General features: G+C 61.6%; 46 protein-coding genes (1 of these 46 cut by a window edge). 28 read left to right on the top strand and 18 right to left on the bottom strand.

Translation table 11 applies throughout. The annotated features are described in order from the left end of the window. Positions 1 to 717: 717 nt before the first annotated feature. The 5 genes from asnB to CIT26_RS01030 all read left to right on the top strand — a co-directional run bounded on the left by asnB (position 718) and on the right by CIT26_RS01030 (position 7,160). Positions 718 to 2,655, top strand: a complete 1,938-nt coding sequence (gene asnB / locus CIT26_RS01055) for an asparagine synthase (glutamine-hydrolyzing) (protein ID WP_095490832.1) — start codon at positions 718 to 720, stop codon at positions 2,653 to 2,655. A gap of 20 nt (positions 2,656 to 2,675) precedes the next feature. Then, a complete protein-coding gene (locus CIT26_RS01050; protein WP_095490831.1) occupies positions 2,676 to 2,939 on the top strand; it encodes an acyl carrier protein in 264 nt (87 codons plus the stop codon). Between the two features lie 22 nt (positions 2,940 to 2,961). Beyond that, entirely contained in the window at positions 2,962 to 4,509 is a 1,548-nt protein-coding gene (locus CIT26_RS01045; protein ID WP_095490830.1) for a class I adenylate-forming enzyme family protein, read from the top strand. After that, entirely contained in the window at positions 4,506 to 5,513 is a 1,008-nt protein-coding gene (gene nadE / locus CIT26_RS01040; RefSeq protein WP_095490829.1) for an NAD(+) synthase, read from the top strand. Before CIT26_RS01045 ends, nadE begins: the two co-directional genes overlap by 4 nt. A gap of 408 nt (positions 5,514 to 5,921) precedes the next feature. Beyond that, positions 5,922 to 7,160 (top strand): flavin-containing monooxygenase, encoded by a 1,239-nt coding sequence (locus CIT26_RS01030; protein WP_167391227.1) that lies wholly within the window; start codon positions 5,922 to 5,924, stop codon positions 7,158 to 7,160. Positions 7,161 to 7,347: 187 nt separating this feature from the next. Here the strand turns inward: CIT26_RS01030 and CIT26_RS01025 are convergent, their stop codons facing one another. The 8 genes from CIT26_RS01025 to CIT26_RS00990 form a co-directional block, all read right to left on the bottom strand. Next, positions 7,348 to 8,463 carry a hypothetical protein gene (locus CIT26_RS01025; RefSeq protein ID WP_095490826.1) on the bottom strand — a complete coding sequence of 372 codons (1,116 nt, stop codon included), beginning with the start codon at positions 8,461 to 8,463 and terminating at the stop codon, positions 7,348 to 7,350. Between the two features lie 444 nt (positions 8,464 to 8,907). After that, positions 8,908 to 9,678 (bottom strand): SDR family NAD(P)-dependent oxidoreductase, encoded by a 771-nt coding sequence (locus CIT26_RS01020; protein WP_095490825.1) that lies wholly within the window; start codon positions 9,676 to 9,678, stop codon positions 8,908 to 8,910. Beyond that, entirely contained in the window at positions 9,675 to 10,670 is a 996-nt protein-coding gene (locus CIT26_RS01015) for an ABC transporter permease (protein ID WP_095490824.1), read from the bottom strand. Before CIT26_RS01015 ends, CIT26_RS01020 begins: the two co-directional genes overlap by 4 nt. 138 nt (positions 10,671 to 10,808) lie before the next feature. After that, entirely contained in the window at positions 10,809 to 11,849 is a 1,041-nt protein-coding gene (locus CIT26_RS01010) for a sugar ABC transporter substrate-binding protein (protein WP_095490823.1), read from the bottom strand. A 39-nt stretch (positions 11,850 to 11,888) separates the two neighbouring features. After that, on the bottom strand, positions 11,889 to 12,653 hold the full coding sequence (locus CIT26_RS01005) for an ATP-binding cassette domain-containing protein (protein WP_095490822.1): 765 nt from the start codon (positions 12,651 to 12,653) through the stop codon (positions 11,889 to 11,891). Further along, entirely contained in the window at positions 12,650 to 13,816 is a 1,167-nt protein-coding gene (locus tag CIT26_RS01000) for an ROK family transcriptional regulator (RefSeq protein ID WP_095490821.1), read from the bottom strand. Before CIT26_RS01000 ends, CIT26_RS01005 begins: the two co-directional genes overlap by 4 nt. A 442-nt stretch (positions 13,817 to 14,258) precedes the next feature. Next, positions 14,259 to 15,548, bottom strand: a complete 1,290-nt coding sequence (locus CIT26_RS00995) for a M23 family metallopeptidase (protein ID WP_095490820.1) — start codon at positions 15,546 to 15,548, stop codon at positions 14,259 to 14,261. Positions 15,549 to 15,734: 186 nt separating this feature from the next. Beyond that, positions 15,735 to 16,202, bottom strand: coding sequence for a peroxiredoxin (locus CIT26_RS00990; RefSeq protein WP_095490819.1), 468 nt, complete (start codon positions 16,200 to 16,202; stop codon positions 15,735 to 15,737). A gap of 96 nt (positions 16,203 to 16,298) precedes the next feature. Between CIT26_RS00990 and CIT26_RS00985 the strand changes: the two genes are divergently transcribed. Then, complete coding sequence (locus CIT26_RS00985; protein ID WP_095490818.1) at positions 16,299 to 19,685, top strand: YhdP family protein; 3,387 nt, start codon at positions 16,299 to 16,301, stop codon at positions 19,683 to 19,685. A 181-nt stretch (positions 19,686 to 19,866) separates the two neighbouring features. On the opposite strand, the gene CIT26_RS00980 is transcribed toward CIT26_RS00985, so the two are convergent. Both CIT26_RS00980 and tyrS read right to left on the bottom strand, forming a co-directional pair. Continuing rightward, positions 19,867 to 21,597, bottom strand: a complete 1,731-nt coding sequence (locus CIT26_RS00980; protein WP_095490817.1) for an adenylate/guanylate cyclase domain-containing protein — start codon at positions 21,595 to 21,597, stop codon at positions 19,867 to 19,869. A gap of 451 nt (positions 21,598 to 22,048) precedes the next feature. Next, positions 22,049 to 23,302 carry a tyrosine--tRNA ligase gene (gene tyrS / locus CIT26_RS00975; RefSeq protein ID WP_095490816.1) on the bottom strand — a complete coding sequence of 418 codons (1,254 nt, stop codon included), beginning with the start codon at positions 23,300 to 23,302 and terminating at the stop codon, positions 22,049 to 22,051. Between the two features lie 320 nt (positions 23,303 to 23,622). Here tyrS and CIT26_RS00970 point away from each other — a divergent pair, with 320 nt between their 5' ends. Together CIT26_RS00970 and CIT26_RS00965 are read left to right on the top strand one after the other, a co-directional pair. After that, on the top strand, positions 23,623 to 24,351 hold the full coding sequence (locus CIT26_RS00970; RefSeq protein WP_095490815.1) for a glycosyltransferase family 2 protein: 729 nt from the start codon (positions 23,623 to 23,625) through the stop codon (positions 24,349 to 24,351). Beyond that, positions 24,344 to 24,676 (top strand): lipid-A-disaccharide synthase N-terminal domain-containing protein, encoded by a 333-nt coding sequence (locus CIT26_RS00965; RefSeq protein WP_095490814.1) that lies wholly within the window; start codon positions 24,344 to 24,346, stop codon positions 24,674 to 24,676. The genes CIT26_RS00970 and CIT26_RS00965 overlap by 8 nt, the downstream gene beginning before the upstream one ends. 114 nt (positions 24,677 to 24,790) lie before the next feature. On the opposite strand, the gene CIT26_RS00960 is transcribed toward CIT26_RS00965, so the two are convergent. Beyond that, complete coding sequence (locus tag CIT26_RS00960; protein WP_095490813.1) at positions 24,791 to 25,441, bottom strand: FMN-binding negative transcriptional regulator; 651 nt, start codon at positions 25,439 to 25,441, stop codon at positions 24,791 to 24,793. 5 nt (positions 25,442 to 25,446) lie between these two features. Continuing rightward, a complete protein-coding gene (locus CIT26_RS00955) occupies positions 25,447 to 26,121 on the bottom strand; it encodes an alpha/beta hydrolase (RefSeq protein ID WP_027154148.1) in 675 nt (224 codons plus the stop codon). Positions 26,122 to 26,361: 240 nt separating this feature from the next. On the opposite strand from CIT26_RS00955, the gene CIT26_RS00950 reads away from it, so the two are divergent. From CIT26_RS00950 to sufA, 8 genes are all read left to right on the top strand, one after another. Then, a complete protein-coding gene (locus tag CIT26_RS00950) occupies positions 26,362 to 27,525 on the top strand; it encodes a cysteine desulfurase family protein (RefSeq protein WP_095490812.1) in 1,164 nt (387 codons plus the stop codon). A gap of 187 nt (positions 27,526 to 27,712) precedes the next feature. Next, positions 27,713 to 29,230 (top strand): Fe-S cluster assembly protein SufB, encoded by a 1,518-nt coding sequence (gene sufB, locus CIT26_RS00945; RefSeq protein ID WP_095490811.1) that lies wholly within the window; start codon positions 27,713 to 27,715, stop codon positions 29,228 to 29,230. 30 nt (positions 29,231 to 29,260) lie between these two features. After that, positions 29,261 to 30,016, top strand: a complete 756-nt coding sequence (sufC, locus tag CIT26_RS00940) for a Fe-S cluster assembly ATPase SufC (protein ID WP_095490810.1) — start codon at positions 29,261 to 29,263, stop codon at positions 30,014 to 30,016. A gap of 25 nt (positions 30,017 to 30,041) precedes the next feature. Further along, entirely contained in the window at positions 30,042 to 31,310 is a 1,269-nt protein-coding gene (gene sufD / locus CIT26_RS00935) for a Fe-S cluster assembly protein SufD (protein ID WP_095490809.1), read from the top strand. Positions 31,311 to 31,416: 106 nt separating this feature from the next. Beyond that, on the top strand, positions 31,417 to 32,658 hold the full coding sequence (locus tag CIT26_RS00930) for a cysteine desulfurase (protein WP_095490808.1): 1,242 nt from the start codon (positions 31,417 to 31,419) through the stop codon (positions 32,656 to 32,658). 5 nt (positions 32,659 to 32,663) lie between these two features. After that, positions 32,664 to 33,056, top strand: coding sequence for an SUF system Fe-S cluster assembly protein (locus tag CIT26_RS00925; protein ID WP_095490845.1), 393 nt, complete (start codon positions 32,664 to 32,666; stop codon positions 33,054 to 33,056). An 18-nt stretch (positions 33,057 to 33,074) separates the two neighbouring features. Beyond that, on the top strand, positions 33,075 to 33,575 hold the full coding sequence (locus CIT26_RS00920; protein WP_095490807.1) for a DMP19 family protein: 501 nt from the start codon (positions 33,075 to 33,077) through the stop codon (positions 33,573 to 33,575). Between the two features lie 88 nt (positions 33,576 to 33,663). After that, positions 33,664 to 34,044: a Fe-S cluster assembly scaffold SufA gene (sufA, locus tag CIT26_RS00915; protein ID WP_095490806.1), complete on the top strand. Its 381-nt coding sequence runs from the start codon at positions 33,664 to 33,666 to the stop codon at positions 34,042 to 34,044. A 142-nt stretch (positions 34,045 to 34,186) separates the two neighbouring features. On the opposite strand, the gene CIT26_RS00910 is transcribed toward sufA, so the two are convergent. Then, a complete protein-coding gene (locus tag CIT26_RS00910) occupies positions 34,187 to 34,684 on the bottom strand; it encodes a GFA family protein (protein ID WP_095490805.1) in 498 nt (165 codons plus the stop codon). 93 nt (positions 34,685 to 34,777) lie between these two features. On the opposite strand from CIT26_RS00910, the gene CIT26_RS00905 reads away from it, so the two are divergent. Beyond that, entirely contained in the window at positions 34,778 to 35,101 is a 324-nt protein-coding gene (locus CIT26_RS00905; RefSeq protein WP_095490804.1) for a TfoX/Sxy family protein, read from the top strand. Between the two features lie 24 nt (positions 35,102 to 35,125). Here CIT26_RS00905 and CIT26_RS00900 read toward each other — a convergent pair whose 3' ends face one another. Continuing rightward, positions 35,126 to 36,058 (bottom strand): carbohydrate kinase family protein, encoded by a 933-nt coding sequence (locus CIT26_RS00900; RefSeq protein ID WP_095490803.1) that lies wholly within the window; start codon positions 36,056 to 36,058, stop codon positions 35,126 to 35,128. Between the two features lie 274 nt (positions 36,059 to 36,332). On the opposite strand from CIT26_RS00900, the gene recA reads away from it, so the two are divergent. From recA to CIT26_RS00885, 3 genes are all read left to right on the top strand, one after another. Beyond that, positions 36,333 to 37,430, top strand: coding sequence for a recombinase RecA (gene recA / locus CIT26_RS00895; protein ID WP_008875470.1), 1,098 nt, complete (start codon positions 36,333 to 36,335; stop codon positions 37,428 to 37,430). A gap of 253 nt (positions 37,431 to 37,683) precedes the next feature. Continuing rightward, positions 37,684 to 40,350, top strand: a complete 2,667-nt coding sequence (alaS, locus tag CIT26_RS00890; RefSeq protein ID WP_095490802.1) for an alanine--tRNA ligase — start codon at positions 37,684 to 37,686, stop codon at positions 40,348 to 40,350. Between the two features lie 44 nt (positions 40,351 to 40,394). Further along, positions 40,395 to 41,174: a PhzF family phenazine biosynthesis protein gene (locus CIT26_RS00885; RefSeq protein WP_095490801.1), complete on the top strand. Its 780-nt coding sequence runs from the start codon at positions 40,395 to 40,397 to the stop codon at positions 41,172 to 41,174. Positions 41,175 to 41,199: 25 nt separating this feature from the next. Here CIT26_RS00885 and CIT26_RS00880 read toward each other — a convergent pair whose 3' ends face one another. Together CIT26_RS00880 and CIT26_RS00875 are read right to left on the bottom strand one after the other, a co-directional pair. Then, complete coding sequence (locus tag CIT26_RS00880; RefSeq protein WP_095490800.1) at positions 41,200 to 41,826, bottom strand: glutathione S-transferase family protein; 627 nt, start codon at positions 41,824 to 41,826, stop codon at positions 41,200 to 41,202. Between the two features lie 13 nt (positions 41,827 to 41,839). Beyond that, on the bottom strand, positions 41,840 to 43,051 hold the full coding sequence (locus CIT26_RS00875; RefSeq protein WP_095490799.1) for an NADP-dependent isocitrate dehydrogenase: 1,212 nt from the start codon (positions 43,049 to 43,051) through the stop codon (positions 41,840 to 41,842). Positions 43,052 to 43,269: 218 nt separating this feature from the next. Between CIT26_RS00875 and CIT26_RS00870 the strand changes: the two genes are divergently transcribed. From CIT26_RS00870 to rpsD, 5 genes are all read left to right on the top strand, one after another. After that, on the top strand, positions 43,270 to 44,115 hold the full coding sequence (locus tag CIT26_RS00870; protein WP_095490844.1) for an RNA methyltransferase: 846 nt from the start codon (positions 43,270 to 43,272) through the stop codon (positions 44,113 to 44,115). A 74-nt stretch (positions 44,116 to 44,189) separates the two neighbouring features. Then, positions 44,190 to 44,846, top strand: coding sequence for a hypothetical protein (locus CIT26_RS00865; protein ID WP_095490798.1), 657 nt, complete (start codon positions 44,190 to 44,192; stop codon positions 44,844 to 44,846). Between the two features lie 107 nt (positions 44,847 to 44,953). Then, the gene (murI, locus tag CIT26_RS00860) at positions 44,954 to 45,766 is read left to right on the top strand and encodes a glutamate racemase (protein WP_095490843.1); all 813 of its coding nucleotides are present in this window, start codon (positions 44,954 to 44,956) and stop codon (positions 45,764 to 45,766) included. 62 nt (positions 45,767 to 45,828) lie between these two features. Continuing rightward, a complete protein-coding gene (locus tag CIT26_RS00855) occupies positions 45,829 to 46,017 on the top strand; it encodes a DUF3008 family protein (RefSeq protein WP_095490797.1) in 189 nt (62 codons plus the stop codon). 391 nt (positions 46,018 to 46,408) lie between these two features. After that, on the top strand, positions 46,409 to 47,026 hold the full coding sequence (rpsD, locus tag CIT26_RS00850) for a 30S ribosomal protein S4 (protein ID WP_029353615.1): 618 nt from the start codon (positions 46,409 to 46,411) through the stop codon (positions 47,024 to 47,026). Here the strand turns inward: rpsD and CIT26_RS36970 are convergent. Further along, a complete protein-coding gene (locus tag CIT26_RS36970) occupies positions 47,014 to 47,247 on the bottom strand; it encodes a hypothetical protein (protein WP_206072701.1) in 234 nt (77 codons plus the stop codon). The genes rpsD and CIT26_RS36970 overlap by 13 nt on opposite strands. 18 nt (positions 47,248 to 47,265) lie before the next feature. Between CIT26_RS36970 and CIT26_RS36965 the strand changes: the two genes are divergently transcribed. The 3 genes from CIT26_RS36965 (at position 47,266) to CIT26_RS00835 (ending at position 49,880) form a co-directional block, all read left to right on the top strand. Beyond that, entirely contained in the window at positions 47,266 to 47,532 is a 267-nt protein-coding gene (locus tag CIT26_RS36965) for a sensor histidine kinase (protein WP_206072700.1), read from the top strand. Next, positions 47,525 to 47,827, top strand: coding sequence for a response regulator (locus CIT26_RS00840; RefSeq protein WP_245318943.1), 303 nt, complete (start codon positions 47,525 to 47,527; stop codon positions 47,825 to 47,827). Before CIT26_RS36965 ends, CIT26_RS00840 begins: the two co-directional genes overlap by 8 nt. Before the next feature lie 1,192 nt (positions 47,828 to 49,019). Further along, a complete protein-coding gene (locus CIT26_RS00835) occupies positions 49,020 to 49,880 on the top strand; it encodes an alpha/beta hydrolase (protein WP_095490796.1) in 861 nt (286 codons plus the stop codon). A 17-nt stretch (positions 49,881 to 49,897) separates the two neighbouring features. Here CIT26_RS00835 and CIT26_RS00830 read toward each other — a convergent pair whose 3' ends face one another. Next, a protein-coding gene (locus CIT26_RS00830) for a hypothetical protein (protein WP_095490795.1) crosses the window boundary here: on the bottom strand, positions 49,898 to 50,030 show its final stretch. The gene runs 140 nt beyond the window's last position; 133 of the gene's 273 nt are visible here — the last part of the coding sequence; the start codon falls outside the window, past its right edge; the stop codon is at positions 49,898 to 49,900.

The raw sequence follows: 50,030 nt of genomic DNA, 5'->3' as shown, positions 1-50,030 counted from the left end.
TGGCACGCTGATCAGCCCGGCCCCATGCCGGAGAGCGCGGCGACCAAGCCGTCAGCTACACCACTCCCTGGGACACGATCTCTGTCAACGATGCCTAGAAGCTAGGCGCGCCCAGTCGGTCAACGCGATAGACCACAGGCCATGCCGCCGAATGGTATCACGGGGACCGGTTACCAAACACGATCTCAGGGTTGTTGCGGGCTCTAAACGCGGAACAGATCAGGGCCGGACGGCGTTAGGCCGCACTGGGAACCCCGAATGACTCCTCCGGGTTCCAGTTGAGCCGGCGGAAATGCCCCTCGGTTCCCTCCGGGACATCTCCGCCGGTTCATTCGACTATCAGCGCTTTCAAGGTTGCACGTGAGCAGATCGACAGCCGCTCGCTGACTTCGGGGCAGACTGAGCGCTTTTGGTTTCCGCACGTTTGTCGGGTTAGAGCGGGGCGGCTCGGGATTGCAAATCCATCGAGCGAGCAAGCGATCGGTGACGTTACCTACTGAGCCGGCCATAAACCGCAACGCGACAGCGCCGCTGTAACCCGAACAAAAGTTGCATTAAATTTGAAGTATATTCCTCTATTCTAGATAAGATAATAGAAAAAAGTACCTTTGTTGTTTAACTATTGTTAACCATGTGTTAGCCGAAGTTATCTGGTTAACGCTTGAGGCAACTATTGAGGTTATGTTTCGTACATCGCTGATATATGAGTCGTAGGTAATGTGCGGATTCGGGGGCTATTTCGGTTCGATCCGGGATGCGGAAGCTTTGCTTACGCGCATGATAGCTGCGATCGCCCATCGCGGGCCGGATGAGCAAGGGAAATTTGTGACAGCCGACGCTGGGCTCGGGCATGCGCGGCTGTCGGTGATCGGGATCGGTGATGGCCAGCAGCCGATGTCCGACGTGTCAGGCAATTTGACGATTGCGTTCAACGGCGAGATTTTCAACTACCTGGAACTGCGCGAAGGGCTGATAGCCAAGGGCCGGCGCTTCCGTACGTCGAGCGACACTGAGGTCATCCTGCAGCTGTATGACGAGATGGGCGAAGACTGCCTGTCGCTTCTGAACGGCGATTTCGCCTTCGCGATATGGGACAACAGGCGCCGGCGTATGGTGCTTGCACGAGACCGCATGGGTGTCCGGCCGCTGTTCTACACGAACAAGGACGGCGTGCTTTACTTTGCGTCGGAGATCAAAGCCCTCCTGAAGGTTCCGGGCGTCTCGGCCGAAATCGATCCGATTGCACTCGACCAGATCTTTACGCTTTGGGCGCCGATTGCTCCCCGCACGGCTTTCCGCAGTATCCACGAGCTGGAGCCGGCAAGCGTGATGATCGCGACACAGGAGCAAGTCACGGTCAAACGATATTGGCACTTGGACTATCCGCATCGGGACGCGCCGTCGAAGGTCACCAACGAGGACGATGCCGCCGAGGAACTGCAGGCCCTTTTGACCGATGCGGTGAGGCTTCGCATGCGCGCCGACGTGCCGGTCGGTTCTTATCTTTCGGGCGGGCTCGATTCGTCCCTTGTTTCGGCGCTCGCCGCCGGCATGACTCCTCGGAGGCTGCAGACATTTTCCGTGACGTTCGACAGCACCGAACACGACGAAAGCGCGTTCCAGACCGAGATGGCTTCAGCACTTGGCGCCCAGCATCGAACCATTGCCTGCCATCCCGGCGATATCGCCGGCGTCTTCCCCGAAGTCATCCGCTTTGCCGAGCGGCCAATCATCCGCACCGCCCCGGCACCTCTCTACCAGTTGTCCGGCCTCGTTCGACAGGCCGGCCTGAAAGTGGTGCTGACCGGTGAGGGCGCCGACGAGGTCTTCGCTGGGTACGATATCTTCAGGGAAGCGCGTGTTCGGCGGTTCTGCGGACGTCAGCCGGCATCGCGCATGAGGCCGCAGCTGTTCCGCAGGCTTTATCCCTATCTGCCGGGTCTGCAACAGCAATCCGTGGAGTACCTGTCTGCATTCTTTGGCACCGGCAACGCTGCCCTCGACGATCCGCTATTCTCGCATCGGCCGCGCTTCAAGACGACGGCGGCGGCAAAGATTTTCTTTTCCGGCGACCTGCGTGCGACGTTGAAGGGCTATGATGCGGCCGAGGACCTGGTCAGCCGGTTGCCCCAAGCATTTTCCCTGTGGCACCCGCTGCATCAGGCGCAATATCTCGAAACCCGCTTCCTTCTGCCGGGCTATATCCTGTCCAGCCAAGGCGATCGGATGGCCATGGCGCACGGTATCGAAGGACGTTTCCCTTTCCTCGATCCTCGTTTGGTGGAGTTCGCAGGAAGACTTCCGCCGGAAATGAAGCTGAAGGGATTGGTCGAAAAGCACATACTGCGCAAGGCAGCCAAGCACCTGCTTCCCAGCGCGATCCGGGAGCGTACCAAACAGCCTTACCGGGCTCCGGAAGCCCGCTCCTTCGTTGGAGCCGGGGAACTGGACTATGTCCGCGACGCGCTGAGCGAAGCGAACATCGCTGCCGGCGGACTGTTCAACGCCAAGGCGGTGGCGAACCTTCATGAGAAATGCCGCACGCAGCCAGCGTCCGGGTTCCGCGACAACGCGGCCTTCGTCGGCATCCTATCGACGCAACTGTGGCAGAAAAATTTCACCGGCCAAGAAGTCAGTGCAGCACGAGCGGCCTGAGAAATCCAGGGAAGGAAAAAATGATGATAACAATCAAGGACAAGGTCAGAGCCTTTATCGTTGACAACTTCTTGTTTGGCGACGCGTCCTATGAACTTGCAGATACAGCCTCGCTGATCGAGAACGACATCATCGACTCGACCGCCGTGGTGGAACTCGTGGCCTTCATAGAGGACAATTTCGGTATTGCGATGGCCGATTCCGACATTGTACCGGCCAACCTGGATTCGGTTGACCGTATTTCGTCCTTCATCAAGGCGAAAGCGGGAACGCCGGTAGTCTAGGCGCGATCGACGAGGAGCGTCCGTGCGGATCGAACATTTTCTGGCCGCGAAGGCCGCTGCCCATCCCGCCAAAACGGCATTGATCACCAAGGACAAAAGGCTGAGCTTCGAAGAACTGGACGATCTTTCGAGCCGCCTGGCCGCAGCCCTTTTCGCGAATGGCGTCAGGCGCAACGACCGGGTCCTGATCTTCATGGACAATTGCTGGGAGGCTGCGGTTTCGATTTTCGCGGTCCTCAAGGCAGGGACGACCTTCAGTCCGATCAACGCATCCACCAAGGCCGAAAAGCTTGCCTACATCATCGCCGATTGCGACGCTGCCGCGATCCTCACGCAGGCAAAACTGATGCCCGTGGTCGCCGAAGCGTGCGGATCGAGCGGCAACAGCGGCATCTTCGTGGCTTCCACCGTTGGTGCCGACGACCAATGCCCGGCTGGGGCGACGTCCCTGGCGGACTGTCTGGCGCTCGAAGCCAGAGAGATAGACCACCGTGGCATTGACGTCGATCTTGCGATGTTGATCTACACCTCAGGCTCAACGGGCCGGCCCAAGGGCGTGATGATGACGCACCGCAATTGCGACGCGGCAGCGGACTCCATCACCACCTATCTGCGTAACACGCCCGATGACATCATTTTGAATGTTCTTCCCCTTGCCTTCGACTATGGCCTCTATCAGTTGCTGATGGCCGTCAGGCTCGGCGCCACGCTCGTGCTCGAGAAATCCTTCGCCTTTCCTCAAGTGATCTTTGAGCGTATCCGCGAGGAAGGCGTCACCGGTCTTCCGCTCGTGCCGACGATGGCAGCGATGATCCTGCAGATGCGTGACCTGGAGCCGGGCTTCCTGCCCAGCCTTCGCTATATCTCCAACACGGCGGCTGCCTTGCCGCCGGCTCATATAGAACGCCTGCGCTTCCTTTTTCCCGGTGTCAGGCTCTATTCGATGTATGGCCTGACGGAATGCAAGCGCTGCACCTACCTGCCGCCCGAGGAGCTCGACCGCCGGCCGGGGTCGGTCGGCATAGCCATCCCGAACACCGAAGCCTTTGTCGTCGACGACCACGGGCATCGCGTGCCGCCAGGCGTAGCGGGTGAACTGGTCATTCGCGGACCGCACGTCATGCAGGGTTATTGGCGAAACGAAGCTGCGACGGAACGAGCGCTGCGACCGGGCCCGAACCCGTGGGAAAAGGTTCTCTACACCGGTGACCTGTTCAGGACCGATGAGGACGGCTTTCTTTATTTCGTCGGACGCAAGGACGACATCATAAAGACGCGGGGAGAGAAAGTGGCCCCGAAGGAAGTGGAAGCCGTGCTTCACGCCCATCCCGGCGTCGCGGAAGCCGTTGTCGTCGGCGTGCCGGATCCGGTGCTCGGGCATGCGATCGGCGCATTCGTCGTACGCTCGGACCCGACGCTCAGCGAAAAAGATGTCATGCGCCACTGCGCACGTCACCTTGAGGACTTCATGGTCCCCAAGGTCATCGAGTTCCGCCGGGAACTGCCGAAGACGGATACGGGCAAGGTCAGCCGCCGGCTTGCGGCAGAGATGATGGAGGCCGCGCAATGAGTGTTCGCCCGACCCAGGACGCGCAGACCTTTCTGGCGCAGGCTCTGGCGATCGACCCCGCCGTCGAAACGGACAGGATCGTGACGGCCTTACGCAAGCAGTTGCGCGGCATTCGTAAGCGCGGCCTCGTGCTCGGTCTTTCCGGCGGGATCGATTCCAGCGTTTCGGTCGCCTTGGCCGCGCGAGCCATCGGCGGCCAGAATGTACTTTGCCTCTTCATGCCGGAAAACGATTCCGATCCGGAAAGTCTACGGCTCGGTCGGCTTGTCGCCGACACTTTCGGTGTCGAGGCTATTGTGGAGGATATCGGGCCGGCCCTGCGTGCGATGGGCTGCTACCAGCGTCGCGACGCTTTCATCCGTGAATTGGTCCCGGAATACGGCGAAGGCTGGGGCTCGAAGATCGTGATTGCAAACGCCCTCGAGGGCGAGGGCTACAATATTTCGTCGCTGGTGGTGCAGGACCCCAATGGCAAGCAGACCAAAATAAGAATGCCACTCCCGGTCTATCTCGGTATCGTCGCCGCCACCAACATGAAGCAGCGCACCCGCAAGCAGATCGAATACTATCATGCCGATCGCCTGAACTTCGCCGTTCTTGGAACGCCGAACCGGCTGGAATACGATCAGGGCTTCTTCGTCAAGAACGGTGACGGCGCGGCGGACGTCAAGCCGATCGCCCACCTCTATAAAACGCAGGTCTACGCGCTCGCGGCCTATCTCGGCGTTCCCGAGGAAATCCGCAACCGGCCGCCGACCACCGATACCTATTCGCTGGCACAGACGCAGGAGGAGTTCTACTTCTCGCTTCCTTATGACCGCATGGATATTTGCCTTTGCGGCCGCAACAACGGCGTCACCGCCGAAGTGGTGGGGCAGGCGGCGGGATTAACTGCCTCGCAAGTTGAACGCGTCTGGACCGACATCGCCGCCAAGCGCAAGGCGACGCGCTATCTGCACCTGCGTCCCCAACTTGTCGATGAAGTCGAGGAAGTCGATACCTGACCTGCCTCTCCAACCTAAAGCGCGTCGCGTTTGACCGGCCTCTACCGGCCTCATGCGACGCGCTTTAGGTTGTTGTTTTTATGCATGTCGTTATCGCAAAACCGCTGCACACTTTTGCGCGACATGCATTAGCTACGGCGAGCGCTTCAGGGGGATCGATGTTCCGCCCCCACATTGCCCTGTCCGTCTTGATCTGTGATCGGCTTTCCGTGGACGAGCAAAGGGAGTTCTCGATGGAGACTACGTTGGAGGTTCTCGGGTTCGCCTTGCGGTCTGGCGAGAAGCTGGCGAACCGGAATGCGCTCGGCCAGTCGGACGGAAATCGGCGGTGCTGGACTAGTTGCCGTGGACAAGGCTTAATGCTGCGCGGCGAGATTGCCGGGGGCGATTATGAGATCACCGCAGCAAATGACTGATGGCGGCGATGTTCTCGATGCTGTCGTCATCGGGGCCGGCTGGGCCGGCCTGGGTGTCAGCTATTGGCTGGCGCGACGGGGCCTGCGCCACAGCGTATTGGAGCGGGGCCGCATAGGAGAGACCTGGCGCACACAGCGATGGGATTTATTTCGGATGAATACTCCCAACGTGCAGACCGTCATGCCGGGCGATTGCTATGACGGTCCGGATCCGGATGGTGCCCTGACGCGCGATCAGTTCGTCACTCTCCTTGAGGATTTCGCCGGGCGCAACGCGCTGCCGATCGAACCGGATACTGCGGTAAGCGAACTCACGCACGAGAATGGCGCCTATCGGCTGACCACCTCACACGGCACGCTTTGGGCGCGCAATGTGATCGTCGCAAGCGGCAGCCTGAATTGCCCGGTGCGCCCGGTCTGGGCCGCCGCGTTGTCGCCCGCTCTCCGCCAGATTGACGCTTCCGGCTACCGCAGCGCTGCCGATCTGCCCGATGGAGCGGTGCTGGTGGTCGGAAGCGGCCAATCTGGTGCTCAGATCGCGGAGGAACTGGTGGACGCGGGTCGAGCAGTCTTCCTTGCGACCAGTCGTGTCGGACGGCTTCCACGGCGCTACCGGGGTCGCGACATCATGGTCTGGCTGCTCGAAAGCGGGTTTCTCGACGTGCGCCGGGAGGAAGTCATTCGAGTTGCGGGACGCATCCCGCCGCGTGGTGTGCTCGGGTCGATGCATACGATAAGCCTTCAGGCGCTGAGCGCCCGAGGTGTCGTGCTGCTTGGGCGTCTCACCGGCATCGAGGATGGCGGCAGCCTCTCGTTTGCCGACGATCTCGAAGCGAATGCCCGCTTTGCGGATGAAGCCTCCGAAAATGTCAAACGCCATGTCGACGACTATATCAGCCGCATGGGGATCGATGCACCCGTTGCGGAGCCCGACCCGGCGGAGACGGTCGCGATGCGTCAGCCGAACCCGACGATCGGTTCGCTCGATCTCTCCCGCTCCGGCGTAACGAGCGTGGTGTGGTGCACGGGCTTTAAGGGCGATTTCAGTTGGATGAGGCTTCCCGGTGCGCTCGACAACGCGGGACAGCCTGTTCACGCGGATGGCGTGGCCGCCCTGCCGGGCCTTTACTTCGCAGGGCTGGACTTCGCCTCCACACGCAAGTCAGGCATCATCTTGGTGATCGCTGAGGAAGCACCTCGCCTTGTCGAACATATCGCAGGGCATCCGTGACCGCCTTTGGCATAGTCAAGAAGCTCCTGACAGTCCGGGCCGGGATCAGTGTCAGAGGCCGGCAGATCGTGAGCCACCGCCTTGCGCAGCCACCAGGGTCACGTCTCGCCCCTCGACGTTCCCACTGAGCGAAGGCAAAGGCCTCCAACGATCAGCCAATAACGTCGCTCCCGCACGACTGAATGCTTCAGGTGAAGCGGCCGCCGATCAGCCGGCTCCACTGCTCGCCCGCAAGCCCGTTCAGGAAAGCTTGCGAGTTCTTCATGGCATCCAGAAGCTCTGGATCGCGTGAATGCACCACGGTCGAGGCAACGGTCAGGAAAGCTATGCGTCGCCCAAGCATTGCTTCCAGAAGTGCGGGTTGAATGCGCCCGCGCAGGCCGCTGACGCCGCGTACGGCGGCATGATCGATCAGGCAGTCGATCACCGAACCCGCCTGGCCGGGGAGGGCGAGGATCTGCAGCACGCGACCGATTCCACCCGCCCTTGCGTAATAGGCGAATGCGCCGACATTGGTGCCGACTGGCGATGTCACGGAAACGTAGATAAGCTCGCCCAGGTCCGGCCTTTGTGCCGCATCGGTCAGGATATGATCAAGCTGGCCTTCCGACCACTGCGGGCGCAGGGCGAACTGGACGGTCAACGGTTCGACGAGCTTGGCAAATGTGCCGCTGTCGATTTCCGACGTCCGAAAGGCGCCATGGCCTGCCCCGTCCGCCGCCACACCGGACCAGCGTCGTTCGCTGGACTTCATTCGCCTGCAATAAAATCGGTCGAGGGCATGCGCAAAGGGATTGAGTATTCGGGCAAGCTTCATGCGACTGGCGGAAAGGCTGAGCACAAAGCTCGACGGCCGCATCACGCGTACCCAATCGAGACTGTATTGCGGCAGGACCACGCCGCGCAGCCGTGTCCACAACCTTGCGGAGATGTCGTTGGCCGTCTCGCTGAAGGAGATGTCCTGCGGACCATCCAGGTAAGCTTTCAACAAGCGGGCGCCGGCCATCGGGTCGCGCTCATGATCCTCGACCATGAGCGAGCTGCAGATGGCGGCGCGTAATTGTCGGCCGTTGAATTGCATCGGCAATATGTGAACGCCGACAAACCCGGAGACGCGGCCGGCGTCGTTGACATGGACAAGCGACCGGAGCTCGCCTCCGCAACCGGGCGCCTCCAGATAAAACCGTCTCATATAGTCGATGAGCGAGGCCGGCGCTTCGGTCCGCTCTTTGCGCAGCACGCGTTGAAACATGCCCGCGACTGCCGGAAGATCGGCGCCTTTCAGGGCGCGAATGACGCTCAAGCCCGGCTCCCGGCACCGGAGTCCCCGCGTTTCCAGACCATGGCAACGCCAGGCTTCCCATCGGCCATCGCGGCGACCGTCGGGTGTTCGTAGCGGTGCAATCTCGACCAGTTGCAATCGCTCCGGTGGCCGAAAGCAGAGCTGTAATGCTGCGGCAAGGTAGGCCCTTTGCTTGATCATGAAAACGAGCGTCGTTGCTGTTACCAACTTCGGGTAAACCGATGTTGAAGGATTGGTAGCGAATCGAGTTTTATCGGGCGCAGCCTTGTTTCGTCGGCGCTGCCGCACGTCCGGCGAAGCCTCAGCCTGCAACTTCCGGCGCGAAGCCAAGTCGCTTAGCTACCATCCTTGCCCGCGTCGCCGGTCTTGAGACGAACCATGGCAAGTGCTGCATGATCTGCCGCTGTTGCCTGGTGCAGGAAAAACCGTCGCCGAAATCGACGATCATGGCGGAAGGAGTCGGAAATCCTTGCCCTCGGGCAGCAGCTGCCCGCCGTCGACGATGATGGTAGTGCCGGTGATGTAGCTGGCGTCGTCCGAGGCCAGGAACAGGAAAGCATTGGCCACGTCGCGCGGGCTGCCGAGGCGGCCGAGCGGTATGGAGTCCTCCATGTTCTTTATATAGGCGGCGCCGCGATGCAGCTGGATTGCTTCGGTGAGGATATTGCCGGGCTCGACCCCGTTGACGGTGATGCCATAGCCCGAGAATTCGAGAGCGGCTGAACGGATCAGGCCGTTGATGCCCGCCTTGGTCGCTGAATAGTGCCCGTGACCCGGGCTGGTGACGTGCGGGCCGGTGATGGAGGAGGTGAACAGCATGCGGCCAAAGTGCTGCGCTTTCATCGGAACGAGCGCGGCACGGGCGGCATTGAAGCTGCCGCGCAAATTGACCGCCATGACACGGTCCCAGTCCTCCGAACTGGTGTTTTCCAGCAACTGCCAGGGATAGATACCGGCATTCTGGACCATGATGTCGAGACGGCCGTGATGGTCGAGCGCCAGCGCAACGGCGGCCTCCGCATCGGGCATCTGCGAGATGTCGGTGCGGATGAAGGCAGCGCCGAGCTCGTCCGCGGCCGCTTGCCCGGCCTCGACCTCGGTATCGGCCAGGACCAGCTTCGCGCCCTCTTCGGCAAAGCGCTGTGCGATGCCTTTGCCGATGCCGCGCGCACTGCCGACGATCAGCGCGATCTTGTCTTCGAGACGGCCGGTCATGCCAGCCTCTGGCGGATGGTTTGCTTGAAAGCGTCGAGCAGCACGGCGGCAAGCACGAGCAGGCCGTGGATCACCTGGGTGAAGTTGGCCGGAAGGCCCATGAGGTTGATCGCCGTGTTGATGGCCGACAGCAAAAGCACGCCGGCATAGACGCCGGGCAGGGTGCCGACGCCGCCCTTCAGGCTGACGCCGCCGATGACGACGGCGGCGAACGCGTTGAACAGCAGGCCGACGCCGAGATTGGCAGTGGCGCCGGAGGTGCGGATCGCCAGCACCCAGCCGGCAAGGCCGGCGATGGCGCCAGCGAGAACGAAGGCGATGACGAGGTTGCGGTTGACGCGGATGCCGGCGCGGAAGGTTGCGGTCTCGTTGCCGCCGATCATGACGAGATGCCTGCCGAAGGGGGTCTTGGCCATGATCAGCGAGAAGACCACGAAACACGCAATCGCGATCCAGGCGGTGAGCGGCAGGCCAAGGAGGCGCTGAATGCCGAACCAGCGGATTGCCGGCGCAAGATCCTGTGCGGAGCGGCCACCGGAAATAACCAGCACGAGGCCGCGCACCCAGATGTAGGACGCCAGCGTGATGATGAAAGCACTCATCTTCACCTTGACGACCAGGTAGCCGTTGATGACGCCGATGATGCCGCCGACAGCAAGGGCAATAAACAGCGAAACCGGAACCATTAGCCATTCCGGATCCAATTGAACGCCAAGGCCGATGCCCGCCGAGCAGAACAGGATGCCGACCGCCATCGCACCGAGCGCCGCCACGGATTCGACCGACAGGTCCATGTGGCCGGTGATGATGACCAGCGCCAGGCCGATCGACATGACGCCAAGCACGCTCGACGCCTCTATGATGTTGGCGAAGATGCCGAGTTGGAAGTAGTTCGGAATGGAGATGGAGAAGACCACCAGCACGAAGACCAGCATGAACCAGACGAGGTTGTCGAGGACGAACTCGAGGGCGTGGCGCGTGCGGGGATTCATGTGCTGATCCGTCTAGCGCATCGATTCTCGGAAAGGATCATGCGCGGATTGAAATTTGCTGCAGCTTCCCTGGCGCGTCCGTTCGAACGCGCCGGTTGAGCTCCGGGCCAGCGTGGCCCGAAGCCCTAGGCGACTTTGCTATTCGACCGGCTTCACGGTGCCCGAGGGCGGCTTCAGATTGCCCCAGAAGGCCGGGTTGTCGACGTTTTCCTTGGTGATCGCAGCGCCGGGGATCTTGATGTTCGGTCCCCAGGCTTCAATGGTCACAATCGACTTCAGGCCGAGCACGTCGTATTCGCCCGGCTTGATCTCCTGCTTGTTGACGACCTTGTCCATGAACATGGCGACGGCGGCGGCCTGAGCGTAGAGCGGCTGCTCGACTTCGACGTTGAGCCAGCCTTTGCGGATCAGGTCGAGGCCGACCGGCGCACCGTTCGAGCTCATCAGCATGACGTCGCCCGGCTTCTTGCCGGCGGCCTCGAGCGAGGCGACGGCGGCGACCGAGAGGTGCGCCGCATGGCTGAAGATCAGGTCGATATCAGGATTGGCGAGCATCTGGTCGTTGACGATGGTCCCGGCTGCATCCGCCGCCCATTGCATGGCCGGAACCGAGATGATCTTGACGTCCGGGAACGCCTTCATCTTCTCCTCGAAACCCTTCTGGATGTCGAGCGTGTAGGGGTCGCCAGGATCGCCGAGCACCTGGAGGATCTTGCCTTTCACCGATCCGTGCTTCGCCTTCAAGAGCTTCTCGGCCTGATCGGCGGCAATCTGGCCGATCTCGACCGTTCCCGCCACCGACGTGAAGTCGGACGGTGTCGAGGTGATCTGGCGATCGAACTCGACCACCGGGATGCCGGCGGCGCGGGCGGCCTCGATAGACGGCTTCAACGCATTGAAATCGACGGCAGCGAGAATGATCGCCGACGGCTTGAGCGCGATAACGTCGTTCATTTGCGATTGCTGAGCGTCGGTCTTGTTATCGGCGTTCAGCGTCTTCATCTCGTAGCCGACCTGCTTCAGGAACATCTCCAGAGCGCTCACCGAGCCGGTCTGGAATTCGTCGAGCAATGTCGGCACCAGGTAGTAGACGGTGCCCTTGGACTGGGCGAATGCCGGCGTGAGCGTGGCAAAGGCCAGTGCCAGGATACCGAAGACAGCAAGAAGTATTTTCTTCATGTCGTTCGCTCCTTTTGCGCCGGACCCCTCGTTTGTCCCTCAGCCTGCCGGTCCGGCACCGACGAGCGTCTCTCCGGTGATCATGTTGATCACCGCGTCGGGACTTGTTTTGTTGCGCGCGACATCGCCCGCTACGACGCCTTGCCGGATCACCACGATCCGGTCGGCGACCTGGAAGGCCTGTTGCATGATATGGGTGATGATGACGACGCCGATACCTTGGCTCGCCACCTGGCGGATCATGTCGAGACCGCGCCGCGTCTGCTCGACACCGAGTGCTGCGAACGGCTCGTCGAGAAGCACGAGCTTGCCGCCAAAATGCACGAATCGGTTGAGCTCTATGGCCTGCCGCTGCCCGCCCGAGAGGTGCTCGACATTGGTTCTGAGCGAAGGGATGCGCGTGCCGGCGCTGGCCAGCGCCTTTTCGACCACCTGCTCCATGGCGGGTTCGTCGAGCACGGGAACGCCAAGAAATTTCTTGGTGATCTCGCGGCCCATGAAGAAATTGGCCACGACGTCGACATTGGTGCAAAGCGAAAGGTCCTGGTAGACGGTCTCGATCCCCGCCGCCTTGGCCTCGGCGGGAGATTTGGCGAGGAATTCCTTTCCCTCGAACAGCATGCGACCGGAGGTCGGCTCCAGGCCGCCGGCGATGATCTTGACCAGTGTCGATTTGCCGGCGCCGTTGTCGCCCAGAAGCGCCACCACCTCGCCCTTGCCGATCGAGAAGCTGATGCCCTTGAGCGCTTCGATCGCGCCATAGTTCTTGGCGACGTTGTCGAGCACCAGCAGAGGTTCACTCATGCCGCGATCCCCTTGCCTTGCAGGATATCTCGCCCGCGTTCGCGCTCGGCGGTGAATATCTGGCCGAAGCGTGGCGAAAGCACCCCTGAGACGGCAAGCGCTGCGGCCCCGCGCAGCACCGCATGCTGGCCGCCGCGCGCGACGGTGACACGGGGCGCCGTACGGTCCTTTCGCGCCGAGATCGAGTTGGGAAGGTTCGCAACCGAACCGGCCAGCCGTTCAAGCAGATCGGTGGACGCCAGCCCGCCGAGGATGATGGTTTCGGGATCGAACAGGTTCTCGATGATGGTGATGGCGTTGCGGAAGATCGGCCCGACTTCGCTGACCCACTCGGCGTCGCTGATGTTCCGGCGCCGCAGCGCCTCAAGCGAGAGGTACCGTTCGAGGCAGCCGCGATTGCCGCAGGGGCACGGCTCGCCACCAGGCACGACAGGGATGTGTCCGATTTCGCCGGCATTTCCCCAGGCGCCGCGCAACGCGCTTCCGTCATGCACCATGACGCCGCCAAGACCGACTCCGAAATAGAGATAGTAGTATTCGGAATACCCCGTCCCGAGGCCATACAGGCGCTCGCCCATTGCCGCGGCCGCCATGTCGGTCTCAAAAAACGCGGGCAGCCCGGTCGAGGCCTCCAGCCGTTCCCGAAGCGCCACGTCCTTCCAGCCGGTCATCGTCGTCGGGCCGATAAAGCTCATCGACTCCACCCCGAAAGGGCCGGGCAGCGCCATGCCGATGCCGAGAACGCGACCGCCAGGCCGCAGTCGGGTCAATTCAAGCACCATCGCGCCGATCAGATCGAAGGCGTGGTCGGGCGTTGCGTTGGGGGCCCCGCGGTAGGCGCTCTCGATCACGTCTCCGCTCAAATTGATCAGCGCCGCGTTGATACCCAGCGGGGTGACATGGATGCCGACGGCATAGCCGCCCTCCGGGTTGATCCGCAGGGTCGCCGGGGGCAGCCCGCGCCCCCGCGGCTCTTCGCGCATGGACAGAACGTAGCCGTGTTCTTCCAACTCGCGAACGATGGTCGATACCGTTTGCACGGTGAGCCCGACCCGCCGGGCAATGTCGCCGCGGGCGATCGGACCGTGAAGGCGGATGGATTCGAGCACGATGCGCCTGTTGTAAGGCCTCCCGAATTCCTGATTGGTCCCCCGCAGTGCCATGTCTTGCGTCCCTGGGAGACATGAGGTTCGCACCGAATATTTATTCAGTCAAATGGAATTCAAAAATAAATGACTGCTTGGAGTCGCAATCTTCGAGATTGGCCTAAGCCCACCCGACTTCGTCATCCCAGGGCGGAGCAGGAGCGAAGCGACGTTGCGGAGACCCTGGGATCCATGCCATGACCTTCGAGCCTCGCGGCAGTGCTGAATTCCGTCTGAGGCATTATTCGTTGTCGTCGCCGGCATGAATACTCGCCGAGGACGATGGGTGGCTACGGCGCGCTTCAAGCGCCATGAGCCGAACTGGCAGCGTTGCGTATACAAGCGCCATTCCCAAGCCGTTGCATTCTTCGGCCGATGTTACGGCATGGGTCCCAGGGTCTGCACTCCGCTTCGCGTTCGCTCCGCCCGGGGATGACGAAGTCATGGAGGCCGGCGTGCGTCAGAGGTACTGCGCGACCTTCTTGCCGACCCTCAGGAAGCGCAGCGGGTCGATGGCTTCGCCATTGTGGCGGATTTCGTAATGCAGATGCGGGCCGGTCGAGCGGCCGCTGCTGCCGGTCTTGCCGATGACGTCGCCGGCATTGAGCCTCTTGCCGACGGTCACGTCGATTTTGCTGAGATGCCCATAGCGCGTCGCAAAGCCATTGCCATGGTCGACCTCGACCATGCGGCCGTAGCCGCCGTTCCAGCCGGCCTTGACGACGACGCCGGGCGCCGTGACCTTGGCAGGCATTCCGGTCGGCGCCCTGAAATCCATCCCCGAATGCAGCGCGGCGGTGCCGAGGAGCGGGTCGGTGCGCACGCCGAACGGGCTGGTGACCGAGCGACCGGGGGCGGGATTGGCGAGCGGCAGCCGTCGCGCCTCCGTCTTCAGACGATCGAGCGCGTCCAGCGCCTCGTCGAGTTCTCTGACCTTGCTGTCGAACGTCATCGAACTGTCGAGCGGTATCAGCGGACCGCCGGCATCGCTCTTGCCGAAATCGCTGTCGACCGGCAGGCCAGCCGCCTCGAGCGCCTGAGAAATTGCATCGGCGTTTCTGTAGGCGTTGTCAGCCAGCGTGGTGATGCGGGTGAGCTGCTGGCTCTCTATCGCCTTGAGCGACTCGTTGATCGATACGAACAGTCTGTCGGCACGATCGGCCGCCGTGTCGCTCGGCAGCGGATCGGAGCGGGTCGACCACAAGGAGAACGGCCTGGTGTCGCCGGCGCCAAGGTTGGCGCCGACGCCGGCAACCGAATAAGCCTGCGGCTGGGCGTCGGTCACGTCGGCGCGTTTATCCGACTTTGCGGACACAGCAGTGCCTGCGGCAGGTGGCGTTCCAACGTCGCTCTCGCTGCGTTCGAGGAGCGGGCCGAGGCGGCCATGGCGCAGGCTGAGCTGGGTCTGTCGTTCCAGCAGTTCGCCAACCTTGGTTTCCATGAGCTGCTGGTCGAGAAGCTGGCGGCTGGTGATCCGGTCGACCTGGGCGCGCAGTGCCGAGATGCGGTCCTCATAGGCCTGCTGCATGCGCGCCTGCCGTGCTGTGGTCGCGCCGATCAGGTCGTCGCGCAGCACGAGATAAGAGGTCGCCAGCAGATAGCCTATGGCCATCGCCGCCAGCGCGGAGCCGCAAAATGCGGCTACCCATGGCCGTATGGTGAAATGCCTTATCTCGTTGCCCCGGGCGATAATGACCGTGTGGGGCTCCTTGCGCCTGCCAAAGACCGTTGACTGACCGGCTACGTTCACGGGACCAAGCTTTCGTTACGAAACCAACGACAAGCCTGATTACACATCATTAAGGTTAACGGTCGGTTGCTAGCGCCTAGCTCCTTGCAGCCCATGGGTTGCAGCCGAATTGACATGTGAGGCATGAAGCGCAGGCTTCGGCGCCTCATGCCCACATGGCCTTTCAGGCCACAGCCGGTGTTGACGTCAAAGCGCGCGCACCGCCTCCAGCACCGCCTCGGCATGGCCTTTGACGCGAACGTTTCGCCAGATCCTGGCAATCCGTCCGTCGCTGCCAATCAGGAACGTTGCACGCTCGACACCCATATAGCGGCGGCCATAGAGCTTCTTCTCGACCCACAGGTGATAGGCTTCGATCACCTTGCGCTCCTCGTCGGCGACAAGGTCGATGGTCAGATCGTATTTTGATTTGAATTTGTCGTGTTTTCGGACGCTGTCCGGCGACAGGCCGATGACGGCGGCGCCGAGCTTTTCGAACTCCGGCTTCAACTGCGAAAAGCCGATCGCCTCATTGGTGCAGCCTGTGGTGTCGTCTTGCGGATAGAAGTAAAGCACGACCGGCCTTCCCAGGAAGGCCGCGAGGCTGAGCGATCCGCCGCCATCGCGGGGAAGATCGAATTGCGGCGCCAGATCGCCGACGTCGAGATCAGCCATATCGATGCCCTTGTTTGTGGTTACGCGCCAAGCCGCATCGATATAATGTCAAACTGGGATTCGTCCACCGGTCGAGTTCGTTCAACGGAAAATTGCGTGGATCAGGAGCAGCCGCAGCACGAGAAGATCAGATTCAGGCGTGATGAGATCACCGACCTGGGTGCCTTCCCGTCCGCGTGCCGCGTACCGCCGCTCGGCCAGGCGTCGATCGGCCGCGGCGTTCGTATTCTTGCGCGGCTGTTTGCCGGCCTTGTGGTGCTTGTGCTGCTGGCCACCGCCGCTGTGTATGCGATCGGCATGTCCGGTTTCGGCGCCGAGCGGCTGCGGGCCGAAGCCGAAACGGCCATCGAGAAACTGGCCGGCGTCGACGTCGATGTTGCGGTCGGGCCGGCCAGTCTCACGCTCGACGGATCGAGCTTCATCGCGCTGCAGGTCAGCGACGTCAGCCTCAGGACCGCCGACGGCAAGCCGATGGCCGACGCCGGGCGTGTCCGCTTCGGCATAAGGCTGATACCGCTGCTTTCGGGTAAGGTGCGGCTTACCAGCGCCAGGATTTCCGATGCGCGCATTACTATGGAGGCGATGCCGTCGGGTGGCGACTGGACGGCGGCGCTGCGCAATGACGACGGCCTCATCGATCCGGAAAGACTGGCCGGCACGGTGTTTGCCAGTATCAACCACGCGCTCGATGCGGTGCGCGAGGATTCGATGCGCCGGATCGACCTCCGCAATGTCGACCTCATCCTGCCCGAGGCCGGGTCGGTCAAACTGGTCAGGATCACAGAGGCCACCGTTGCGCAGTCGGGGCCGGGCGGCATGGAGTTGTCATCCGACGCGGATATCGACGGCAGGGCACTCACCATCGCCGCCTCAGCCAGCCGCGATAAGACGACGCGGCGCGTGACGGCATTGGATGCCAGCGTCGAGATAGCGCAGACCGATGAGGCTGCGGCAGCGCCAGGCGGGACGCTGGGCGCGATTGCCTTGAAGCTGGCGGGATCGGAAGGATCCGGCGAGAACGCGTCGCAGCTGACGGCCTCATTGTCGTTCGCCGGTTCCGTGCTCGATCTCGGCCCGCGCGGGGGGATGCTTCCAGCCGACGTCGATCTCGATGCGACCCTTGTCGCCGGCGCCAACAAGATCCAGGTGGACCGGCTGCAAGTGAGGACCGGTCGCTCGACCTTCGATTTCGCCGGTTCGATCGGGCCGAAGCCGGCGACAGGAACAGCGGGCGAGGAGCCGTCCTATCGCTACGACCTGACCAGCGACCATTCGACGCTGGCGCCTTCGGAATCCTCCGAACCTGCGCTCGATTTCATTGCCCGCGTTGCCGGCGTCTACCAGACCCGGAGCCACAAGCTCGTAGCCGAGCAGATCGGGATCAGGTCCGGAGCCGCCAGCGAGGCGCTGGGCACGGCTTCGGTCGAATTCGCTAGGGGAAAGGTGCCGGGCATATCTGTGGCCTTCAACGTCCACGACATGCCGGTCTCGCATGTCAAGCAGTTGTGGCCCTGGTTTTCCGCGCGAAATGCTCGCCTTTGGGTGCTGAAGAACCTGTTCGGCGGCCGCGTCGTTGACGCGAGCCTGCAGTTCCAGGTCGCGCCGGGGCGTCTTGGCAACGGGATTCCGCTTTCGTCAGATGAAGTGTTCGGCCGTTTCCAGATCGAAGGATCGCGCTTCGATACGGCCGGTCACATTCCGCCGATACGCGATGCCGTCGGCGTTGTCGAATTCCACGGCAATGACGTCGACGTCGCTTTGTCCTCAGGCAATGTCTATATGGTCAGCGGCCGCACGGTGGCGGCAAGCAACGGCACGATGACGGTCAAGGCGGCGAACCGCCCGCCGGTGATCGGCGCGCTCGATATCGACGTCGCCGGGGAGGCGTCCGCAATCGCCGAACTCGCCTCCTACGAGCCGATCAACGCCATGCGCCATGTCGGCCTGCTGCCGGACGACCTGTCCGGCACGGTGACCGGCCACGTCAAGGCGGATATTCCGCTGCAGTCAGGCGTCGACAGCTCGAAACTCGATTGGCTGGTGACGCTCGACTACAAAGACCTGTCGCTGGGCAAGCCGTTCGAAGACCAGACGGTGACGGACGCCGATGGTTCGATCACCGTCGAACCCGAGAAGGCCGTGATATCAGCCAAGGCGCTGCTCAACGGCATTCCAGCCGAACTCGACCTGATCGAACCGCTCAGGGATGGCGGACCGCCACGCAGCCGGAAAGTGGCGCTGATGCTAGACGACAAGATACGTGCCGCCGCCATGCCTGGCCTGTCGGAGCTGCTTTCCGGAACCGTCAAGGTTGAGATCGACAAGAGCGGCACGGGCAACCAGACTGTTTCGGCGGACCTGACCAATGCCAGGCTGGACATTCCCTGGGCGGGCTGGAGCAAGGGGCCCGGCATTCCAGCCAATGTCACATTTGCCATGGTCAAGTCCGGCGACACCACGACGCTGTCCGACTTCGACCTGAATGGAAAGACTTTTTCGATCGACGGCGGCGTGGTGCTGGTCAACGGCGCCCTGTCCTCGGCGCGGTTCAGCAACGTCAAGTTGAACCGGGGAGACGATGTTGCCGTTTCGGTGAAACGATCGGGCAAGGGCTACGCGATCGACATCAGCGGCAGCGCGCTGGACGCGCGCTCGTTGATCAAGCAATTCACGTCCGATGTCGACACAGCCACCAAGGCCACGGGTTCCGACGCGATTTCGGTCAGCGCCGATGTCAATTCCCTGACCGGCTTCCACAACGAGACGCTGTCAAACCTGACGCTCGACTACAGCGCCGCCGGCTCGAGGGTGAACGGGCTCAAGGTAAGCGCCACGGCAAGTTCGGGTGCTGCCATAAGCATCAGCAATAAGACCGGCGCCGGCAGGCGTGCCCTCAATGTGACGTCGGCCGATGCCGGCGCCATACTGCGGTTCCTCAACATCTACGAGCATATGGAGGGCGGTTCGATCACGCTGGCGCTCGCCGGGGCGAGCGATGGGCCGATGAAGGGACAGGTCGACTCGCACAACTTCTTCGTGGTCAACGAGCCGAAACTCGCCTCGCTCGTATCGACGACGCCGGCGGGCGACAGCCGCAGCCTCAACGATGCTGTCAAAGCCAATATCGATACGTCGAGAGTGAAGTTCGAGCGCGGCTTTTCCGAAATCGAAAAGGGCGCCGGCTATCTGAAGCTGGCCAATGGCGTGCTGCGCGGCCCGCGTATCGGCACTACCTTCCAGGGCACGCTCTACGACCAGAACAACAAAATGGACATGACCGGCACCTTCATGCCGGTCTATGGCATCAACCGCATCTTCGGCGAACTGCCGCTGTTCGGCGCGCTGCTCGGCAATGGCCGCGATCGCGGCCTGATCGGCGTGACTTATCGGCTAAGGGGCGATGCCAACAAGCCGAAACTGGACGTCAATCCGCTGTCGGTGATCGCGCCCGGAATTTTCAGGTCGATCTTCGAGTATCGGTGAGGTCAAAACCCAATCACTTCGAGCGACCGAGTCTTGACCCTAAGCGGATCGCCCCGGCCGAATTCACGCCCATGACCCTAAGCCGCCCGTCGTTCGGTCATGCCACAAGGTCCGCATCGGGTGGGGGGCCGGTCTTTTTTTGCCTGTCCCCGATTGGATCTGGTTCGTAGTTACGGGCTGGCTACAGGTGGGCAATACCGGCTTTCAGCAGTCCTTCGCGGACGTGCTGCACATCAGACTCCTGGGCATAGTGCAGGGTGGCGATAAATGAATCGAGGTCGAATTGGGGATCGAGCGTTCTGATCTTGCCTAGATGCGCCGCGGCCGCGATTTCGTCGCCGAGCCAGCCGTAGCAGGCAGCGGCGAAAGCGTGCTGAACCGAGTCCATGGTTGACAGATGCATGAAAGATTCGATCGCCTCGCCATACTGGCGCGCGGCGAAATGCGCCTTTCCCAGATGGCTCCAGAACCTCTCCGGGTGGTGCGGGTTCAACTGCATTGCCTTGCGGATCCATTCAATTCCCTCTTCCGGCCTCCCCAGCCACGTCAATAACTCGCCTTGCTGCACCACCACGAGGTCGTAATTGGGATTGAGGGCGAGGGCGCGCTCTTGATGGTAGCGCGCTGTGGTCAGCTCATTGTTGTTCACGTTCACTGCGGCGAGGATGCGGTGGACATCGGCATCGTTGTCGTCCAGCGCCAGCGCCCTGTCCAGCGCTGCCACGATGTCGTTCCAGACGGCATCCCTGTCTTCGCACCAGTTATGGACCCAGGCCTGGCCAAGAATGCAGGCCCGCCAGGCATGGGCATGGGCATAATCGGGGTCGAGCGCGACGGCCCTGCCTATCAAGGTTTGCGCGCGTTCATTATCCTCAATCGTGCTTCGGTGATGCAGCACCTTGGCAGCAAGAACACATTCATACGCGGCCATGTTTGCAGGTTTCGCTCGCGCGAGCTGGTCCCGCTGAGCCGCCTCGACACGACCGGGCAGCGTGGCTGCGATCGCCGCGGTCACCTCATCCTGAATCGCGAATATGTCGTCCAGCTTCCGGTCATATTTGTCTGCCCAAATATGAGCGTCATTCGCCGTGTCGATGAGCTGAACCGTCACGCGCACCCTGTCGCCGATCTTGCGGACGCTTCCCTCCACCAGGTATTGGACGTCGAGTTTCTCGGCCACCTCGCGCACATTCACGGCGCGGTTCTTGTAGACGAAGCTGGAATTGCGCGAGATGACGAACAGCTCATGGTGGCGGGACAGTTCGGTGATGATGTCCTCGGTCAGTCCGTCCGCGAAAAATTCCTGCTCGGGGTCGCCGCTCATGTTGTTGAATGGCAGCACCACTATCGAAGGTTTCGAGATGGATCGCTTTGCCTCGACTTCTGGCAGGACAGGACTGTCAAACCCAATGCGATAGAGGCGAACCGGGCGGCTGATGTTCTTTAACGTCTTCTCGCCCAGGTCCTCCATGGCAATTTCGAGACGGTCGGCAATTTGGGTCGCCACCGCTGCGGTCACGCAGATACCGCCGACGTCGGCGAGTTGCTCGATGCGCGAGGCAATATTGACGCCGTCGCCGAAAATGTCCTCATCGTCGAAAATGATGTCGCCGAGATTTATGCCGATCCTGAATTCGATACGCCGTTCTTGCGGCACATCCGAATTGCGCCGCTTCATTCGCTGTTGGATTTCCACGGCGCATTTCACGGCATCGGTCACGCTCTGGAACTCAACGAGCATGCCGTCTCCGGTGGTCTTGATGATCCGGCCCTTGTTCTTCGCGATGGCGGGATCGACCAGTTCTATGCGATGGGTCCGAAGGCGTGCGAGCGTGCCGGATTCGTCGGCCTCCATTAGCCGACTGTAGCCCGCCATATCGGCAGCCAGAATTGCGGCTAGTCTCTGTTCCATCGCTTGAACCAAAAACCAAGCCTATCCTTCCTGGGCTGCCAAATCCAGCAATTTGGGCTTGTGGCTGAATCAAGAAGTCTTCCTACCGCGGCAGCAAGAAAGGGCGGATCAGAACCTCCGCCTTCCGCCAGGTGGCTGCGAACTCGATCGCATCAATGGCGGGAGACGCTCCGATCCGCGCGGCGTCAGACCGGAAACGTCCGATATGAACACGAGTTGGGACCATAGTGGCTGCACTCGCTGACGTCTGCAATGGCGCACCTGCTCGTTCCGATCGATGAGACGAATGGCAATATTCACCCCATCTCGGCCATTCTCAGTAGCTACCTGATTAAGTTTTACCTAGGCCGTGATCCCGAACCGAGGGTCAGCGCAGCAAGAAGTGAAACCGGTTTCGGAAAAGGGCTAATGGGGCCCCATCCCGATTCCATCGGGATCGATCAGGCGCTGGTCAGACCGGCCGCACCAGAACGTGTTTTTTCTTGCCGAGCGACAGTTTTACGACTTGTTCCGGGCCGAGATCCTGAAGTGTCACCAACCGGCGATCATCGGAAACGGACTGGTCGTTCAGCCGCACCGCGCCGCCCTGGATGTGTCGCCGCGCCTCGCCGTTGGACGCCGCCAGCCCGGCGGTGACGAACAGCGACAATATGCCGACTCCGCTTTCCAGATCGGCCTTGCCGACCTCGACGGTCGGCAGCGTTTCGGCCAGCGCGCCTTCTTCGAATGTCTTGCGCGCGGTTTCCTGGGCTTGCTCGGCTGCCTCGCGGCCGTGCACGATGGCCGTCGTTTCCGTGGCCAGGACCTTCTTGGCCTCGTTGATCTCGGAGCCGCCAAGGGCGGCGAGCCGCGCGATCTCGGTGAGCGGCAGGCGGGTGAAAATCTTGAGGAAGCGCGTGATGTCGGCGTCCTCGGTGTTGCGCCAGTACTGCCAGAAATCATAGGGCGAGTAGAGATCGCCGTTCAGCCAGACCGCGCCCCTCGCCGATTTGCCCATCTTGGCGCCTGACGACGTCGTCAGCAGCGGTGTGGTCAGGGCATAAAGCTGCGGCGTACCCATGCGGTGTCCGAGATCGACGCCGTTGATGATGTTGCCCCACTGGTCCGATCCGCCCATCTGCAGGCGGCAGCCATATCGCCGGCTGAGCTCGACGAAATCATAGCCCTGCAGGATCATGTAGTTGAATTCGAGGAACGACAGCGATTGTTCGCGCTCGAGCCTCAGCTTGACGCTGTCGAAGGTCAGCATGCGGTTGACCGAAAAATGCCGGCCGACATCGCGCAGGAATTCGACATAGTTGAGCTTCATCAGCCAGTCCGCATTGTTGACCATGATCGCGTCGTTCGGACCGTCGCCGAAACGCAGGATGCGGCCGAAGATGCGCTTGATCCCTTCGATGTTGGTGGCGATGGCCTCAGGCGTCAAAAGCTTGCGCTGGTCGTCGCGGAAGGACGGGTCGCCGATCATCGAGGTGCCGCCGCCCATCAGCGCGATCGGCCGGTGGCCGGTCTCCTGCAGCCAGTAGAGCATGGTCGCGGAAATCAGATTGCCGATATGCAGGCTGGTCGCCGTGGCGTCGTAGCCGACATAGGCGGTCACTGTTTCCTTGGCGAAAAGCTGGTCGAGGCCGGCATCATCCGAAATCTGGTGGATGAAACCGCGCTCGCTCATAATGCGCAGGAAATCGGATTTGAAGGCGGACATTTTTTCTTTCCCGAAAGCGCCCAACCGAAGCGGATCGGGCGTGGTACGCGTGAACGCGGGCGTTTAGCATCCAAGCGCGGTCAACAAAAGGGGAATCCGGTTTTGCATCCGGTCGCGGTTTACATGACCGGTTCGGTGCGAACGCAATCACGGGGTCGTGAAACGGCGCAAGCTCGCCTTCCGGCTGCATCCTTGCTTCATCGTTTTGGCTGGCGTAATGAGGCGCCGCGCCAGCGGATTCTCGCCGCACATGACCCGCTGGAACGGCACCGCACGGCATCGAATCGAATGCCATATCCTATGACAGAGCCCGACGCGAAATGCCGGAGATATCCATCATCATTCCTTGCCGGAACGAGGCGGCGAACCTGCCGCTTCTGTTCGACGAGATCGGGGCGGCGATGGCCGGGCGCGCCTTCGAGGTGATCGTCGTCGATGACGGTTCAACCGACGGGACCACCTCGGTGCTTGCCGCCCAGGCAGTGCTTCGCCCGTTTCCGCTTCGCCACCTCAGGCATGAGAAATCCGCCGGCCAGTCTTTCTCCGTGCGTTCGGGCGCATGGGCGGCCCGCGGTGATATCGTCGCCACGATCGACGGCGACGGCCAGAACGATCCCAAATACATTCCGGTGCTGGTCGATGCCCTGCGGCAGGCCGGTCCCGGTTTCGGTGTTGCGCAAGGGCAGCGCCTGAAGCGTCGCGACAGCAAGATCAAGCAACTGGCGTCCCGTTTTGCCAACTGGCTGAGAAAGGCCGTCCTGCATGACGAGACCCGCGACACGGGCTGCGGCCTGAAGGCGATCCATACCGACATCCTCAGGAAATTGCCGTTCTTCGACGGCACGCACCGCTTTGTTCCGGCCCTCGTCATCCAGGAGGGGTATCGCGTCGTGCATTGCGACGTGGTCGACCGTTCTCGCCGCCACGGCAAGTCGAATTACGGGATTTTCGATCGCGGCCTGCAGGGGGTGCTTGATCTCGCCGGTGTCTGGTGGCTGCGCCGCCGGCGCCGGAGAATGCCGAAAACAGAGGAAATCCGGCATGGCTAACGTGCTTCAGGAACTGGCGACCTGGCTTCACGACGTCTTCGTCAAGCAGTTCGATACGTGGATTCTGCTCGGCTTTGTCGCCCAGTTCTTCTTCAGCATGCGTTTCGTCGTGCAGTGGGTCGCATCGGAAAAAGCCAAGCGCAGCGTCGTGCCGATCGCTTTCTGGTTCTTTTCGCTTTTCGGCGGCAGCCTGCTGCTGATCTACGCCATCCAGCGGCAGGATCCGGTGTTCATCGCCGGCCAGGCCCTGGGCCTGTTCATCTACATCCGCAACCTGTGGTTGATCGCCAACGAGCACAAGGCGGCGATGACGAAGGTCGATTGAGCGACCTGCCTCTCAGCGCGACGTGGCGCAAGCCGGCAAGGTCGACACCGATGCCTTCCTGGCCGCAGCAAATCCTTGGGAGTCTCCGGGCTGCGACCTTGCACAAGGTCGGTCCTATCTGTCGTCCAGTCCGCCGTAGGATCGTACCAGCCGGACCATGTCGGGCGAGTTCGGGTCCTCGCTCTCAAGCCCCTCGGCGACACCGCTACGGTCGGCGATGGGCCGGTTCTGGCTGACCTTCCACTTGCCTTGCATATCCGTGATCTCGATTTCCAGCCCGACAATGCCCTTGATCTGCGACTGGATGAAGCTGGCTGGTGCGTCGGTCACCGCCCAGGGTGCTTCGCGAGCGGCTTCCTGTGATACCGTCAGATCGGAAATCTGCTGGGCCAGCCAGTCCTGGTCCTCGATTACCGTGACGGTGCCACGCACCTGGACGATGGCGTAGTTCCAGGTCGGCACGACCTTCCCGGTTTCGCGCTTGGTCTCGTACCAGGACGGCGTCACATAGGCATCGGTGCCCTGGAAGACGACCAGTACGGGCGATGCCTTGCTGTCGGCCAGCAGGCGCCATTGCGGATTGGCTCTCGCCAGATGGGCGCGCAGCCTGCCGTTCGGTGGCACTTCGGCGTCGAGCAGGAACGGGATCGCGTTGGCGACCGGCCCCTCGGCTCCATTTGAAATCAGCAGCCCAAGCGGATGCGCCCGGATCAGCCCGTGCAGGACGTCCTGTCGCGTTTCCTGGAAATGCGGGGGCTGGTACATCGCTGTTATCGCAACCGTTTCGGCCGCGGGTCGGACAATTCACCAGCCAGCCGGCGATCGAGATAGTCCGCGCATTCCTGGAGCAGGAGATCCGCGTCGTTGGAGAAGAAATGGTTGGCCCCGGGCAACGTCTTCTGGGTGATGGTGATGCCCTTTTGCGTGTGCAATTTGTCGACCAACCCCTGCACGTCCTTTGGCGGCGCGACCTTGTCGGCGTCGCCATGGATGATGAGGCCGGACGACGGGCAGGGCGCCAGGAACGAGAAATCATAGGTGTTGGGCTGCGGCGCGATCGAGATGAAGCCTTCGATCTCCGGCCGGCGCATCAGAAGCTGCATGCCGATCCACGAGCCGAACGAATAGCCGGCGACCCAGCAGCTCTTGGAATCCGGATGCAGCGACTGCACCCAGTCAAGTGCCGCGGCCGCATCCGACAATTCGCCGGTGCCGTGGTCGAATTCGCCCTGGCTGCGGCCGATGCCGCGGAAATTGAAGCGAAGCGTGGTGAAATCCCGCTTCTGGAACATGTAGAAGAGGTCGTAGACGATCTTGTTGTTCATCGTGCCGCCGAACTGGGGGTGCGGGTGCAGGATGATGGCAATCGGCGCGCTCTTTTCCTTGGAAGGCTGGTAGCGACCCTCCAGGCGGCCGGCCGGACCGGTGAAAATGACCTCAGGCATAAAATACTCCACATGGCATAAGAATGCGCGGCGCCCGGAACAACTCTTCCTCTGGCCTTGACGCAGGGCGAGCGTCTTTCTAGAAGCTAGTTTAGAATTGTTCAAAACTGGGTGGCCAAACGTAATGGCTCGGCTACCCACGCCGCACGCCGCGTAAATAGGACGTCTTGCCTTGCAATTTCAAGGAAATAACGCGCTATCCTCGCGGAACGGCTTTTAACAGGACCAGTTGAAGCGAAAATGGCCGGACCACGCGCCTATCTCGACTACAATGCCAGCGCGCCGCTGCTTGCCCCGGCGCGCGCGGCAATGATTGCCGCGCTCGATGCCGCCGGCAACCCGTCGTCGGTCCATGCCGAGGGTCGCGCCGCACGGCGGCTGATCGAGAATGCAAGGCGCGATGTGGCGGCGCTGGTCAACGCCAGCGCCGAGCATGTCGTGTTCACCTCTGGTGCGACGGAAGCCGCCTCGACGCTGCTGACGCCGGATTGGCAGATGGGGCGCGGCACTGTCCGCATGAGCCGGCTCTATGTCTGCGAAGCCGATCATCCTTGTGTGCTGAACGGCGGGCGATTTCCGGCAGCCCAGGTGAAACGCATCGGCGTCGACGCCGACGGCATAGTCCGGCTGGACGCGTTGGCGGCGGCACTTGGCCGTCATGACAAGGCAGACGGTCTGCCGCTGGTGGCGATCCATGCCGCCAATAACGAGACCGGCGTCATCCAGCCGGTCGACCGCATCGCCGAAATCGTTAAGGCGGCGGGCGGCATCCTGGTCGTCGACGCCGTGCAGGCGGCCGGTCGCGTTCCGCTCGATATGTCAGTGGGTTACGCCGATTACTTGATTCTGTCTTCGCACAAGATCGGCGGTCCCAAGGGCGTGGGCGCCATCGTCGCCGCCTCGGACCTGATGATGCCAAGGCCCTTGATCGCCGGCGGTGGCCAGGAAAAGGGTCATCGTGGCGGCACCGAAAACCTGGCCGCGATCGCTGGTTTTGGCGCGGCGGCGCGGGAGGCCCTGATCGGATTGAAGAGCATCGATGCGGTCGGTAGCCGCCGCGACGAGATCGAGGCCATCGTGAAAACGCTGGTGCCGGATGCGGAAATCTTCGGAACCGGGGCGCCGAGGCTTGCCAATACGACATTCTTCGCTATTGCGGACATCAAGGCCGAGACGGCGCAGATCGCCTTCGATCTCGCCGGCGTGGCGCTGTCGGCCGGTTCTGCCTGTTCGTCGGGCAAGGTCGGCCCGAGCCATGTCCTGAAAGCCATGGGATACAATGACAGCCTTGGCGCTTTGCGTGTGTCCATCGGCCACGCAACGAGCGCCGAGGATATCGAACTGTTCCGTGCTGCGCTGACAGATATTGCCTCGCGCCGCGGGGGCAGGGAAAAAGCTGCCTGAGTGCGGCAGAATGATGCAGGCCTTCCGGCCTGGTAGAGCCGTGCGTTTCATGGTGGCCGGGTGAATTTCCGGCAGGAACGCACTATATGGAACTTACGCCGCCTCGGTTGCCCCACGGGTGCTCGTTTCGCGGTGCCATAGTTTGAAAACTGTCGGGCCTTGACCCCGGCGTGGATGGAGAACGCATATGCCTGCTGTGCAGGACACGATCGATCGGGTCCGAAAGATCGACGTCGACCAATACAAATACGGATTCCAGACCGAAATCGCGATGGACAAGGCCCCAAAGGGCCTTAGCGAAGACATTATCCGCTTCATTTCGGCGAAGAAGGACGAACCGTCCTGGATGCTGGAATGGCGTCTGGGAGCCTATCGGCGTTGGGTGACGCTGGACGAGCCGAAGTGGGCGCGCGTCCATTATCCGAAGATCGATTTCCAGGACCTCCACTATTACGCGGCGCCCAAGAGCACGCCGGGACCGACATCGCTGAGCGACGTCGATCCCGAGCTGTTGAGGGTCTACGAAAAGCTCGGTATCCCGCTGAAGGAACAGGAAATTCTTGCTGGCGTGCAGAAAACCGATGTGTCGGAATTCGAGGAAGCCAGCGACAATGTCTACAAGTCGGGCCGCGTCGCCGTCGACGCCGTGTTCGATTCCGTATCCGTCGTCACCACCTTCAAAAAGGAGCTGGCGCAGGCCGGCGTCATCTTCTGCTCGATCTCGGAAGCGATCCGCGAGCACCCGGAACTGGTGAAGAAATATCTCGGTTCGGTCGTGCCGACCTCCGACAATTTCTACGCGACGCTGAATTCGGCGGTGTTCACCGACGGTTCCTTCGTTTTCGTGCCCAAGGGCGTGCGCTGCCCGATGGAACTGTCGACCTATTTCCGCATGAACGAGAAGAACACCGGCCAGTTCGAGCGCACGCTGATCATCGCCGAGGAGGGGGCTTACGTCTCCTATCTCGAAGGCTGCACGGCGCCGCAGCGCGACGAGAATCAGCTTCACGCAGCGGTGGTCGAACTGATCGCGCTCGACGACGCCGAGATCAAATACTCGACGGTGCAGAACTGGTACCCCGGCGACGCCGAGGGCAAGGGCGGCATCTACAATTTCGTCACCAAGCGTGGCGACTGCCGCGGCGACCGTTCGAAGATCTCGTGGACGCAGGTCGAAACCGGCTCGGCGATTACGTGGAAATATCCGAGCTGCATCCTGCGCGGCGACGATTCCAGCGGCGAATTCTATTCGATCGCCGTGTCGAACGGCTACCAGCAGGTCGACAGCGGCACCAAGATGATCCATCTCGGCAAGAACACGTCGAGCCGCATCATCTCCAAGGGCATCGCCGCCGGTTTCTCGCAGAACACCTATCGCGGCCAGGTATCGGCGCACCGCAAGGCGACCAACGCCCGTAACTTCACCAACTGTGACTCGCTGCTGATCGGCGACCAGTGCGGCGCGCACACCGTGCCCTACATGGAAGCCAAGAACGCGACGGCACAGTTCGAGCATGAGGCGACGACGTCGAAAATCTCCGAGGACCAGAAGTTCTACGTCATGCAGCGTGGTATCCCCGAAGAAGAGGCGATCGCACTGATCGTCAACGGCTTCGTCAAGGACGTCATCCAGCAACTGCCGATGGAGTTCGCAGTCGAGGCGCAGAAGCTGATTGGGATCAGCCTCGAGGGCTCGGTCGGCTGACCGGACAGAAAATTTTCAGGAAAAGAAAAAATGCTTGAGATCAAGAACCTTCATGCCCGCATCGTCGATGACGGCACCGAGATCATCCGCGGCCTGAACCTGACAGTCAGAGCCGGCGAGGTCGCCGCCATTATGGGTCCCAACGGCTCGGGAAAATCGACGCTGTCCTACATCCTCGCCGGGCGCGAGGATTATGAAGTCACAGAAGGCGACATTCTCTACAACGGCGAATCGATCCTCGAAATGGACCCGGCCGAGCGCGCCACATCAGGCATTTTTCTCGCCTTCCAGTATCCGATGGAGATACCGGGCGTGGCGACGATGGAATTCCTGAAAGTGGCGATGAACGAGCAGCGCAAGGCGCGCGGCGAGGAGCCGCTGAAGATCCCGGAATTCCTGAAGCGGGTGAAGGACGCCGCCGCCTCGCTCAACATGGACATGGCGATGCTGAAGCGGCCGCTCAACGTCGGTTTTTCCGGCGGCGAGAAGAAGCGCGCCGAGATCCTGCAGATGAAGCTTCTGGAGCCAAAACTCTGTGTGCTCGACGAGACCGATTCAGGCCTCGACATCGACGCGCTGAAGATCGTCGCGGACGGCGTCAACGCGCTGCGCTCGCCAGACCGCGCCATCGTCGTCATCACCCACTACCAGCGCCTGCTCCAATACATCGTGCCTGATACGGTGCACGTTCTCTACAGGGGCCAGGTGATCAAATCGGGCGACAAGTCGCTGGCGCTCGACCTCGAAGCCAATGGCTATGCCGGCGTGATCGGCCAAGCCGCGTGAGATGCCAGAAGGCAGAGCGAAACTGATGAATATACACACGATACCCCAGCGAACGCCGGCCGAAACGGCGCTGATCGACGCCTTCAGCGACCGGCTGTCGCTGCTGCCCGGCGACGGCAAGGTGATGCTGAAGCGCGACGACGCCATCGAGGCGATCAAGAGCGGCCTGCCGACGCGGCGCATCGAATCCTGGCACTACACCGATCTGCGCCGCCTGCTGACTTCGGTGCCGGACTTCGATCCCGCAGCCGCCCCGAAAGCCATTGCGCCTGTTGTCGAAGGGTCCGCCGTTCTGCCAGTGCTGAACGGCGTATCGAGCGCGAAACTGCCTGATATCGAAGGCATTGCCGTGCAGCGCCTGTCGGAGAAACTGACCGACGGCAGCATCGCGCCAGGCCTCGATCCCTACGGCGCCGACGACGCTATCGGCGCGCTGAACACCGCTTTCGTTGCCGACGGCTATTTTGTCGACATCGCCGACGGCACCGAACTGGACAAGCCGATCGAACTGCAGAACCTGCAATCCGGCGGGCAGACGCATGTGCGCCTGGGCGTCCGTGTCGGCGCCGGCGCCAAGGCTGTCATCGTCGAGCGCCAGACGGGCGAGGGCGCCGCACTCGTCAGCTCGGTTAGCCAGCTTCTGCTTGACGAGGGCGCCGACGTGACGTGGCTGATCGTGCAGGAGCAGCCGGATACGGCGACGCATCTTGCCCAGTTCAAGGCGCATCTCGGCAAGGATTCCAAGCTGACGCTGTTCGTGATGAATGCCGGCGGCAAGCTGGTGCGCCAGGAGATCGTGGTCAAGACCACCGGCGAAGGCGCCGATTTCACGCTGCGCGGCATCAACCTGCTTGCCGGCGACACCCATACCGACGTGACCATGGTGCTTGACCATACCGTGCCGCACACGGCTTCGACGGAGGTGATCCGCAACGTGGTGACCGGAAGAGCGCGCGGCGTCTTCCAGGGGCGCATCAACGTCCACCAATATGCGCAGAAGACCAACGCCAAGATGGCCTGCAACACGCTGCTTCTGTCGGATGACGGCGAGTTCTCGACCAAGCCTGAGCTCGAAATTTTCGCCGACGACGTCGTCTGCGGCCATGGCGCGACCGTCACCGAGATCGACCACGACCATCTATTCTATCTGATGGCACGCGGCATCGACGAGAAGACCGCGCGCGGGTTTCTGGTCAAGGCTTTCGTCGCCGAAGTGATCGAGGAACTGGACGACGAAGCGATCGTCGAGGCACTGGAAGCAAGGCTCGACGACTGGTTCGTGGCGCACGGGTAACGCGCCCGACCTTCTCCCCTTGTGGGAGAAGGTGGATTGGCGCGAAGCGCCAAGACGGATGAGGGGTGTTGGAACGAACGCGGCGTAGAGCGGCAAGGACTTCGAAATGGACCAGAAAGTCGAAAACATCCCCTATGACGTCGAGGCGATCCGCCGCGTCTTCCCGATCCTGTCGCGGGAAGTCTACGGCAAACCGCTGGTCTATCTCGACAACGGCGCCTCGGCGCAGAAGCCGCAGGTCGTGCTCGACGCCATCCAGCACGCTTATTCCCAGGAATACGCCAACGTTCATCGCGGGCTGCATTTCCTGTCGAATGCGGCGACCGACGCCTTTGAGAACGCGCGGAAAATAGTGCAAAGATTTCTGAACGCGCCTGATACCGACAACATCGTCTTCACCTCGAACACGACCGCGGCGATCAACACCGTCGCCTATGGCTTCGGCATGCCCAATATCGGCGAGGGCGATGAAATAGTCCTGTCGATCATGGAGCACCATTCCAACATCGTGCCGTGGCATTTCATCCGCGAGCGGCAGGGCGCCAGGCTGGTCTGGGTACCGGTCGACGATCTCGGCGTCTTCCATATCGAGGAGTTCGAGAAGCGGCTGACCGATCGCACAAAACTGGTCGCCATCACGCATATGTCGAATGCGCTGGGCACGGTGACGCCGATCAAGGAGATCGTCCGCATCGCGCATGCGCGCGGCATTCCGGTGCTGGTCGACGGCAGCCAGAGCGCCGTGCACATGCCGATCGACGTGCAGGACCTCGACTGCGATTTCTTCGTCTTCACCGGCCACAAGGTCTATGGGCCCTCGGGCATCGGAGTGCTCTATGGCAAGAAGGATATGCTGGAGCGCATGCGCCCGTTCATGGGCGGCGGCGAGATGATCGAGGAGGTGACGCAAGACTTCGTCACCTACAACGATCCGCCGCACCGCTTTGAGGCCGGCACGCCGCCGATCGTTCAGGCGATCGGGCTGGGTGCTGCTCTCGAATACATGGAAAAGATCGGCCGCGAGCGCATTGCCGCCCACGAAGCCGATCTGAAGGATTATGCCCATCAGCGGCTGCGGACCATCAATTCGCTGCGCATCTTCGGCGACGCGCCGGATAAGGGCGCCATCATCTCCTTCGAACTTCAGGGCATTCATGCCCACGACGTGTCGATGGTGATCGATAGGCAAGGCGTTGCTGTCCGCGCGGGCACCCACTGCGCCCAGCCGCTGTTGAAACGTTTTGGCGTAACCTCCACATGCAGGGCATCGTTCGGCATGTATAATACCAGGGCCGAAGTCGACGCTTTGGCCGATGCGCTCGAAAAGGCGCGAAAGTTTTTCGGGTGACGATCATGGATGATGTAGGCCGCACCGCTGAGACCACTTCGGAGACGACTGCCAACGGTCTGGTTTCCGCCTCGGCCATTCCCGCCGACGAGCTGGCGCGGCTGACCGACGACATCGTCTCGGCGCTAAAGACGGTCTACGATCCGGAAATCCCGGCCGACATCTACGAGCTCGGCCTGATCTACAAGATCGACATCGAGGACGACCGCTCGGTCAAGATCGACATGACGCTGACCGCGCCGGGCTGCCCGGTGGCCGGCGAAATGCCCGGCTGGGTGGAAAATGCCGTCGGCGCTGTCGAAGGCGTTTCCGGCGTCGAGGTCAACATGACCTTCGATCCACCCTGGTCGCCCGACCGCATGTCGGAAGAGGCGCAGGTGGCGGTGGGCTGGTATTGATCCTCAGGGCGAATTTTGATGTCTGATGATGCTTTGCCGATCGAACTGCTCAATAGTGACATTCCGCCTTCGGCGAGAGTCGTAGAGCTTTGGGGCGACCCAGTTCTGGAAGTGCTGGACGAACCGTCTGAATATCACGCTGTTATTTCTGCGATGCCTGTGGCGATCAAGAATGTCATATGCGTAGAGTTGCTGCATTGGCAGGTCCTCAATGGCGGGTTTCGCCAGTATTTTTATAACTCTTATGGGATAACAGCTGAAGGGGCCGTCCAAGGTTTGTCTGCGATGGGCTTGGAAAAGCATGCGGAGTTAACGCGCCAAGCCTGCGTTTTACTGGGGAAGGACTTCCCCGAAGGCCGGGCAACAAGAATGGAGCTCGTGGGTGAGATCGGCAGTGCTTGTATAGATTTTGATGCCTTGGATGACGCTTTCTATGCGTTGGAGGAACATAACCAAAATTCACTGGTTGCCGCGCTGGACGCATACGCGACAGCCGCGTTGAAGGGGCAATGGCAATAAAACCCCTTGCGATAAGGTGCCGTTGTAACCATTTTGAGCTATGAAACATTCCGCAGGCCTTGAACCTGCGTGAACGCGGAGAAAGAGAATGGGACGCTTCGCCGTCATCACGATGACCGAAAAGGCTGCCGACCGGGTTCGCGAGATCGTCGCCACCCGAGAGAATGCGCATGGCATTCGCCTTGGCATCAAGAAGGGCGGCTGCGCCGGCATGGAATATACGGTCGATCTGGTGACCGAACCCAATACCAAGGACGATCATATCGAGCGCGACGGCGCCCATGTCTATGTCGCGCCCGAAGCAGCGCTTTTCCTGTTCGGCACCGAGATGGATTTCGAGCAGACGACGCTGCGCACCGGCTTTACCTTCCGCAACCCGAACCAGAGCTCGGCCTGCGGCTGCGGCGAATCGGTTGAGCTCAAGCCGGCCGATCTGAAGGCCTTGGCCGAGGCGCGCACATCGGCCTGATCTTCCCTTCTCCCCGTTTACGGGGAGAAGGTGGCCCGAAGGGCCGGATGAGGGGCAGAGCCGGCCTCTGTGATGTTTGCGCCGCCCCTCATCTGCCTGCCGGCATCTTCTCCCCGTAAACGGCGTAAACGGAGAGAAGGACCTAATCCACCCACATTCCCGTCCGCTTGTGCCAGTCTGCGATCGATTCCTCGGGATAGACATCGAAGGTCTTGTCTTTCTTGCCGATTTTGGGCTCGACCCAGTTCGCCTTGTATTTCAGCATGAGATGCACCTTTTCATGCGGTTTCGGCAGGTCTGTGTCGATCGCCGAGGCGAAGGGATGGACCAGCTCAGGCCAGGTCGGGTCGTAGAGCCACAGTGCCGATCCGCATTTCCGGCAAAAATTCCGCTCGCCTGACGAGATCTCGCATTGCGGATGCTCGTCGTCCTCGATCTCGGCTTGGTAGACGCCAAGATTGCGCTTGCCCTTGATTTTCATCGTGTCGAAATCGGCGCCGAGATTGATGGCGAAGCCACCGCCGCCCTGCTGCTTGCGGCAGATCGAGCAGTAGCAGAGCATGAACGGCACCGGCGTGTGGCTTTCCACCTCGAAGCGGACGGCATTGCACCGGCAGGACCCTTTGAGCAGAAGCGGCATGAAAAAAAACTCCGACGAAATTGTTTTTCAACTTGTCAGGATGGTGCCGGTTGCGGCGATGACAAGGGGAAATCCGGGTGACATGATCGCGGCATGGACAATGAACGCATTGCCGAACTTTTCGAAGGCCTCGGCCCGGTCAGCATTCGCAAGATGTTCGGTGGCAAGGGCATCTATTTTGACGGCGTTATCATCGCCATCGTGGTGCGTGGCGAATTGATGCTGAAGGCCGACGCGGAAAGCGCGCCCGAATTCGAGGCGGCCGGCTGTCGGCAATGGACCTATACGGGGTCGCGGCACGGCAAGCTGGTGTCGATGCCGTACTGGAGCGTTCCCGACAGCGCGTTCGAAGATCCGGATGAGATGGCGGTCTGGGCACGCCGGGCCTATGAAGCGGGGCTGCGGGCCGGCAAGTAGGCTGCCTCTCCGCTGGTCACCACCTCAGGCCAATTCCCGCGCCTCGGGCACAAGGGCCAGCGCCTCGGCAAGGGTTGCCGCCGTAAAGGCCGGCACAAGCTCGGCACTTTCGATCGCAAGCATTGCCGCGGCAACGCCTTCACGCAGCGCCGCACGTAGCGTCAGGCCGCGCAGCAGAGCGGCGACCATTGCGCCTGCCAGCACATCGGCGGCTACGTCCGCGACCTTTCTTGGCGGCAGGATCGAGAAGGCGCCGGCCGCGTCGAAACCCAGCACCGGACCGTCATCCGCCGTCACCACGCCGCCTTTGAGGCCCGCCCGCCTCAGGCCGTCTGTGATATCGTGCTCCGCAGCATCGATACCGACATCGGCGAGTGCGATGGCCTCGCGCCGGTCCACGAAGACCATCGCCAGGCTGCCGAGCACCGGCGCGAGCCGCACCGCCTTGTCTGGTGAAGCGGCGAGGGCGAAGACTGGCTTGCCGGCGGCAAGCGCCACCAGCCGCTCCAGCGCCGTCGACGGCAGGTTGGCGTCGCACAGGACCGCATCGGCGGTGCTGATCGCCTCGCGCACCTTGGCACGGCGGATCTGCTTGGGAAGCGCCAGGTCGTAGAGCGCCATGTCGGCAAGGCCGGCGATCAGCGCGCCGTCGCCGTCGATCAACACCGTGTTGCTCGGCGTCGTGCGATCGAGGAACACCACGGACAGATCGGCAATGCCGGCCGCAGCAATGGCGCGCGAGACCGTATCGGCCAGAACATCACCGCCGCGCACCGAAAGCAGCGAACCGGAGACGCCGCACCGCACGGCGCAGCGCAGCGCGTTGAAAACGCCGCCGCCGACTTCCTCGCGCATCGTGCCGGGATTCGACGCTGCCGGCACAAAGGCGCCCGAAACCTGGCCGCGCCGGTCTATATAGGCGCCGCCTACGGCCAGGATTGTCGGCGACTTCATCATGCCGGCGAGGAGACCTTTGCTGTTGCCGGGTGGAGACTAGGTTGTCCCGCGGAACCCGGCAACCGGAGGCGCGATTCGGAAGATGGCAGCACGATCCTGCGGGGGAAGCCGGATACATCCGGGGGTGAAAGCACGAAACAAAAAAAGAACAAATACGGATATTCTTTGTTTTTCAATTGTTTGTCTCCCCTTGCCAGACGAGAACAAACAAGGTACAAATTAATAAGGATTACGGATTGTCCGGCCTTCATTGACGACCAAGGGGTGATGTATCATGGCTCAGAATTCTTTGCGGCTTGTAGAGGACAAAGCAGTGGATAAATCAAAGGCTCTGGATGCGGCGCTGTCGCAAATCGAGCGTGCCTTCGGCAAGGGCTCGATCATGCGGCTAGGCGCAAACGAGCAGGTCGTCGAGATCGAAACGGTGCCGACCGGTTCGCTTGGCCTCGACATCGCGCTTGGCGTCGGCGGCCTGCCGCGCGGCCGCATCGTCGAGATCTACGGGCCGGAAAGCTCGGGCAAGACGACGCTGGCGCTGCACACGGTGGCCGAGGCCCAGAAGAAGGGCGGCATCTGCGCCTTCGTCGATGCTGAGCACGCGCTCGATCCGGTCTATGCCCGCAAGCTCGGCGTCGATCTCGAAAACCTGCTGATTTCGCAGCCCGACACCGGCGAGCAGGCGCTGGAGATCTGCGATACGCTGGTGCGTTCCGGCGCCATCGACGTGCTGGTGGTCGATTCGGTCGCGGCGCTGACGCCGCGCGCCGAAATCGAGGGCGAAATGGGCGATTCGCTGCCCGGCCTGCAGGCCCGCCTGATGAGCCAGGCGCTGCGCAAGCTGACCGCCTCGATCTCGCGCTCCAACACCATGGTCATCTTCATCAACCAGATCCGCATGAAGATCGGTGTCATGTTCGGTTCGCCCGAGACCACGACCGGCGGCAACGCGCTGAAATTCTACGCTTCGGTGCGCCTCGACATTCGCCGCATCGGCTCGGTCAAGGACCGCGACGAGGTCGTCGGCAACCAGACCCGCGTCAAGGTGGTCAAGAACAAGCTGGCGCCGCCCTTCAAGGTGGTCGAATTCGACATCATGTACGGCGAGGGCGTGTCCAAGACCGGCGAGTTGGTCGACCTCGGCGTCAAGGCCGGCGTGGTCGAGAAGTCGGGCGCCTGGTTCTCCTATAATTCGCAGCGTCTCGGCCAGGGCCGCGAGAACGCAAAACTGTTCCTGCGCGACAATCCCGACACGGCGCGCGAGATCGAGCTGGCGCTGAGGCAGAATGCCGGGTTGATCGCCGAGAAATTCCTCGAGAACGGTGGGTCCGAAGGCGGAGACGATGGTTTCGAGGACGAAGCGGGCGCGATGTAGGATGCAGGCTGTGCCAGCCAGAATACCCGTTTGAGTTCGCGTCCCGAATTGAGTTGGTATATCGATGTATTTATGCCGCCGGCCTTGGGCCGGCGGTTTGCGTTTTTTGGCTGTGTCTCTGGCCATCCTGAACAGCTGGAAAGGCTACGATTTGGAGCAATTTCGTGTTTCTGGACAGGGTGCGGCGCGACCGTTAAAAGGCCATGTCTGTTTTCCGCCGGCAATCGGCGGTTCTCTCGAAAAGGCAGTATTCATGAGTGGCGTCAACGAGATCAGGTCGGCATTTCTCGACTATTTCCGCAAAGAGGGTCACGAGGTCGTGGCGTCGAGCCCCCTGGTGCCGCGCAACGACCCAACGCTGATGTTCACCAACGCCGGCATGGTGCAGTTCAAGAACGTCTTCACCGGGTTTGAAACCCGTCCCTATTCGCGCGCCACGACCTCGCAGAAATGCGTGCGCGCCGGCGGCAAGCACAACGACCTCGACAATGTCGGCTACACTGCCCGTCACCACACTTTCTTCGAGATGCTCGGCAATTTCTCCTTCGGCGATTATTTCAAGGAGCGCGCTATCGAGCTCGCCTGGAACCTGATCACCCGCGAGTTCGGCATCGCCAAGGATAGGCTTCTGGTGACCGTCTACCATACCGACGACGCGGCCGCGGGCTTCTGGAAGAAGATCGCCGGGCTGCCGGAGGACAGGATCATCCGCATCGCCACCAGCGACAATTTCTGGGCGATGGGCGATACCGGTCCCTGCGGTCCGTGTTCGGAAATCTTCTACGACCATGGCGCCGACATTCCAGGCGGCCCGCCCGGCAGCCCGGATGAGGACGGCGACCGTTTCATCGAGATCTGGAACCTCGTCTTCATGCAGTTCGAGCAGGTGACGAAGGCGGAGCGGATCGAACTGCCGCGCCCGTCTATCGATACCGGCATGGGTTTGGAACGCATTGCCGCCGTCCTGCAGGGCGAGCACGACAATTACGACATCGACCTGTTCAAGGCGCTGATCCGCGCCTCGGAAGAGGCGACCGGCGTCAAGGCGGAAGGCAAGAACCGGGCAAGCCACCGCGTCATTGCCGATCATCTGCGCGCATCGAGCTTCCTTATCGCTGATGGCGTGCTGCCGTCGAACGAAGGCCGCGGCTACGTGCTGCGTCGCATCATGCGCCGCGCCATGCGCCATGCGCAGCTTTTGGGTGCCCGTGATCCGTTGATGTGGCGGCTGGTGCCGGCGCTGGTGCGCGAGATGGGCCAGGCCTATCCCGAACTGGTGCGCGGCCAGCCGCTGATATCAGAGACGCTGAAGCTCGAGGAAACCCGCTTCCGCAAGACGCTGGCGCGCGGCCTCGGCCTGCTCGCCGACGCGACCGAGACGCTGGGCAGCGGCGACCGGCTCGACGGCGAGACGGCGTTCAAGCTCTACGACACCTACGGCTTCCCGCTCGACCTCACCCAGGACGCCCTGCGTGCGCGCGGCGTTTCGGTCGACCTCGACGGCTTCAATGCTGCGATGGAGCGCCAGAAGGCCGAGGCGCGCAAGAGCTGGGCCGGCTCCGGCGACGCGGCTACCGAGACCGTCTGGTTCGCGGTGCGCGAAAAGGCGGGCGCGACCGAGTTCCTGGGCTACGACACCGAGCAAGCGGAAGGCATCGTTCAGGCGCTGGTCAGGGACGGCTCCGCGGTAGAGAGCGCCGTTGCCGGCGAAACCGTCGGCGTGGTGGTCAACCAGACGCCGTTCTATGGCGAGTCCGGCGGCCAGATGGGCGACACCGGCGTGATTTCGGGCGAAGGCTTTGCCGTCGACGTCACCGACACGCAGAAGAAGGGTGACGGTCTGGTCGTGCATTTCGGCAAGGTCACCAGGGGCACCGTCAGGACGGGTGAAGCGGTCGAGCTTAAGGTCGACCATTTCAGGCGCACGCGGCTGCGCTCCAACCACTCGGCGACCCACCTTGTCCACGAGGCGCTGCGCGAGGTGCTCGGCACCCATGTCTCGCAAAAGGGCTCGCTGGTCGCGCCGGAACGGCTGCGCTTCGACTTTTCCCACCCGAAACCCATCTCGGCGGAAGAGCTGGAACGCGTCGAGGCGATGGCCAACGAGATCGTCGTGCAGAACAGCCCGGTGACGACGCGGCTGATGAGCGTCGACGACGCGATCGCCGAGGGCGCCATGGCGCTGTTCGGCGAGAAATATGGCGACGAGGTCCGCGTCGTCTCGATGGGCACCGGGGTCACCGGCGACAAGGCCGGCAAGCCCTATTCGGTCGAGCTGTGCGGCGGCACCCATGTCGGCGCCACCGGCGATATCGGCCTGGTCCGGCTGGTGTCGGAGGGCGCCGTCGCCGCCGGCGTGCGCCGCATCGAGGCGCTGACCGGAGAGGCGGCCAGAAAGCATCTCGACGAGCAGGACAAGCGGTTGAAAGCGGTCGCCGCCACGCTCAAGATTTCGCCGGCCGACGTGCCGGCCCGCGTCGAGGTGCTGCTCGACGAGCGCAAGAAGTTTGAGAAGGAGCTGACCGAGGCACGCAAGAAGCTGGCGCTCGGCGATCGCTCGCCAGCCGGCGTGCCTGCCGAGAACGAGACCATTGCCGGTGTCGGCTTCCTCGGCAAGGCGGTATCGGGTGTCGCGCCAAAGGACTTGAAGCCGTTGGCCGATGCCGGCAAGAAGTCGCTCGGCTCCGGCGTCGTCGTCTTCGTTGGCGCCGGCGAGGACAACAAGGCAAGCGTCGTGGTCGGGGTCACCGACGACCTGACCGGCCGCTTCAGCGCCGTCGATCTTGTGCGTGTGGCGTCCGCGGCATTGGGCGGGCAGGGCGGCGGCGGTCGGCCTGATATGGCCCAGGCCGGCGGCCCGGATGCCTCGAAAGCCGAGAATGCGATCGCTGCGGTGAAAGCGGCTCTGGAAGCTGCGTAAGGCGAAGCCGAAGTGGCAGCGGGGATGATGTGGCAACGTTGACCATGTATCAAGTCGACGCCTTTGCCGAACGGGCTTTCCAAGGCAACCCTGCTGCCGTTCTCGTTTTGGAGGACTGGCTATCGCACGATGTGATGCAGGCCATCGCAAACGAGAACAATCTTGCTGAAACCGCGTTTGCGCGGCCGAATGGCGAAGGTTGGGATTTGCGCTGGTTCACGCCGGTTCATGAAGTTGACTTCTGTGGCCATGCTACTCTTGCGACCGCCCATGTGTTGGCTGCGGAACACAATGTGCCTGGCGACATGGTCTTTGCCACGCGGGTGGGTGAGCTACGGGTTTCCCAACGGGAAGGTGCCTACCAGCTCGATCTGCCGTGTTTTCCGCCGCAGCCGCTCGGCGGGGAGTTAACGCTGGCGCTGCAAGAGATATTTCCCCGGCGTCCGGTTTCGAGCTTCCGCAATTTCGAAAACCTGTTTGTCGAGCTTTCCGACGAGGCATCGGTACGGTCATTCGTTCCCGATCTGCTTAGGATAAGAACCCTTCATCCTCTTGGCCTGGTCATTACCGCGCCCGGGCGAGCCCATGATTTCGTCTCGCGTTATTTCGTGCCCGGAGCGGGCATTCCCGAGGATCCGGTGACTGGCTCCACTCATGCGACGCTGGTGCCTTACTGGTCTGAAAAACTAGGCAAGTCGCATCTGTCGGCGTTCCAATGCTCGCAGCGCGGCGGACATTTGCTGTGTGACCTGGCTGGAGATCGCGTGCTGATCATGGGTCGTGCGAAGACTTTTATGAAGGCGGAAATCTACCTTCCCGAATGAGCAGCTATTCGGAGGCCGCTTCGCCTCACTCTGCCTTTTCAGTGCGGGCAAAACTCAGGCGCTCGGCCATGCGAGCCCACCAAGCCTGGATGTCGGCGAACTCGGCCAGCAGGTTTTGTCCGTCGGCCACCTTGACGAAATAGCCGATGATAGATGCTGCATGCAGGTCGGCCAGCGTAAGCTGGTTTCCCATCAGCCATGGCCCGGGAGCTTTCAGCGAAGAAAGCGCCCGCAGCGCCATGGTCGCCCGCCGAAGCCCGTCGGCAATCAGCGTTTCGTCGGGCGCTTCTTTCTCCAGCCGCTCGACAGCGACATCCCAGACCATGGCCCGATAGGCATAGGCGTCGAGCATGCCGATGATCTGGTTCATAGTTGCGCGAGGCCGGGCTTCGACCGGTTGCAACCTCGGTCCGTCGAAAGCCTCGTCGACATAGCAGGCAATCGCGCTGGTCTCGAAGAGGCGAAAGCCGTCGTGCTCGAAGGCCGGGATGCGGCCGAACGGATGATGGTCGAAATACCAGCCCGGAATGCCGTCCGCCGCAAAGATGTCGACCGGCACAAGTTGGTAGTCGATGCCCTTTTCCTCGAGCACGAGGCGGACGATGCGCACATAAACGCTGTAGTCCGCGCCATAGACGACGGGTTTGCCCATGACGCTCGTCTGGTCAGGCCATCGCCTTCTGTAGATTCTCGTCGATCTTGTCGAGGAAGCCGGTGGTCGAAAGCCATGGCTGGTCGGGACCGATCAGCAGCGACAGATCCTTTGTCATGAAGCCGGCCTCGACAGTCTGGATGCAGACTTTTTCCAGCGTCTCGGCAAAACGCTTCAGCTCGGCATTGTCGTCGAGCTTGGCGCGATGGGTGAGGCCGCGCGTCCAGGCGAAGATAGAGGCGATCGAGTTGGTCGAGGTTTCCTCGCCCTTCTGATGCTGGCGATAGTGACGGGTGACGGTGCCATGTGCGGCCTCCGCCTCCACCGTCTTGCCGTCCGGGGTCATCAGTACCGAGGTCATCAGGCCGAGCGACCCAAAACCTTGCGCCACCGTATCCGACTGCACGTCGCCATCATAGTTCTTGCAGGCCCAGACATAGCCGCCCGACCATTTCAGGCTGGAGGCGACCATGTCGTCGATCAGCCGGTGCTCGTACCAGAGCTTGTTCGCCTTGAATTCGGCTTCGAACTCGGCCTCGTAGATTTCCTGGAAAATGTCCTTGAAGCGGCCGTCATAAGCCTTGAGGATGGTGTTCTTGGTCGAGAGGTAAACGGGGTAGTTGCGCAGCAGCCCGTAATTCAGCGAGGCGCGGGCGAATTCACGGATCGACTCGTCGAGATTGTACATGGCCATGGCGACGCCGGCGGCCGGCGCATCGAACACGTCATGCTCGATCACCTTGCCATCCTCGCCGACGAATTTGATCGTCAGCTTGCCTTTGCCGGGAAAGCGGAAGTCGGTGGCGCGGTACTGATCGCCGAAAGCGTGACGGCCGACGATGATCGGCTTGGTCCAGCCGGGCACCAGCCGCGGCACGTTCTTCATGATGATCGGCTCGCGAAAGATGGTGCCGCCGAGAATATTGCGGATGGTGCCGTTCGGCGACTTCCACATCTTCTTCAGCCCGAATTCCTCGACGCGCTGCTCGTCGGGCGTGATCGTCGCGCATTTCACGCCGACGCCATGTTTCTTGATGGCATTGGCCGAATCGATGGTCACCTGGTCGTTGGTGGCGTCGCGGTGCTCGACGCCGAGGTCGTAATATTCAAGCTCGAGGTCGAGATAGGGGTGGATCAGCTTGTCCTTGATGAACTGCCAGATGATGCGGGTCATCTCGTCGCCGTCGAGTTCGACGACCGGGTTCGCCACCTTGATCTTCGCCATGGAAAGAATGCCTCATTGTTGGGGATCGGGACGGCCTTGCCCGCATGGCTTTGGCCGGGGATGCGGCCCGTATATCAAAGCATTTTTGGCCGCGCAAACGGCGATCCGCGCTGGCGGGCTCGACCGTGGCATTTGGCCGTTCCTTGCGAAAGCTTCATTTTCGCAGCCGGATATGGCAGGGGACGCTGAAATGCCGCAAACAGCAGTTCATTGAGATCATGCAAGCCAGCAACGACATCCTCCCTGCCGCAGGTCCGGCGATCATCCTGGTCGAGCCGCAGCTCGGCGAGAATATCGGCATGGTCGCGCGCGCCATGGCGAACTTCGGCCTTGCCGAACTACGCCTCGTCAATCCGCGCGACGGCTGGCCGAGCGAAAAGGCGCGCGCTGCCGCGAGCCGCGCCGATCATGTCATCGATGCCGTTAGAGTGTTTGACGATCTTGCCTCGGCGGTCGCCGACCTGAACTTCGTCTTCGCCACCACGGCGCGCGCGCGCGATAATTTCAAGCCGGTGCGCGGACCGGTCGAGGCGGGCAGGGCGCTGAGGGGGCGCCAGCGAGCCGGGCAGAAAACCGGGATCCTGTTCGGCCGCGAACGGTTCGGGCTCTACAATGACGAGGTCGGACTGGCCGACGAGATCGTCACCTTCCCCGTCGATCCCGCCTTCTCCTCGCTCAACATCGCCCAGGCGGCCCTGCTGATGTCCTATGAATGGATGAAGTCGGGCTTGGAAGATGAAACGGAAACCAATTTTTCCAGCCCTGACATGATGCCGGCAACCAAGGAACAATTGCACGGCCTGTTCGCGTATCTGGAAGGCGCGCTCGAAGCGCGCGGCTATTTCCGCCCGGCGCCGAAGAAGCCGAAGATGGTCGACAATCTGCGCGCGGTGCTGACGCGCGCCGGCTTCGCCGAGCCGGAGCTTAAGGTGCTGCGCGGTATAATATCATCGCTGGACCGGTTCTCGCCGGCCATGCCGCGCGGTGACGGATCGCCGGGCGATGATCCAAGGCGGCTTCCGGCGGCTGCGGCACGGGCCCGCAAGGCGAAAGGCAAAGACTAGGACCGATCGTCGTGAGAACGGCTGCGTCACCAGTAACTGAATGTTATTTGGTGTGATCCATTGTCCTGCAAACGATGGATCCTTGGATGTTTACCTCAAATATCGGTCGCCTTCGCTTCTTCTTCTATTCCGCGGCGCTGCTGGTGGCGGAAGTCGTGGTAATTGTGTTGTGCATCGCATGGACCATCGGCTTCGAGGGGTTGGCCAATTCGAAACCTGGTCCTTCCAGGGAAGGGCTGGCCGCGGCCGTTCTCGTCGCTTCGCTGGTGATCGTGCTGTTCCGCGCGAATTTCGCCCGGCGTCGAAGCCGCGACGCGCTAGGATCCAAATGGATCCTTTGGTCGTACATTGTGTTCTCGACCCTGTTTGCGATTCTGCAGGCCGGCACTGTTCTTGTCGTGAAATTCGACGGCGAAGATTCGCATCCCGGCCTTAACCTGCTGGGACTCGCTCTCGTCGGGCTCTGGGCGGTCATCTTGGTAGCCAAGCCGGCGGGTGGCAGCTCTGCGGATATGGCGTCTTCCCTGAGTTTCGATGATCTCGACCCTCCCAGGCCGTTGCGCGGCGGCCGGGCGCCCCATTCAGAGTCGGCCGCCGGCGTGACGGCCCAGGCGCCGGCTTACGCCATGCGCGCCGCACCGGCGCCGTCGAACCACCCTGCATCTCAACCTGCGTCTCTGCCAAACGGCCGGCCGCGGTCCGGCGGCTTCGGCAGGCGGGGCCTTGTGTGATCATCTCGCCGCATCAAGGCCATGATGGTTGCAGATAGAACGGTCCCAGATAAACGCATTGGCCTAAGCCTGGGCCAGCCTTCTCTCCCCTTTCCTGACCGATGGCAATGACCGATCCCTCAGACGCTCGCCCGATCCTGATGTTCGATTCCGGCATCGGCGGCCTGACGGTGCTGCGCGAAGCGCGCGTGCTGATGCCCGACCGCCGCTTCGTCTATGTCGCCGACGACGCGGCTTTTCCTTATGGCGCTTGGGAGGAACCGGCACTGAGGGCACATATACTGGAGCTGTTCGGCAAGCTGCTCGACCGTTTTTCGCCGGCCATTTCGGTCATCGCCTGCAACACCGCCTCGACGCTGGTCATCGATGCATTGCGCGAGAGATTTCCCGGCCATCCTTTCGTCGGCACGGTGCCGGCGATCAAGCCGGCGGCGGAACGCACGCGCTCCGGGCTGGTTTCGGTGCTCGCGACGCCCGGCACCGTCAAGCGCCAGTATACGCGCGACCTGATCAGCAGATGGGCTCAGAAATGCCATGTCCGCCTGGTTGGCAGCGACAATCTGGCGGGACTGGCCGAGGTCTATATGCGTGAGGGCTTTGTCGACGAAGAGGCCGTGCGCACCGAGATCGCGCCGTGCTTCATCGAACATGATGCGCTGCGGACCGATATCGTCGTGCTTGCCTGCACCCATTATCCCTTTCTGGCCAACCGCATGCGCAAGACGGCACCTTGGCCGGTCGATTGGCTCGACCCCGCCGAGGCGATCGCGCGACGGGCGCTCTCGCTGCTAGTGGAGACCGAGCCCAGGAATCGCGGCGAGGCGCTGCTGGAAGGCGCCGATCTTGCTGTCTTCACCTCGAAGAGAGTTGATTTCCCGACTCGCCGCCTGATGCAGGGGTTTGGGCTGGGGATTTCCTGATATCTGGGAACATCACCCGGACCGGTGCGTTTTTCCATCATTGCAAGACGGGAGAAACGATCATGCCAGCCACATCAAAGGCCCAGCAGAAAGCCGCCGGCGCGGCATTGTCCGCCAAGCGTGGCGAGACCAAGAAGAGCGAGCTCAAAGGCCCTTCGAAGGGAATGTACAAATCCATGAGCGAAAAGCAGCTCGAGGAATTCGCCGAGACCAAGCGTAAGGGCCTGCCCGAGAAGAAATCGAAACACTAGCCCGCCGCGCGTCTGACTGGGCGCACCCGCAGGGCGGTCGTTTCCGATTCCATAGTTGGATAGCCGCGGTCCAGCACAGACCGCGGCTGAACCGTGGCCGTATCCGCTCGCCATCGCCGACGCCAGCCGCAAGCTTGACACCGGTTAAATCTCCGTTTAATCAGCCCACCAACACCGGGCCGCAACGTCCGGTGGTTTCTTTATGTGCGCAAGACGTTTGGGAAGCGCTCTATTCTTCCTCAGCTCTTGCCTAGAATGACGTGTCCCGTGGGTTTTCCGCCGCGTTGCGTGGGAAAACCCTGTCAGGTCTCGAAAACGGGGGCCAGAGGAGGGCGCGTTTCCTTCACCCGGACCATGAGGTTCCGGGTCTGTTGTTTTGAAAGGGAATGCGATGAGCAAGCGCGAATCCGCGAAATACAAGATCGACCGCCGTCTCGGCGAAAACATCTGGGGCCGCCCGAAATCCCCGGTCAACAAGCGCGAATACGGTCCCGGCCAGCACGGCCAGCGCCGCAAGGGCAAGCTTTCCGATTTCGGCCTGCAGCTGCGTGCCAAGCAGAAGCTGAAGGGTCACTACGGCGACGTTTCGGAAAAGCAGTTCCGCAAGGTCTATGAAGAGGCGGACCGCCGCAAGGGCGACACCTCGGAGAACCTGATCGGCCTGCTCGAATCGCGTCTCGACGCGGTCGTCTACCGCGCCAAGTTCGTGCCGACCATTTTTGCCGCTCGCCAGTTCGTCAATCACGGCCACATCAATGTCAACGGCAAGCGCGTCAACATCGGCTCATACCGCTGCAAGCCGGGCGACGTCATCGAAGTGCGCGAAAAATCGAAGCAGCTGGTGATTGTCCTGGAATCGGTAGGCTTGGCCGAGCGCGACGTGCCTGACTACATCGAGGTCGATCATAACAAGATGACCGCGACCTTCGGGCGCATCCCCGGCCTGTCAGATGTTCCCTTCGCCGTGCAGATGGAACCGAACCTGGTCGTGGAATTCTATTCGCGCTGATCGAACGCGCCGTCTGCGACAGCATCGAGGCCGCCCATCGAGGCGGCCTTTTCATTGTCCGGTTTTTGTTCGCCCAGGGAAGATGCGGGACTGCTCGATCGGATCAATGCGGCTTTGGAGCCGTTCGGTGTTGCAAATGGAGGGTCAGAGCACTTTGTCATCACGGGCAGGAACATCCGCGTCTCCCCAAAGTCGCCCTTGCGCTCGGCATCGCGTTCCACGAACTCGCGACCAATACCGTGAAGTACGGCGCGTTTTCCAACAAGGCCGGGTCAGTCCTGATCTCATGGATGATTGAGCCGTCGTCCGAGGGCAACAGGCTTCTCCTGCGCTGGCAGGAGAAAGATGGCCCGCCTGTGACGCGACCGTCCCGGAAAGGGTTCGGGTCGCGGGTGATCGAGCGCGGTCTGCCTCACGAACTGGAAGGCACGGTGCATCTCGACTATCGGGCGGACGGCCTGATTTGCACGGTCAAGTTCATGCACCGCAAGGCTCGTGATGGATAAATTGCTTTCCGGTCGTCGAGTCCTCGTTGTCGAGGATGAAATGCTGGTCCTCATAATGATAGAAGACATGCTGGCCGACCTCGGATGCGAGTCCGTGACTGCTGCAGCCACCGTCAATCAGGCCCTCGCGGTGATTGATGCGCAGATCTTTGATGTTGCTATGCTGGATATGAATCTGAATGGCTGTAACAGCTATGCCGTGGCTGAAGCGCTCGGCACGCGCGGCGTTCCGTCTCGAGAGATTGTTCCAAGGAGGAAACAAAAGCCTGCGCCTCTGGCGGAGGACGCGGGCTGATCGGGCGGAGTGCGGGTGACGTTTAGTACCAGCGTCCACGGCCGTAGAAGCCGCCACCGCCTAGCAGAATAACAATAAGAACTATGACCAGAATTGTGGTGATATCCATATGCGCCTCCTATGAGCGCGCCCGGCCATGTTTAGCCGTGCGCCGCTCTTGCCCTGATAACTGTGTGACTTGTGCCTGCCGTAAAGCGAGCGGTCTAACGCAAGCCGAAAAAGCTGAGTATCGCTATTACGATAACTACGGCTCCGACCACCCAAATAATGTTGTTCATAACGGCTCCCTTTTATCTAGAGCTGCCATAGCGAAAACTCTTGTCATTAAGTACAAACGACTGTGCGGCGTTCTTGTTCCAACACGCTGGATTTATAATTCGGCTGGCTGAATACCGCCAGCCGTCATGGCGGAGGACGCGGCCCTCGGGTGTACGTCTCGATTCATATCCTGCCGATCCAAAGCCAGAGAAGACGACGATAGCTGATTGGTCAGGACGCGCTAGGCTCTCAGGTATTTCGATAGAGGCCAGGATGGGACGGCGCAGCCCAAGGGACGTTCAAAGGGCCTTCATATCCGCAGCGATGGAGGCAGACGCTTTGATGCCAGCTTCCTGAAGAACTGAACCGTTTGCCTCAACTCCTTGGCCTAATGTCGACCTTGGCGCGAGCTTGCAATAATCCTGCTCAAGTCAAAGCTTGCCTGGTCCAACGCTCCAAAGCACCTCAACAGCAGGGCGGACGGGATAGCCTCTGACAGCGGACGACCTTTCGCGAGAGCCCTGACTTTGCTTCGATGCTTGGTAATTATAGTCGTGCATGACCCTCGCGAAGAAAGCGGTGATGATTTCGGACTGTACCTGATTGAGCTCATTTTTTTCTGTCGCTCTGGCTCGGCTTTGGCGTATCCGCCCGCCCAGCTCGGTACGTCAACCATCGGTAGCGGTAGAAGGTTCCGGAACAAATCTTGGGTTGCACCGTCAGACCAGCCATACTTGTAGTTGAGGGTGCTATGCGCGATGACCAGTCCGACGTCCGGTGGTCATTGAAACAGGCAAAGCGGTCGCTTGCTGACCGTTGCAGGCCCATGCAGGCAGCCTGGCTCATGGTCGACACACCGCCCGATGAACAGCGCAGACCTGAAGCCTGACGCCGGATGTGGAACCTCCGACCACAGCCAAGGTTTAGCAACTTGATGTTCGAAGGTTTTCAGCTTGAGAGAATCCAGCTGCCCGAGGCGACGCTTCGGGTTAGGCACGGTGGTTCAGGACCACCGATCCTGCTTCTGCATGGCCACCCTCGTACACATGCCACCTGGCACCGTGTCGCGCCGCTTCTCGCCGAAAACCATACGGTGGTTTGTCCTGATCTCCGCGGTTTCGGGCAGTCTTCGATTCCAGAGGACACCCACGATCATGCAGGTTCATCCAAGCGCGCGAAAGCGAGAGACTGTGTCGCGCTCATGCGCCATCTGGGTTTTGACCGCTTTGCCGTCGCTGGGCACGATCGCGGAAGCTATACCGCTTTCCGGACGGCGATGGATCATCCGTCCGCAGTTACGCATCTCATCGTTCTGGATGGTGTTCCCATCCTGGAAGCACTGGAACGATGCGACGCCCGCTTCGCTACCGAGTGGTGGCACTGGTTCTTCTTTGCACAGCCCGACAAGCCGGAACAGGCGATCATGGCCAACCCGCAAGCCTGGTACGGCGGCTCCGCTGATCAGATGGGCGCGGAGGCGTTTGCGGACTACAAAGCGGCAATTCTCGACGTTCGTGTCATCCATGGGATGATCGAGGACTATAGGGCAGGTCTTTCACTCGACCATCTGCACGACGCAGATGACCAAAAGGCCGGCCGGCGGGTCCAATGTCCCACCATGGTTCTATGGTCGATGCGCGATGATCTGGAACGGCTTTATGGCGATATTCTCGGCGTATGGCGCCCGTGGACGACAAGCTTGCAGGGGAAAGGCATTGCCTGTGGGCACCATATGGCTGAAGAGGCGCCAGAGGCGCTCGCGGCAGAAATCCTGGCCTTCTTGCGTTCCATTTAGAGCGTAAACCCATAAATTTAGGGGCGTCGGCGGGCGGACTCTTGGTTTTCGACGCTGTTTTCGTTCACTTGGAAAGCTTTGCCCTCAGGCTTCGGCTGGTTGCGCTTGTCGCTGGACTGCTGTGGGTGCGCTGGTGAGCGAGCGGGCTCT

Origin of the sequence: Mesorhizobium temperatum (assembly GCF_002284575.1) — a bacterium.
Classification (GTDB): domain Bacteria; phylum Pseudomonadota; class Alphaproteobacteria; order Rhizobiales; family Rhizobiaceae; genus Mesorhizobium; species Mesorhizobium temperatum.
Note: the sequence above shows the minus strand (reverse complement) of the source record. Positions and strands in the feature narration are given on the sequence as shown.

What these genes read in the sequence shown, in the direction of transcription:
- asnB (WP_095490832.1), top strand. Translation starts at nt 718, where the DNA reads ATGTGCGGATTCGGGGGCTATTTCGGTTCGATCCGGGATGCGGAAGCT.
- CIT26_RS01050 (WP_095490831.1), top strand. Translation starts at nt 2,676, where the DNA reads ATGATGATAACAATCAAGGACAAGGTCAGAGCCTTTATCGTTGACAAC.
- nadE (WP_095490829.1), top strand. Translation starts at nt 4,506, where the DNA reads ATGAGTGTTCGCCCGACCCAGGACGCGCAGACCTTTCTGGCGCAGGCT.
- CIT26_RS01030 (WP_167391227.1), top strand. Translation starts at nt 5,922, where the DNA reads ATGACTGATGGCGGCGATGTTCTCGATGCTGTCGTCATCGGGGCCGGC.
- CIT26_RS01020 (WP_095490825.1), bottom strand. Translation starts at nt 9,678, where the DNA reads ATGACCGGCCGTCTCGAAGACAAGATCGCGCTGATCGTCGGCAGTGCG.
- CIT26_RS01015 (WP_095490824.1), bottom strand. Translation starts at nt 10,670, where the DNA reads ATGAATCCCCGCACGCGCCACGCCCTCGAGTTCGTCCTCGACAACCTC.
- CIT26_RS01010 (WP_095490823.1), bottom strand. Translation starts at nt 11,849, where the DNA reads ATGAAGAAAATACTTCTTGCTGTCTTCGGTATCCTGGCACTGGCCTTT.
- CIT26_RS01005 (WP_095490822.1), bottom strand. Translation starts at nt 12,653, where the DNA reads ATGAGTGAACCTCTGCTGGTGCTCGACAACGTCGCCAAGAACTATGGC.
- CIT26_RS01000 (WP_095490821.1), bottom strand. Translation starts at nt 13,816, where the DNA reads ATGGCACTGCGGGGGACCAATCAGGAATTCGGGAGGCCTTACAACAGG.
- CIT26_RS00990 (WP_095490819.1), bottom strand. Translation starts at nt 16,202, where the DNA reads ATGGCTGATCTCGACGTCGGCGATCTGGCGCCGCAATTCGATCTTCCC.
- CIT26_RS00980 (WP_095490817.1), bottom strand. Translation starts at nt 21,597, where the DNA reads ATGGAACAGAGACTAGCCGCAATTCTGGCTGCCGATATGGCGGGCTAC.
- tyrS (WP_095490816.1), bottom strand. Translation starts at nt 23,302, where the DNA reads ATGTCCGCCTTCAAATCCGATTTCCTGCGCATTATGAGCGAGCGCGGT.
- CIT26_RS00970 (WP_095490815.1), top strand. Translation starts at nt 23,623, where the DNA reads ATGCCGGAGATATCCATCATCATTCCTTGCCGGAACGAGGCGGCGAAC.
- CIT26_RS00965 (WP_095490814.1), top strand. Translation starts at nt 24,344, where the DNA reads ATGGCTAACGTGCTTCAGGAACTGGCGACCTGGCTTCACGACGTCTTC.
- CIT26_RS00960 (WP_095490813.1), bottom strand. Translation starts at nt 25,441, where the DNA reads ATGTACCAGCCCCCGCATTTCCAGGAAACGCGACAGGACGTCCTGCAC.
- CIT26_RS00955 (WP_027154148.1), bottom strand. Translation starts at nt 26,121, where the DNA reads ATGCCTGAGGTCATTTTCACCGGTCCGGCCGGCCGCCTGGAGGGTCGC.
- CIT26_RS00950 (WP_095490812.1), top strand. Translation starts at nt 26,362, where the DNA reads ATGGCCGGACCACGCGCCTATCTCGACTACAATGCCAGCGCGCCGCTG.
- sufB (WP_095490811.1), top strand. Translation starts at nt 27,713, where the DNA reads ATGCCTGCTGTGCAGGACACGATCGATCGGGTCCGAAAGATCGACGTC.
- sufC (WP_095490810.1), top strand. Translation starts at nt 29,261, where the DNA reads ATGCTTGAGATCAAGAACCTTCATGCCCGCATCGTCGATGACGGCACC.
- sufD (WP_095490809.1), top strand. Translation starts at nt 30,042, where the DNA reads ATGAATATACACACGATACCCCAGCGAACGCCGGCCGAAACGGCGCTG.
- CIT26_RS00930 (WP_095490808.1), top strand. Translation starts at nt 31,417, where the DNA reads ATGGACCAGAAAGTCGAAAACATCCCCTATGACGTCGAGGCGATCCGC.
- CIT26_RS00925 (WP_095490845.1), top strand. Translation starts at nt 32,664, where the DNA reads ATGGATGATGTAGGCCGCACCGCTGAGACCACTTCGGAGACGACTGCC.
- CIT26_RS00920 (WP_095490807.1), top strand. Translation starts at nt 33,075, where the DNA reads ATGTCTGATGATGCTTTGCCGATCGAACTGCTCAATAGTGACATTCCG.
- sufA (WP_095490806.1), top strand. Translation starts at nt 33,664, where the DNA reads ATGGGACGCTTCGCCGTCATCACGATGACCGAAAAGGCTGCCGACCGG.
- CIT26_RS00910 (WP_095490805.1), bottom strand. Translation starts at nt 34,684, where the DNA reads ATGCCGCTTCTGCTCAAAGGGTCCTGCCGGTGCAATGCCGTCCGCTTC.
- CIT26_RS00905 (WP_095490804.1), top strand. Translation starts at nt 34,778, where the DNA reads ATGGACAATGAACGCATTGCCGAACTTTTCGAAGGCCTCGGCCCGGTC.
- CIT26_RS00900 (WP_095490803.1), bottom strand. Translation starts at nt 36,058, where the DNA reads ATGATGAAGTCGCCGACAATCCTGGCCGTAGGCGGCGCCTATATAGAC.
- recA (WP_008875470.1), top strand. Translation starts at nt 36,333, where the DNA reads ATGGCTCAGAATTCTTTGCGGCTTGTAGAGGACAAAGCAGTGGATAAA.
- alaS (WP_095490802.1), top strand. Translation starts at nt 37,684, where the DNA reads ATGAGTGGCGTCAACGAGATCAGGTCGGCATTTCTCGACTATTTCCGC.
- CIT26_RS00885 (WP_095490801.1), top strand. Translation starts at nt 40,395, where the DNA reads ATGTATCAAGTCGACGCCTTTGCCGAACGGGCTTTCCAAGGCAACCCT.
- CIT26_RS00880 (WP_095490800.1), bottom strand. Translation starts at nt 41,826, where the DNA reads ATGGGCAAACCCGTCGTCTATGGCGCGGACTACAGCGTTTATGTGCGC.
- CIT26_RS00875 (WP_095490799.1), bottom strand. Translation starts at nt 43,051, where the DNA reads ATGGCGAAGATCAAGGTGGCGAACCCGGTCGTCGAACTCGACGGCGAC.
- CIT26_RS00870 (WP_095490844.1), top strand. Translation starts at nt 43,270, where the DNA reads ATGCAAGCCAGCAACGACATCCTCCCTGCCGCAGGTCCGGCGATCATC.
- CIT26_RS00865 (WP_095490798.1), top strand. Translation starts at nt 44,190, where the DNA reads ATGGATCCTTGGATGTTTACCTCAAATATCGGTCGCCTTCGCTTCTTC.
- murI (WP_095490843.1), top strand. Translation starts at nt 44,954, where the DNA reads ATGACCGATCCCTCAGACGCTCGCCCGATCCTGATGTTCGATTCCGGC.
- CIT26_RS00855 (WP_095490797.1), top strand. Translation starts at nt 45,829, where the DNA reads ATGCCAGCCACATCAAAGGCCCAGCAGAAAGCCGCCGGCGCGGCATTG.
- rpsD (WP_029353615.1), top strand. Translation starts at nt 46,409, where the DNA reads ATGAGCAAGCGCGAATCCGCGAAATACAAGATCGACCGCCGTCTCGGC.
- CIT26_RS00840 (WP_245318943.1), top strand. Translation starts at nt 47,525, where the DNA reads ATGGATAAATTGCTTTCCGGTCGTCGAGTCCTCGTTGTCGAGGATGAA.
- CIT26_RS00835 (WP_095490796.1), top strand. Translation starts at nt 49,020, where the DNA reads ATGTTCGAAGGTTTTCAGCTTGAGAGAATCCAGCTGCCCGAGGCGACG.